48 protein-coding genes and 1 pseudogene (2 of these 49 cut by a window edge) are annotated in these 57,671 nt (G+C 69.6%); 30 read left to right on the top strand and 19 right to left on the bottom strand.

Features of this window, described 5'->3' with window-relative positions:
• From ACIBEI_RS24920 to ACIBEI_RS24910, 3 genes are all read left to right on the top strand, one after another.
• Positions 1-241, top strand: the 3' end of a protein-coding gene (locus tag ACIBEI_RS24920; protein WP_398892339.1) for a C39 family peptidase. It extends 380 nt beyond the left edge of the window; the window shows 241 of its 621 coding nt (coding positions 381-621); its start codon lies beyond the left edge, outside the window; it ends in the stop codon at positions 239-241.
• Positions 216-590, top strand: coding sequence for a glutamate ligase domain-containing protein (locus ACIBEI_RS24915; protein WP_398892337.1), 375 nt, complete (start codon positions 216-218; stop codon positions 588-590). Before ACIBEI_RS24920 ends, ACIBEI_RS24915 begins: the two co-directional genes overlap by 26 nt.
• 166 nt (positions 591-756) lie before the next feature.
• Positions 757-2,910, top strand: coding sequence for a serine/threonine-protein kinase (locus ACIBEI_RS24910; protein WP_398892335.1), 2,154 nt, complete (start codon positions 757-759; stop codon positions 2,908-2,910).
• Between the two features lie 17 nt (positions 2,911-2,927).
• Here ACIBEI_RS24910 and ACIBEI_RS24905 read toward each other — a convergent pair.
• A pseudogene (locus ACIBEI_RS24905) lies at positions 2,928-3,044 on the bottom strand (VOC family protein); the annotation flags it as partial.
• Between the two features lie 181 nt (positions 3,045-3,225).
• Between ACIBEI_RS24905 and ACIBEI_RS24900 the strand changes: the two are divergent.
• Together ACIBEI_RS24900 and ACIBEI_RS24895 are read left to right on the top strand one after the other, a co-directional pair.
• Complete coding sequence (locus ACIBEI_RS24900) at positions 3,226-4,758, top strand: substrate-binding domain-containing protein (RefSeq protein WP_398892333.1); 1,533 nt, start codon at positions 3,226-3,228, stop codon at positions 4,756-4,758.
• Between the two features lie 119 nt (positions 4,759-4,877).
• On the top strand, positions 4,878-6,392 hold the full coding sequence (locus ACIBEI_RS24895) for a M20/M25/M40 family metallo-hydrolase (protein WP_398892331.1): 1,515 nt from the start codon (positions 4,878-4,880) through the stop codon (positions 6,390-6,392).
• 521 nt (positions 6,393-6,913) lie between these two features.
• On the opposite strand, the gene ACIBEI_RS24890 is transcribed toward ACIBEI_RS24895, so the two are convergent.
• Positions 6,914-7,774, bottom strand: a complete 861-nt coding sequence (locus tag ACIBEI_RS24890; protein WP_398892329.1) for an SLATT domain-containing protein — start codon at positions 7,772-7,774, stop codon at positions 6,914-6,916.
• 325 nt (positions 7,775-8,099) lie between these two features.
• Here ACIBEI_RS24890 and ACIBEI_RS24885 point away from each other — a divergent pair, with 325 nt between their 5' ends.
• From ACIBEI_RS24885 to ACIBEI_RS24875, 3 genes are all read left to right on the top strand, one after another.
• On the top strand, positions 8,100-8,441 hold the full coding sequence (locus tag ACIBEI_RS24885; RefSeq protein WP_079053092.1) for a YbaB/EbfC family nucleoid-associated protein: 342 nt from the start codon (positions 8,100-8,102) through the stop codon (positions 8,439-8,441).
• A 169-nt stretch (positions 8,442-8,610) separates the two neighbouring features.
• Entirely contained in the window at positions 8,611-9,210 is a 600-nt protein-coding gene (recR, locus tag ACIBEI_RS24880; protein WP_055613476.1) for a recombination mediator RecR, read from the top strand.
• A gap of 55 nt (positions 9,211-9,265) precedes the next feature.
• Positions 9,266-9,925: a DUF5063 domain-containing protein gene (locus ACIBEI_RS24875; protein WP_398892326.1), complete on the top strand. Its 660-nt coding sequence runs from the start codon at positions 9,266-9,268 to the stop codon at positions 9,923-9,925.
• A gap of 31 nt (positions 9,926-9,956) precedes the next feature.
• Here the strand turns inward: ACIBEI_RS24875 and ACIBEI_RS24870 are convergent, their stop codons facing one another.
• Entirely contained in the window at positions 9,957-10,367 is a 411-nt protein-coding gene (locus tag ACIBEI_RS24870) for a hypothetical protein (protein ID WP_398892324.1), read from the bottom strand.
• Positions 10,368-10,375: 8 nt separating this feature from the next.
• Positions 10,376-10,885 carry a SigE family RNA polymerase sigma factor gene (locus ACIBEI_RS24865; protein WP_398892322.1) on the bottom strand — a complete coding sequence of 170 codons (510 nt, stop codon included), beginning with the start codon at positions 10,883-10,885 and terminating at the stop codon, positions 10,376-10,378.
• A 218-nt stretch (positions 10,886-11,103) separates the two neighbouring features.
• Between ACIBEI_RS24865 and ACIBEI_RS24860 the strand changes: the two genes are divergently transcribed.
• Positions 11,104-11,505 carry a hypothetical protein gene (locus ACIBEI_RS24860; protein ID WP_398892320.1) on the top strand — a complete coding sequence of 134 codons (402 nt, stop codon included), beginning with the start codon at positions 11,104-11,106 and terminating at the stop codon, positions 11,503-11,505.
• 85 nt (positions 11,506-11,590) lie between these two features.
• Here the strand turns inward: ACIBEI_RS24860 and ACIBEI_RS24855 are convergent, their stop codons facing one another.
• Positions 11,591-12,019, bottom strand: a complete 429-nt coding sequence (locus tag ACIBEI_RS24855) for a hypothetical protein (protein WP_398892318.1) — start codon at positions 12,017-12,019, stop codon at positions 11,591-11,593.
• Between the two features lie 78 nt (positions 12,020-12,097).
• Here ACIBEI_RS24855 and ACIBEI_RS24850 point away from each other — a divergent pair, with 78 nt between their 5' ends.
• Together ACIBEI_RS24850 and ACIBEI_RS24845 are read left to right on the top strand one after the other, a co-directional pair.
• Positions 12,098-12,910, top strand: coding sequence for a helix-turn-helix domain-containing protein (locus tag ACIBEI_RS24850; RefSeq protein ID WP_398892316.1), 813 nt, complete (start codon positions 12,098-12,100; stop codon positions 12,908-12,910).
• Positions 12,907-13,107 carry a DUF397 domain-containing protein gene (locus tag ACIBEI_RS24845; RefSeq protein ID WP_398892314.1) on the top strand — a complete coding sequence of 67 codons (201 nt, stop codon included), beginning with the start codon at positions 12,907-12,909 and terminating at the stop codon, positions 13,105-13,107. The genes ACIBEI_RS24850 and ACIBEI_RS24845 overlap by 4 nt, the downstream gene beginning before the upstream one ends.
• On the opposite strand, the gene ACIBEI_RS24840 is transcribed toward ACIBEI_RS24845, so the two are convergent.
• Positions 13,067-13,804 carry a sulfite exporter TauE/SafE family protein gene (locus ACIBEI_RS24840; RefSeq protein WP_398892312.1) on the bottom strand — a complete coding sequence of 246 codons (738 nt, stop codon included), beginning with the start codon at positions 13,802-13,804 and terminating at the stop codon, positions 13,067-13,069. The two genes, ACIBEI_RS24845 and ACIBEI_RS24840, sit on opposite strands and share 41 nt — an antisense overlap.
• Positions 13,805-13,956: 152 nt before the next feature.
• Between ACIBEI_RS24840 and ACIBEI_RS24835 the strand changes: the two genes are divergently transcribed.
• Positions 13,957-14,481, top strand: coding sequence for an SgcJ/EcaC family oxidoreductase (locus ACIBEI_RS24835; protein WP_398892310.1), 525 nt, complete (start codon positions 13,957-13,959; stop codon positions 14,479-14,481).
• On the opposite strand, the gene ACIBEI_RS24830 is transcribed toward ACIBEI_RS24835, so the two are convergent.
• Both ACIBEI_RS24830 and ACIBEI_RS24825 read right to left on the bottom strand, forming a co-directional pair.
• Entirely contained in the window at positions 14,444-15,829 is a 1,386-nt protein-coding gene (locus tag ACIBEI_RS24830) for a sensor histidine kinase (RefSeq protein WP_398892308.1), read from the bottom strand. The two genes, ACIBEI_RS24835 and ACIBEI_RS24830, sit on opposite strands and share 38 nt — an antisense overlap.
• Positions 15,826-16,617: a response regulator transcription factor gene (locus tag ACIBEI_RS24825; RefSeq protein ID WP_398892306.1), complete on the bottom strand. Its 792-nt coding sequence runs from the start codon at positions 16,615-16,617 to the stop codon at positions 15,826-15,828. The genes ACIBEI_RS24830 and ACIBEI_RS24825 overlap by 4 nt, the downstream gene beginning before the upstream one ends.
• 307 nt (positions 16,618-16,924) lie before the next feature.
• Between ACIBEI_RS24825 and ACIBEI_RS24820 the strand changes: the two genes are divergently transcribed.
• The 4 genes from ACIBEI_RS24820 to ACIBEI_RS24805 all read left to right on the top strand — a co-directional run bounded on the left by ACIBEI_RS24820 (position 16,925) and on the right by ACIBEI_RS24805 (position 21,661).
• Positions 16,925-18,199 (top strand): aspartate kinase, encoded by a 1,275-nt coding sequence (locus ACIBEI_RS24820; protein WP_398892304.1) that lies wholly within the window; start codon positions 16,925-16,927, stop codon positions 18,197-18,199.
• The gene (locus tag ACIBEI_RS24815; RefSeq protein WP_398892302.1) at positions 18,199-19,284 is read left to right on the top strand and encodes an aspartate-semialdehyde dehydrogenase; all 1,086 of its coding nucleotides are present in this window, start codon (positions 18,199-18,201) and stop codon (positions 19,282-19,284) included. The genes ACIBEI_RS24820 and ACIBEI_RS24815 overlap by 1 nt, the downstream gene beginning before the upstream one ends.
• Before the next feature lie 359 nt (positions 19,285-19,643).
• The gene (locus ACIBEI_RS24810; RefSeq protein WP_398892300.1) at positions 19,644-20,312 is read left to right on the top strand and encodes a SigE family RNA polymerase sigma factor; all 669 of its coding nucleotides are present in this window, start codon (positions 19,644-19,646) and stop codon (positions 20,310-20,312) included.
• A complete protein-coding gene (locus tag ACIBEI_RS24805; RefSeq protein ID WP_398892298.1) occupies positions 20,309-21,661 on the top strand; it encodes a hypothetical protein in 1,353 nt (450 codons plus the stop codon). The genes ACIBEI_RS24810 and ACIBEI_RS24805 overlap by 4 nt, the downstream gene beginning before the upstream one ends.
• 134 nt (positions 21,662-21,795) lie before the next feature.
• Here the strand turns inward: ACIBEI_RS24805 and ACIBEI_RS24800 are convergent, their stop codons facing one another.
• Together ACIBEI_RS24800 and ACIBEI_RS24795 are read right to left on the bottom strand one after the other, a co-directional pair.
• The gene (locus ACIBEI_RS24800; protein WP_398892296.1) at positions 21,796-22,608 is read right to left on the bottom strand and encodes an SURF1 family protein; all 813 of its coding nucleotides are present in this window, start codon (positions 22,606-22,608) and stop codon (positions 21,796-21,798) included.
• Between the two features lie 130 nt (positions 22,609-22,738).
• The gene (locus tag ACIBEI_RS24795) at positions 22,739-24,616 is read right to left on the bottom strand and encodes a S9 family peptidase (RefSeq protein WP_398892294.1); all 1,878 of its coding nucleotides are present in this window, start codon (positions 24,614-24,616) and stop codon (positions 22,739-22,741) included.
• Between the two features lie 172 nt (positions 24,617-24,788).
• Here ACIBEI_RS24795 and ACIBEI_RS24790 point away from each other — a divergent pair, with 172 nt between their 5' ends.
• Entirely contained in the window at positions 24,789-25,187 is a 399-nt protein-coding gene (locus ACIBEI_RS24790; RefSeq protein ID WP_398892292.1) for a nuclear transport factor 2 family protein, read from the top strand.
• Between the two features lie 83 nt (positions 25,188-25,270).
• Here the strand turns inward: ACIBEI_RS24790 and ACIBEI_RS24785 are convergent, their stop codons facing one another.
• On the bottom strand, positions 25,271-27,400 hold the full coding sequence (locus ACIBEI_RS24785) for an NAD-binding protein (RefSeq protein ID WP_398892290.1): 2,130 nt from the start codon (positions 27,398-27,400) through the stop codon (positions 25,271-25,273).
• Positions 27,401-27,600: 200 nt separating this feature from the next.
• Here ACIBEI_RS24785 and ACIBEI_RS24780 point away from each other — a divergent pair, with 200 nt between their 5' ends.
• The 4 genes from ACIBEI_RS24780 (at position 27,601) to ACIBEI_RS24765 (ending at position 31,356) form a co-directional block, all read left to right on the top strand.
• Entirely contained in the window at positions 27,601-28,092 is a 492-nt protein-coding gene (locus ACIBEI_RS24780) for a spore germination protein GerW family protein (RefSeq protein ID WP_398892288.1), read from the top strand.
• A 159-nt stretch (positions 28,093-28,251) separates the two neighbouring features.
• Positions 28,252-29,262: a permease gene (locus ACIBEI_RS24775; protein ID WP_398892286.1), complete on the top strand. Its 1,011-nt coding sequence runs from the start codon at positions 28,252-28,254 to the stop codon at positions 29,260-29,262.
• Positions 29,259-30,206, top strand: coding sequence for a TIGR03943 family putative permease subunit (locus tag ACIBEI_RS24770; RefSeq protein ID WP_398892284.1), 948 nt, complete (start codon positions 29,259-29,261; stop codon positions 30,204-30,206). The genes ACIBEI_RS24775 and ACIBEI_RS24770 overlap by 4 nt, the downstream gene beginning before the upstream one ends.
• A gap of 154 nt (positions 30,207-30,360) precedes the next feature.
• A complete protein-coding gene (locus tag ACIBEI_RS24765) occupies positions 30,361-31,356 on the top strand; it encodes an SMP-30/gluconolactonase/LRE family protein (RefSeq protein ID WP_398892282.1) in 996 nt (331 codons plus the stop codon).
• Between the two features lie 224 nt (positions 31,357-31,580).
• On the opposite strand, the gene ACIBEI_RS24760 is transcribed toward ACIBEI_RS24765, so the two are convergent.
• Positions 31,581-32,567 carry a GNAT family N-acetyltransferase gene (locus ACIBEI_RS24760; protein WP_398892280.1) on the bottom strand — a complete coding sequence of 329 codons (987 nt, stop codon included), beginning with the start codon at positions 32,565-32,567 and terminating at the stop codon, positions 31,581-31,583.
• 885 nt (positions 32,568-33,452) lie between these two features.
• On the opposite strand from ACIBEI_RS24760, the gene ACIBEI_RS24755 reads away from it, so the two are divergent.
• The 3 genes from ACIBEI_RS24755 (at position 33,453) to ACIBEI_RS24745 (ending at position 38,676) form a co-directional block, all read left to right on the top strand.
• Positions 33,453-33,848, top strand: a complete 396-nt coding sequence (locus tag ACIBEI_RS24755; protein WP_398892278.1) for a hypothetical protein — start codon at positions 33,453-33,455, stop codon at positions 33,846-33,848.
• Positions 33,848-34,783, top strand: coding sequence for a hypothetical protein (locus ACIBEI_RS24750; protein WP_398892276.1), 936 nt, complete (start codon positions 33,848-33,850; stop codon positions 34,781-34,783). The genes ACIBEI_RS24755 and ACIBEI_RS24750 overlap by 1 nt, the downstream gene beginning before the upstream one ends.
• Positions 34,784-34,872: 89 nt before the next feature.
• On the top strand, positions 34,873-38,676 hold the full coding sequence (locus ACIBEI_RS24745) for a CHAT domain-containing protein (RefSeq protein WP_398892274.1): 3,804 nt from the start codon (positions 34,873-34,875) through the stop codon (positions 38,674-38,676).
• Between the two features lie 156 nt (positions 38,677-38,832).
• On the opposite strand, the gene ACIBEI_RS24740 is transcribed toward ACIBEI_RS24745, so the two are convergent.
• Together ACIBEI_RS24740 and ACIBEI_RS24735 are read right to left on the bottom strand one after the other, a co-directional pair.
• A complete protein-coding gene (locus ACIBEI_RS24740; protein ID WP_398892272.1) occupies positions 38,833-41,505 on the bottom strand; it encodes a hypothetical protein in 2,673 nt (890 codons plus the stop codon).
• Positions 41,498-43,021 carry a hypothetical protein gene (locus tag ACIBEI_RS24735; RefSeq protein ID WP_398892270.1) on the bottom strand — a complete coding sequence of 508 codons (1,524 nt, stop codon included), beginning with the start codon at positions 43,019-43,021 and terminating at the stop codon, positions 41,498-41,500. Before ACIBEI_RS24735 ends, ACIBEI_RS24740 begins: the two co-directional genes overlap by 8 nt.
• Before the next feature lie 374 nt (positions 43,022-43,395).
• On the opposite strand from ACIBEI_RS24735, the gene ACIBEI_RS24730 reads away from it, so the two are divergent.
• The 4 genes from ACIBEI_RS24730 to ACIBEI_RS24715 are packed head-to-tail and all read left to right on the top strand — an operon-like array spanning position 43,396 to position 51,565.
• Entirely contained in the window at positions 43,396-45,507 is a 2,112-nt protein-coding gene (locus ACIBEI_RS24730; RefSeq protein WP_398892268.1) for a hypothetical protein, read from the top strand.
• Positions 45,508-45,540: 33 nt separating this feature from the next.
• Positions 45,541-47,181, top strand: coding sequence for a type I restriction-modification system subunit M (locus tag ACIBEI_RS24725; RefSeq protein WP_398892266.1), 1,641 nt, complete (start codon positions 45,541-45,543; stop codon positions 47,179-47,181).
• A complete protein-coding gene (locus ACIBEI_RS24720) occupies positions 47,178-48,302 on the top strand; it encodes a restriction endonuclease subunit S (protein WP_398892264.1) in 1,125 nt (374 codons plus the stop codon). The genes ACIBEI_RS24725 and ACIBEI_RS24720 overlap by 4 nt, the downstream gene beginning before the upstream one ends.
• Positions 48,299-51,565 (top strand): type I restriction endonuclease subunit R, encoded by a 3,267-nt coding sequence (locus ACIBEI_RS24715; RefSeq protein WP_398892262.1) that lies wholly within the window; start codon positions 48,299-48,301, stop codon positions 51,563-51,565. The genes ACIBEI_RS24720 and ACIBEI_RS24715 overlap by 4 nt, the downstream gene beginning before the upstream one ends.
• Before the next feature lie 39 nt (positions 51,566-51,604).
• Here the strand turns inward: ACIBEI_RS24715 and ACIBEI_RS24710 are convergent, their stop codons facing one another.
• From ACIBEI_RS24710 to ACIBEI_RS24690, 5 genes are all read right to left on the bottom strand, one after another.
• Entirely contained in the window at positions 51,605-51,991 is a 387-nt protein-coding gene (locus tag ACIBEI_RS24710; RefSeq protein WP_398892260.1) for a toxin-antitoxin system, toxin component, PIN family protein, read from the bottom strand.
• Positions 51,981-52,637, bottom strand: coding sequence for a DUF433 domain-containing protein (locus ACIBEI_RS24705; RefSeq protein ID WP_398892258.1), 657 nt, complete (start codon positions 52,635-52,637; stop codon positions 51,981-51,983). Before ACIBEI_RS24705 ends, ACIBEI_RS24710 begins: the two co-directional genes overlap by 11 nt.
• Positions 52,638-52,722: 85 nt before the next feature.
• A complete protein-coding gene (locus tag ACIBEI_RS24700) occupies positions 52,723-53,661 on the bottom strand; it encodes a hypothetical protein (protein ID WP_398892256.1) in 939 nt (312 codons plus the stop codon).
• Between the two features lie 295 nt (positions 53,662-53,956).
• Complete coding sequence (locus tag ACIBEI_RS24695) at positions 53,957-54,073, bottom strand: DUF397 domain-containing protein (protein ID WP_398892254.1); 117 nt, start codon at positions 54,071-54,073, stop codon at positions 53,957-53,959.
• Complete coding sequence (locus tag ACIBEI_RS24690) at positions 54,036-54,950, bottom strand: helix-turn-helix domain-containing protein (RefSeq protein WP_398892430.1); 915 nt, start codon at positions 54,948-54,950, stop codon at positions 54,036-54,038. Before ACIBEI_RS24690 ends, ACIBEI_RS24695 begins: the two co-directional genes overlap by 38 nt.
• A gap of 189 nt (positions 54,951-55,139) precedes the next feature.
• On the opposite strand from ACIBEI_RS24690, the gene ACIBEI_RS24685 reads away from it, so the two are divergent.
• Together ACIBEI_RS24685 and ACIBEI_RS24680 are read left to right on the top strand one after the other, a co-directional pair.
• Positions 55,140-55,613: an ATP-binding protein gene (locus ACIBEI_RS24685; RefSeq protein WP_398892252.1), complete on the top strand. Its 474-nt coding sequence runs from the start codon at positions 55,140-55,142 to the stop codon at positions 55,611-55,613.
• Positions 55,614-55,720: 107 nt separating this feature from the next.
• Positions 55,721-57,671, top strand: the 5' portion of a protein-coding gene (locus tag ACIBEI_RS24680) for an AAA family ATPase (RefSeq protein ID WP_398892250.1). 512 nt of this gene lie beyond the right edge of the window; only the first 1,951 of its 2,463 coding nucleotides appear in the window; it begins with the start codon at positions 55,721-55,723; the stop codon falls past the right edge of the window.

Here is a 57,671-nt window from a genome sequence, read left to right as displayed (position 1 = left end):
CGATGTCCTGACCGGCGGCGGACTGGCGATGCTGTCGGTCCACAAGACCATCCGCACCCTCGACCCCGCTCCGTCGAGCAAGGGCGGCCACCTGGTCCTCGCGGTCGGCTGTGACGACGAGGCCCTGCTGATCCACAACCCCTCTGGCCTGCCCAGCACATCGCAGCAGTTCGCCCCGGTCCCCTGGGCGGCCCTGGGCCGCTTCTACGCGGGCCGTGGCGTCACCCTGGAGGCGTCGTGACGGAGGAGGCGGCCGGAGGATCGCTGTGCTCGGGGAAATGCTGGAGCTGGGGGACGAAGCGGTGGAGGCTCACCGGTCCGTGGGCCGGATTGCGGGCGAGTACGGCGTGGACCTGGTGGTGGCGGTCGGGGGCGACCTCGCGAAGCAACTGGCCCTCGCCGCCGGCGCATCCGGCGTGCCCGACGTAGCCATCGTCGCCGACAACGCCACCGCCACCGCGTACCTGCAATCGGTCCTGCGCCCCGAGGACACCGTCCTCGTGAAGGGTTCACGAGGCGGGATGCGATGGCAGATCGCTGAGGCCCTGACCGGCCAGGACGTCACGGCCTGGGGTGGCTGGAACGAGTGACAGCGGGACAGCGCGCCACTCTCCGGAACCTTCACACTCCGTGTGCGGCGACGGACCAGGGGCTCTGACCTGGACTCTCTTGACTCCGTAGATCCTCACTGGACGCCCCGGACGGGTAGTGAAATCCTCGGGCTGTCGCACAAGTACGGGGGAGGGCGGCATTCCGATGGAGAAGCTCGGGCCTGCCGATCCGCTGCGGATCGGCGCGTACAGACTGCTGGCGCGGCTCGGTGCCGGCGGCATGGGGCAGGTGTTTCTGGCGCGTTCCGACCGGGGGCGGACGGTCGCGGTCAAGCTCGTACGTCAGGAACTCGCCGAGCAGGAGGAGTTCCGGGCGCGCTTCCGCCAGGAGGTGCAGGCCGCCCGGCGGGTGGGCGGGTACTGGACGGCACCGGTCCTCGACGCGGACACGGAGGCGGCGATCCCCTGGGTCGCCACGGGGTATGTGGCGGGGCCCTCGCTCGAAACGGTCGTCGGGCACGATCACGGGGCGCTCCCCGAGCGTTCCGTACGGATCCTCGCGGCCGGTCTCGCGCACGCGCTCAAGGACATCCACGCGGCGGAACTGATCCACCGCGACCTCAAGCCGTCGAACGTCCTCGTCACGATCGACGGCCCGCGCGTCATCGACTTCGGTATCGCACGCGCCCTGGAGACGGTGACCGACGGCGGCCTCACACGCACCGGCGCGCTCGTCGGCTCGCCCGGTTTCATGGCCCCCGAGCAGGTCCGCGGCGACCGCATCACGCCCGCGTGCGACGTCTTCTGCCTGGGCTCGGTCCTGTCGTACGCGGCCACGGGCGACCTGCCGTTCGGTACGGCCAACAGCGGCGTGCACGCCCTGATGTTCCGCATCGCCCAGGAGGAGCCGGACCTGGCGGGCGTCCCGGAGGGCATCGCCGACCTCGTCCGCCAGTGCCTGCGCAAGGACCCCGCCGCCCGCCCGAGCCTCGACGACATCCTGGAACGCACGGGCGCGGAGGACACCGTCACGGACGGCCGCAGCCGGGACCCGTGGCTGCCGGGGATGCTGGTGGCCCAGCTGGGCCGGCACGCGGTGCAGCTGCTCGATACGGAGGATCCGGAGAGTCCGGAGGGTTCTGAGGGGGGTGCTGGTGCGGCTGAGGGGGCGGAAGTCTCTCGCCCCCGCCGCCCCTACCCGTCCCTTCCCTCTGGGGCTCCGCCCCAGGCCCCGTCGGGGGCCGGCCCCCGAACCCCCGCTCCTCAAACGCCGGAGGGGCTGAAGAAGCCTCAGGCACAACCAGCCCGTCCGGCGTTTGAGGACGAGGCCGTTCAGGCCGACAGCGGGGGTCTGGGGGCGGCAGCCCCCAGGGACGGGAAGGGTAAGGGCGGCGGGGGCGAAGAAACTCCCGGTCCCCCAGAAGCCTCCCCCGAACACGAACACGCCCCCACCCCCGACGGCCCCACCCCACCCCCGCCCGGCCCCCCGGGAGCCGCCCCCTTCGACCATCTCCCCACCATGACCACGGGCCTGCCCGGAACACCCCCACCGACCGCCCCACCAGGAGGAGGCCCGCCGGGAGGCCCACCCGTCCACCCGGCCTACGGCTACCCCCAGCAACACCCCCAGCCCGCCGCCTACGGCTACCCGCACTACCAACACCAGCCCGCCGGCTACCCACCCCCGCCGGGCTCGACCCCGCCCTACGGCCCAACGCCCCCCTACGGCCCAACACCCCCGTACGGCCCGGGAGTTCTTCCACAATCCGGCCCGCCCTCGGGAAGAGGCGGCCGCTCCACCGCAGTCCTGATCATCGTCGCCCTGATCGTCGCGCTCGGCGCCGGCGCATCCGTCTACGCCCTGATGAAGGGCGACGGAGACAACCGCGCGGGCGGCGGCGACCCCACCACGTCCCCGACGGCAACCGCGCCCGCCCCGGGCCCGGCCACCGAGGGGCCCACGCAATCGCCGACCACCACGCCGGAGGAGACGCCGGCGGACGGCGCGATCCCCGTCAAGTACCTCGGCACCTGGACCGCGTCCATCGACAACGCCACGGGCCACAACACCCGCGAACTCACCATCCAGCAGGGCGAGGTGGGCGACACGGTCCTCTCGCTCACGGCGGACGGCCCGGCCGGCAGCGGCACGTACCACTGTGTGTTCGAGGCGGGGCTCTCCGAGGCCCCGAGCGCCGACGGTCCGCTCCGGATCGGCGCGTCCGAGGTCACCGTCGGCGAACCGGCCACGTCCTGCAGCCCGGGCGAGGCAACGGAGTTGACCGTTCTCCCCGACGGCCGCCTCCGCCGGGTGAACACGAGCAACGGCGACGAACTGACGTACACGAAGCAGGGCTGAGCAGGGCTGATCCGGTCTCAGCCCAGTTGCTGGGCCAGTCCGACGATGATGCCCTCCGGGCCGCGGACGTAGCAGAGCAGATAGCTGTCCTCGAACCGGGCCATCTCGCCGAGGAGTTCGGCGCCGTGCGGCCGGCGGGGGCCGCTGATGTCCCTGGGACGGAGCCGGTGCCACGTTCTCGACGTCCGCGGACCGCCGAACTCCGAAAATCTCCAGGGAACAACGCCTGAACTTCGGCCTTCGTCACCGGAACGGCCCGCTCACCGCCCGTACAGTGTCCGGACCGTCGGACTCCGGGAGTGGTGGGGGCACCCAGTGGAGTGGCTGAGCGCAGAGAACGTGGTGGCCGTGGGCACGGCGGTCGTCGGCATCGTGGCCTCGGGAGTCATGGTCTGGTACGAGCGCCGGGTGCCGCGTCGCAAACGGATCGGCTACCGCGTACAGATGGACAACCCGATAGGGGACGACGTCCGTCTCGGCAGGGCCAACGTACGGCTCGGGCTGTTCGACGAGGCGCCGGGGATGGCGGACGCGACCCTCGTCCTCCTCCGGATCGAGAACGACGGCTCGCAGAGCATCGCCGACATGGACTACACGGGACGCGAACTCCACGGTCTGACCGCGGTGTTCACGGACCGCACGATCCGCGGGGTGTCGGTCACGCAGCCGCCCGACACCGACCACCTGATGGACCACTTCACCACCTCGAACGGCCTCGGTTACGAGGACAACACCCTGCGCATCCCGCGCGTCCCGCTCAACCGCGGCGAGCACTTCAAGCTCCTCGTGCTGCTGTCGGGCGGTGACGTGGGCAGTGGGATACGGCTCATCGGCGGTATCCGCGACGGCGAGGTGCACCCCAACCGCAGTGCGACACCGGACGAGAAGCCGCCGCTGTTCAGCAGACCCTCGCGGCTGATCACCGGGATGCTCACGCTGTGCGTCCTCGCGCTCGCCGTCATCGTGGTCGCCCGCGACGACACCCCGCCGCCGATCGGCTGCGAGCAGGGCGAGTTGACCGTCACGGGATCGACGGCGTTCGAGCCGGTGATGCGCGAGCTGGCGGACAAGTACGAGAAGGACTGCGAGGGTTCGACGATCGAGGTGGACGCGCACGGCTCCACAGCCGGTGTCCAGGCGCTCGACGCGCTCGGCGGCAAGTCCAAGGGTGGGTCTCCGCCGGTGATCGCCCTCTCCGACGGCCCCAAGCCGAGCGCGCTGAAGCAGCTGCGCGAGACCCGAGTCGCAGTCTCGGTCTTCGTGCTCGTCGCCCACGAGGGCCTCCCGGTGAGGAACCTCTCCACCGCGGACGTACGCCGTCTCTACAGCGACCGGATCAGCAACTGGAAGCAGCTCGGCGGCCCCGACCTGCCCGTGCGCCTGATCAGCCGTGACGCCAACTCCGGTACGCGCAAGGTCTTCCAGCGCCATGCCCTGGAACGCAACGAGGGCGCCAACACCTCCTCCGACTGCGAGAACAAGGACTATCCCTCCGCCCCGGTCATCCGCTGCGAACTCTTCTCCACCGACCAGGTGCTGAGCACGGTCGCCCGCACGCCCGGCGCCATCGGCTACAGCGAGCTCAACCTCGCCACCGGCTACCAGGGCGTGCACCGGGTCACCCTCGACGGCCACGACCCGTCGGTCGAGGAGATCGAACACGGCAACAGCGAGTACCCGTACCGCGAGATCGAGTACGCGTACACGTACGGCGAGCCGCCCGCCGACTCGCTGGTCTCCAGCTTCCTCACGTACATCAGCCGGGGGAGCGGCCAGGACGTGGTCCGTACGCACGGCCATCTGCCGTGCTCGACGGTGGTGGGGCAGAAGATCTGCGCGGAGGGGTAGACCGGCCGGGGTCGGCCGAGGCCGAGTGGGGTCGGCGGGGGCCGGCTGGGGTCGGCGGGGGCGCCCGGGTGACGGCAGGGACCCTTGTGTGCGCCGGACACGCGCACAACCATGGATCCATGTCACCCACCCCCACCTCATCCCCCACCTCATCCCCCACCCCACCCCCCGTCCCGCACATACGCCCCAGCAGAAGAACCGTCCTGGCCGCGACGGCGGCCGCCGGAGCCGTCACGGTGGGGCCGTCCGCGGCGCCCGCCGCGTCCGCTCCGGCCATGCCGACGGCCGAGCTGGTGGACACGCCCGCGCGGTCCGCCGAGGCAGCGCCGCCGGGCCCGCGTCCGCCGGTCACCGCGCAGGCCCCCTCCCGTGAACTGCGCGCCCTGCTGCGGGAGATCGACGCGGACCGCATCGAGGCGACGGTCCGCAAACTCGTCTCCTTCGGCACCCGGCACACCCTCTCCACCCAGGACGACCCGGACCGCGGCATCGGCGCGGCTCGCGACTGGATCCTCGCGGAGATGCGCTCGTACGCCGCCGGGTCCGGCGGCCGGATGATGGCCGAACTCCAGTCGTACGTCCAGGAACCCGCGTCCCGTATCCCGACCGCGACCCGCATCACCAACGTGGTGGCGACCCTGCGGGGCTCGGTCACACCGGAGCGGGTGTACGTCGTCTCCGGGCACTACGACTCCCGCGTCACCGACGTCATGGACGCCACCTCGGACGCCCCGGGCGCCGACGACGACGCGTCGGGGGTCGCCGTGGCGATGGAACTGGCGCGGGTGATGGCGAAGCGCCGCCCGGCGTCGACGATCGTGTTCGCGGCGGTCGCGGGGGAGGAGCAGGGGCTGTACGGGGCCGCGCACATGGCGTCCCGGTTCAAGGCGGCCGGCACGGACGTGCAGGCCATGTTCACGAACGACATCGTGGGCAGTTCGAAGGCGGACGACGGGACGAAGGACCCGTACACGATCCGTCTCTTCGCCGAGGGCGTGCCCACGTCGGAGACCGCCGAGCAGGCGGCCACGCGTCGCTCGGTGGGCGGCGAGAACGACTCCCCGTCACGGCAGTTGGCGCGCTTCGTCCGTGACACCGGGGACAACTCGGCGACGGGGATGCACGTGCGGGTCGTCTACCGCCGGGACCGGTACCGGCGGGGCGGTGACCACATCCCCTTCCTCGAACAGGGCTATGCGGCCGCCCGGTTCACGGAGCCGGCCGAGGACTTCGCTCACCAGCACCAGGACGTGCGGGCCGAGGGCGGCAAGCAGTACGGGGACCTGCCGGAGTTCTGCGACTTCCCCTTCACGGCCCGGGTCGCGCGGGTCAACGCCGCCGCGCTCTGGACCCTGGCGCAGGCTCCGGCGGCGCCGCGCGACGCGCGGATCCTTACGGCCGCGCTGACGAACTCCACGGAGCTGACGTGGAAGCGTGGTTCCGAGCCCGACCTGGTGGGCTACGAGGTCGTCTGGCGCGAGACCACGGCTCCCGAGTGGACCCACGTCATTCCGGTCGGCGACGTGACCTCCCACGAGGTGGACTTGTCCAAGGACAACGTCTTCTTCGGGGTGAGGGGGGTGAACCGGGCGGGTCTACGGGGGCCGGTGGCGTTCCCGCTGCCGCAGGTATAGCCCCCCCTTTTTTTCCTCGCCCCCGCCGCCCCTACCCATTCCCGTCCCTGACTCAGGGGCTCCGCCCCCGAACCCCCGCTCCTCAAACGCCGGAGGGGCTAAAAGATTGCGCAGTTCCCCGCGCCCCTAGGTCTTTAGGGGCGCGGGGAACTGCGCGACCAGCCACATCCGGACCCGCACGCATTCCACCCCGCTAGCCCTCAGCGACCCAGCCCGTCCGGCGCTTGAGGACAAGGCCGTCCAGGCCGTTTCTCGCCCACCCACCCGCACTTTCCCACTGCCCCGTTCTCGCCACCCCCCGCTTCCCCACTGCCCCGTTCTCGCCCACCCGCCCGTTCTCGCCCACCCGCCCGTTCTCGCCCACCCGCCCGTACTCACCCACCCACCTGCACTCCCACCCACCCCCGCTTCCCCACCCACCCCGCACCCCCAGCCTCTCCGGCGTTTGAGGAGCGGGGGTTCGGGGGCTGGCCCCCGAGTAGTGACGGGAATGGGTAGGGGCGGCGGGGGCGAAAAATGCCCTACCGGGGCTCCGGCGGGCGTTGCCGGGGCATGTTCGGGCGGGTGCCCGGGGGAAGCGGGGGGCGTCCCGGTGGGGCCGTGTCCACTCGCGTACCCCCACCCACGCCCGCCTGGATGGCCAGCGGCCCCGCCCCGGTCCGAAACTCCACCATCCAGTCCGCCGTCTCCACCCGCACCAGCTCAGCCACATCCTCCGAGAACCGCCGGAGCACACCGAGACACCGCTCGGCAGCCTCCCCAGCGGTCCCCTCGGTGGGCCCGAGAACCTCCCGCACACACTCGGACGCCCAGTCGAACTGAAGTACCTGCAACCGCCGCTGCACGGCCTGAGCCGTGGCCACATCCCTTATCCACCCGGCCGTCACCCCGAAGAAACGGTCCCCCGCCACACACGCGACCCCGACCAGCATCCCGAGATAGCCCCACACGGCACCCCCGCCCACCACCCCCGTGACATCGAGCAGCGGCAACGCGACCGCGGCAAGAGCCCCCACCGCGGCCCCCGCCCGCAACGCCCGCGCCCCCCGCCGCTTCCACACCCGCTCGGCGAGATACCAGGACGCCGTGGCCAGCGCCCCCGCCTCCACCCACCGGTACAGCTCGTGGAGCCGCTCGGCCGGCTCCCCCCAGTCCCCGAGAGGGAACGTACGTCCCATGAGATCGCCGGGCCTCGGCCCGCCGGGCCCCAGCGCGCCCCGGCCCGGAGCACCGCGTCTCGGACCACTCCGCCCGGGTCCGCCAGGACCGCCGGACCCGCCGGGCCCGAACCCGCCCGGCCTCGGAACACCGGCCCGCGCACCATCACCCCGACCGTCCCCGTCCTGGGCCGACCCCTCGGGCTGCATGTCCGGCTGGCTCACCCGACGCTCCCTACTCGTGACGTTGCGTGACGGTAACGTGGCGCAAGGTTCACGAGATGCTGCTGCGCCGCACCCTTACTACCTCCCAATGGGTGGCGATGGACCCGGTTTCGGGGGTTTTCCGCTCGGACGTGGGCGTTGATCAGGTATAGGCCAATCCGCCGTCTCACTCGAAAGAGTGCTGGAGCGACGGCCCGGCGGACCACGTAGGCTCGTGCCAAGGCGGGAAAACCCCGCCGGACAGCCGTACACAAGCGGTACGGACGGTCGTACTCGCGGCCGTCCGGGAAGCCGTACCCAAGCCGTACGAAACCAGGAGCTGATCGTGATTCCCGGTGGTGGCCAGCCCAATATGCAGCAGCTGCTCCAGCAGGCCCAGAAGATGCAGCAGGACCTCGCGAACGCGCAGGAGGAGCTGGCGCGGACGGAGGTCGAAGGACAGGCGGGCGGCGGCCTGGTGAAGGCGACGGTGACGGGTTCCGGCGAGCTGCGCGGCCTGGTCATCGACCCCAAGGCCGTGGACCCCGAGGACACCGAGACCCTCGCCGACCTGATCGTCGCGGCGGTCCAGGCGGCGAACGAGAACGCCCAGACCCTCCAGCAGCAGAAGCTCGGCCCGCTGGCCCAGGGCCTGGGTGGCGGCGGCATCCCCGGCCTGCCGTTCTAAGTCAACCCGGCGGTCCCTTCTAAGACGGCCGACCGCCAACTACCGTACGTACCAAGAGAGCGAGCACGACTACGGTACGTACCGAGCGAGCAGCGAACGAGCGGTAGAGCAAGCAGGGCAACGAGCAGGGTAACGAGCAGGGCAACCAGCAGGAACAGGAAGGCAATCCGTGTACGAAGGCGTGGTCCAGGACCTCATCGACGAACTGGGGCGGCTCCCCGGCGTCGGTCCCAAGAGCGCGCAGCGGATCGCCTTCCACATCCTCCAGGCCGAGCCGACGGACGTACGCCGTCTCGCGCAGTGCCTGATGGAGGTCAAGGCGAAGGTCCGCTTCTGCGCCACCTGCGGGAACGTGGCGCAGGAGGAGCTGTGCAACATCTGCCGCGACCCGCGCCGCGACCTCACGGTCATCTGTGTGGTCGAGGAGCCCAAGGACGTCGTCGCGATCGAGCGGACACGCGAGTTCCGGGGCAAGTACCACGTCCTGGGCGGCGCGATCAGCCCGATCGAGGGCGTGGGCCCCGACGACCTGCGCATAAGAGAACTGCTCGCGCGCCTGGCGGACGGCACGGTCACGGAGCTGATCCTGGCCACGGACCCGAACCTGGAGGGCGAGGCCACGGCCACGTACCTCGCCCGCATGATCAAGCCCATGGGCCTCAGGGTCACCCGCCTCGCCAGCGGGCTGCCGGTGGGCGGTGACCTCGAGTACGCCGACGAGGTCACTCTGGGGCGCGCCTTCGAGGGAAGGCGGCTGCTGGATGTCTGAACGAGTAATGGGGACGAAGGTCCTGTCGAAGTCCTTGAGGAAGGCCGGCTTCTAGATGTCTGACGCCACGCTGCACGCGACGGGGCAGGACCCCGACAACTTCGCGGTCCAGATCGCGGACCAGGTGGAGAGCTTCCTCGTCGCGGTCACAGAGGTCGCCAAGGGCGACGAGCCGGACTCGGCGGTGCCCTTCCTCCTCCTGGAGGTCTCCCAGCTCCTGCTGGCCGGCGGCCGCCTGGGCGCGCACGAGGACATCGTCCCGGACGAGCGCTACGAGCCGGACCTCGGCCCCGAGCCGGACGTCGACGAACTCCGCGAGCGCCTCGCGGAGATGCTCGACCCGGTCGACGTCTACTCCGAGGTCTTCGACCCGTACGAGCCCCGCAAGCCCCCGGTCCCGGCCCGTATCTCGGACGACCTGGCCGACGTGATGACGGACCTCCGTCACGGCATGGCCCACTACCGGGCGGGCCGCACCACCGAGGCCATGTGGTGGTGGCAGTTCTCGTACTTCTCCAACTGGGGCTCCACCGCCTCGGCCACCCTGCGCGCCCTCCAGTCCCTGGTCGCCCATGTCCGCCTGAACCAGCCCCTGGAGGAACTGGACGGCCTGGACACCGACCAGGACCTCAGCGAGGACGCCCTCGCGGAGGCCGCCGGCAAGGTGATGGCAGAGGAGATCGCGGGCCCGCTGGGCCTGCGCGAGGTCAAGTAACCCCGGCCGGGCGGGAGTTGGAGGGGGAGTCTCAGTCGCCGGAGCGCTGTGCCCCCGTGTGGGCGGGTTCCGCCCGGCCGTCCGAGTCCTGCGCGGACTCCCCTCCACCTGTGGCCGTGCCGTCCGCGGGCTGTGCGCCGCCCGGAGGTCTTGAGCCCTCCGGTGGTGCGGTTGTGGTCTCGCTGGGTTTCGCATGAGGGGTGGCAGCCGGGGCGATGGGCCGCGGGTCGTGTCCGGCGTCCCCGGACAGGGTGGTGGCCACGGTGACCGTGCAGGCCACGACCACGAGCGTGCCCACCGCGACGAACACCACGCGGCGGCGCCGGATGCGGCGGCCACCGGCCACGGCCGCGTCGACGACGCTGGGCAGGGGCGGCTCCGGCCGCGCGCCGAGGAACTCCTGGAAGGCGGCGTGCAGGGCGTCGTCGTCGCGCTCGTCCATTTCCGGCCTCACCTGGCCGTCCCCTCACTGTTCATGTTCTCGACGATGGCACGCAGGCGGGCGATCCCCCGGGCGCTCTGGCTCTTCACCGTCCCCGGAGTCACCCGTAACGCGTGTGCCGTCTGCTCGACGGTCCAGTCCTCCCAGAATCGCAGGACCAGCACGGCCCGATAGCGGGGCGACAACTCCATGAGCGCCTCCTGCATCATCATGCGCAACTCCGGTGCGACCGGCGCGCCGGCGGACAGGTCGGGCGGCTCGCTCACAGGCTCCTCGCGCCAACCTCCCTTGCGCTGCTGGTCGATGAAGGTGCGGGTGAGGATGGTGCGTGCGTAGGCGTCCACGTTGCCGTCCCGGCTGACCCGTCCCCAGGCCGCGTAGAGCTTCATCAAGGCGGTCTGGGTCAGGTCCTGCGCCTGGTACCAGTCCCCGCAGAGCAGGTAGGCGCTGCGTCGGAGCTGCGCCTGCCGCGCCTCGGCGAATTCCCGGAACTCCCGTTCCCGGACTGCTTCCCTCACTCTTGCCGACCTCCGCTTGCGCATAGTCCTGCCGCTCCTACATACGGGGATCGGGCCTGCGGGGTTGCACGCGGCGGCAGAAAGATTCTCTCCGCCGCCGCGTGCAACCTGCTTCCGCGCGCTCCCGTACTTCTGTCACACGAGGGCTGCCGTGCTGCCGCGCTGCCGTGCGGCGGTCCTCGATCCGAGACAGCGAACACCCGAGCAGAGGACGACCGTTGAAGCACCGCAAGATCTCGCAGAGCCGCCGCCGGCTGTACAGCATCGCCGCCGGAACCGTCCTGGCCGCCGCGGGCACGGCCGGCATCGCCTCGGCGGCCACGGCCCACGACACCGCAGCCGTGACCGCGGACTCCGACTCCGCCACGTCCGCGAAGCGCGCCGACACCGCCGCCGCCCCGGCCGGTAAGGGCGCACAGGAAGCCCGCGGGGCACAGGAAGCCCGCGGGGCGCAGAAGGCCCACGGCGCGCAGGAGGCCCGCGGGGCGCAGGAGGCCCACGGCGCGCAGGAAGCCACCCGCTCCGACAGCGGCGCGGCGGAACCGGCGACCCCCAACGCCAGGGACAGCCGCCCCCTCTCGGAGCTGACCCAGGAGGAGCTGGCGAACGCGGCGGGCTGACCCGCCGAGGATCACCCACGTCTCCCGGGGCCGGGCACGTGCCCGGCCCCGGGACGCGTACTCGCTCAGCGTGCGGTGACGGGCATCAGCTCTCTTGCACGGCGATACTCCGGCCGAGCGTCGCGTGCAGCCGGTCCGGGTCCACGTACGGCGTGGTCGGCGTCGGCTCGCTGTACCACTGCAGCGGCCACGTGTTCCCGTCCAGCGCCGGAATCCCGATGTACGTGACCGTGCGGGTTCCGGCCCCGCCGAACCGCTGCACCCCCAACGGCCACGTGTGTGCCCGCGCGGCCCCGGGTGCGAGCAGGAAGTACATCCACCGGAACCCGACCGCCTCGCAGACGACGGGCCCCGCGTCGCCGTCCGTCGCCTCGACGAGGTCCGAGGCGATCTGCTCCCCGCGTACGCCCTGGACACGGATCGTGTCGAAGTGGATGCCGGACAGGCGGAGTTGGTGGCCGGCCAGGGGGACCCACTCGGGACGGTAGTGGGGGAGTGCGTTCGTCATGGTCACACGATGGCGTCCGTCCCGCTACGCTCGGTAGTGACCGAGGGGATACACGCCGGGGTGTATCAGTCGGAGGTGGCCGCAGTGTCAGTCCAGTACAACTCCTCCACGCCGTCGCCGCTCAACTGGCGGTACAGCGGCAACCAGTTGAAACGCTGGCGCACCAAGGCGAACGTGACCCGCGAGGAACTGGCCGCCGCCGCCAACTACTCTCCGGACACCATCAAGTCCATGGAACAGGGCGTCCGCATGCCGACGCCGCGCGTCCTCGACGCGGCGGATGAGCTGTGTCATGCGGAGGGGTTGCTGAGCGCGGCCAAGGACTACCTGAAGCGGGAGAAGTTCCCGGCGAGGGCGCAGGACTACATGGAGTACGAGCGCGAGGCGATCAACGTCTGGTGGTACGAAGTCGCTCTGATCCCGGGTCTGTTGCAGACCGAGGCCTATGCGAGGGCTCTGATCGGCAACCACACTCCGCCCCTCGACGATGACACCGTCGAAGAACGGGTTCTGGCGAGGCTGGAGCGCCAGGGCCTCCATACACGCAAGCCGTTGGCGGCTTGCAGCTATGCGCTGTACGAGGCGGCATTGCGAGGCCCGTACGTCGACAAGGAGCAGCTGCTGCACCTCTTGGAGGTGGCAAAGGCGCGCAACGTCTCGATTCAGGTGCTGCCTTATGGCAGGGCGATGACGGCCGCGCTGCACGGGCCGATGGTGCTCTTGGAGACGCGGGATCACGATCGCCTCGCCTACACGGAGGCTCCGTCCACGAGCCAGTTGACCTCTGACCCGGCAGTGGTCAGTGCGCAGACCGAGCGGCTTAGCATGATCCGCATGATGGCCCTTGACCCTGACGAGTCGGCCCGCTTCATCGAGCGGATGGTGGATGAGCTGTGAACGACGAGCTGAAGTGGTTCAAGGCCAGCTACAGCGATGGCGAAGGCGGCGCCTGTGTCGAAGTCGCCCTCACCGGGACCTCTGCCCACATACGCGACACCAAACTGGCTGCCGCCGGCCCAGAATTGAAGGTCACCGCCCCCGCCTGGTCCGCCTTCATCTCAGCAACTCCCCCAACCCCTTCCCCAAAGTCGTGAGCCCGCCCACCAACGCCAGCAACAGCACCAGCAGCCGGGCCTGTTTCTCCGGTACCCGTCCCGCGAGCCACCTGCCGATCGAGCCGCCCAGCACCATCCCCGCAACCACCAACCCCCACACGGGCGCGCCGAGTTGAGGCAACCCGTTCGCGGCGATGGAGAACGCGTTCACCACCACCCCGTAGAACAGCGCGTTCGGCACGAACTCCCGTACTGTCCAGCCCGCGTTGACGGCGTACAGGGATATCGGGGGGCCGCCGACACCCGCCGACGAGTTCATGAAGCCGCCGACCGCGCCCGCGGCCACCGCGCCGCCGCCTCCGCGCAGAGCCGGTACCCGGGCGCCCCGCATGACGAGGAGGACGGCGACCGTCACCAGAGCGCCCATGGAGGCGAGCAGGACGGGCTCGGGGAGCCGGCGGGCCAGCCAGGTGCCCAGGGGGACCGTGCAGGCCGCCGCTGCGCACAGCGGCACCATCGCGCGCAGCCGGACCTCGCGCAAGCCGCCCGCGAGGCCGACCACGCAGATGGCGCCCGCGGCACAGTTGGCGAGGGCGACGCCGTGTGCCGGGCCGAGCAGCAGCACCAGCGCGGGCACGGCGACGAGCGCGAAGCCCATGCCGGTGAGCCACTGCACACAGGAACCGAGCAGCACGATGCCGCTCAGCAGCAAACCGGCCTCCCAGCCACCTGACATTGCCAAACCCTCCCCGGTGCCTGCGGCTTCGCTGTTTTGTACGAACGTTGGCCGTGCGCTGCATCTGCGCTGCACGGGGCCTAACCGGTGTGAAGCGAAGGTTGGATCACTCCCCCAGGGGAGCAAGTCCACCCCACCACACAGGAGTTGTGATGCAGCGTCACATACGTACCCGCGCGGCGATCGTCACCGTCGCCCTCGTGGCGGCCGGAGCCGTCACCGTGGGTGTCAGCCAGGCCGCGCCGGAGGACAGGTCGAAGCCCGCGGCGGGCCAGGCGGCCGCGAAGCCGACCAAGAAGCAGATCGCCGCGCTGTTCGACGGCTGGAACGCGGCCCTGCAGACCGGGGACTCGAAGAAGGTCGCCGACAGATACGCCAAGGACGCCGTACTCCTCCCCACCGCCTCACCCGTCATCCGCACGGACCGCGCCGGGATCGTCGACTACTTCGACCACTTCCTGCTGAACAAGCCCAAGGGCACGAAGATCAAGTCCGTGATCAACGTCCTGGACAGCGACTCGGCGATCGACGCGGGGCTGTACGTCTTCACCCTGACTGACCCCAAGTCCGGTGAGAAGAAGAACGTCGAGGCCCGTTACACGTACGAGTACGAGAAGCGCGGCGGCAAGTGGCTGATCGTCAACCACCACTCCTCGGTGCTGCCCGCCGCAGGCTGAACCGGACGCACAGCCCCCCGCCGGGGGCGTCCCGCAGCGCCACCGCACCGCCGTCGTCCGTGACCAGCTGCTTGACGATGGACAGGCCGAGCCCCGAGCCGGCCCGGCCCGTCAGACCCTGGCCGCGCCAGAAGCGGTCGAAGGCGCGGGACTTCTCCGCGTCGGACATGCCGGGCCCCTGGTCCAGCACCGACATCACGACCTCGTCGGGGTGGGACGACACCGACACCTCCACGGTGATCGTCCCGCCGTCCGGCGAGACCTCCAGAGCGTTCGACAGGACGTTGTCCAGCACCTGGTCCAAGTGACCCGGGCTGGCCAGCACAAGCGGCCGGCCGCCGGCGACTTCTCCCAGAGCGACGGTGACTCCGCGCTCGTCGGCGGCCGGTCTCCACACCGCGAAGCGCTCCTCGATCACGTCGAGCAGCGACAGCGGTTCGGCCGCGGACACCTTCGCCTCCGCGCGCGCGAGCACCAGCAGCCCGTTCACCAGACGGCTCATCCGGACCACCTCGGAGGTGGCCTGCTCCACGTCCTCCCGTACGAACTCGTCGTCGGTGCCGTCCGCGATGTTGTCCAGGGAGAGCCGGAGCGCGGTCAGTGGCGTACGCAGCTGGTGGGAGGCGTCGGCGACGAAGATCCGCTGGGCGGCGACCAGGCTGTCGAGGCGTTCGCCGGCCGAGTTGAGCGTGCGGGCGAGCTGCTGGGTCTCGTGCGGGCCCTCCACCGGCGAGCGTGCCGTGAGATCGCCGTCGCTGAAACGGGTCGCCATGTCGTTGAGCTGGCGGAGCGGCCGGGTGAGACGGCGGGCCACGAAGGCGCCGATGAAGGCGGCCACGGCCAGCACGCCGACCGCGAGTACGGCCCGGAAGCCCCAGATGTTCCACAGCCGGCTGCTGAGGTCGGAGGTCGCGTACTTGATGCGTACGGCGCCGACGATCCGGTCCTCGTCGTCCGCGGACCGGGCCGGCACGGTCACCACGAGGTGCCTCCCCCAGACGAAGGAGGAGCCCCAGTCGACCGTCGGCTCATGGTTCTCGAGGGCCCGCGTGATCGCCCTGTCGTCCGTGGGGAGGGGGAGCGAGGCCACCGCCGCGCCGCCGGCGTCGGTCACCTGGACGGTGCCGGGGGTGTCCTTGGAGTAGGCCCCGGCCATCCGCACGAGCGCCTGCCGCGAGGACGCGTCCCCCTCGCCCAGCAGCAGCGCCATGGTGGTGGCCTCGCGCTCCACCGACTCCTCGGTGTCCCCGCGCAACTGCGAGGTCAGCGTGAAGGCCACCGGCACGGTGAAGGCGGCCAGCGCGACCGCCACCAGAAGTACGTAACTGACGATCAGCTGCCGGATCATGAGGCGGCGTCACCCTTGCTGCCGCTGCCGCTGCCGCTGCCGCTGCTCCTGCTGCCGCTGTTCCTGCCGTCGTTGCTCGTGCCGCCGTCGCCGCCGTTGCCGCGGTCGCCGTCCTTGTCGATCTCCAGGCGGAAGCCGACCCCGCGGACCGCCTCGATCGTGATCGCGCCCGCGAGCTTCCGGCGCAGCGCCGCCACATGTACGTCCAGCGTCTTGGTCGGCCCGAACCAGTTCGCGTCCCAGACCGCTTCCATGATCTGTTCGCGCGACATCAGCGCGCCCGGTTCCTCGGTGAGGAAGGCCAGCAGGTCGTACTCCTTGGGCGCGAGGGCGACCTCCTCGCCGTCCAGCCGGACGCGGGCCGCCTTGCGGTCGACGGTCAGCCGCGACCCGTACCGGTCGGGTCCCGCCGCCGCGGCCTCGGCCGCCGTACGCGGCTGGGCGCGCCGCATCACCGCCCTTATCCGCGCGATGACCTCCCGCACGCCGAACGGCTTGGTGACGTAGTCGTCGGCGCCCAGCTCCAGGCCGACCACCCGGTCCGTCTCGTCGCTGCGCGCGCTGATCACGATGATCGGCACGTCACCGCGCTCGCGAAGCGCCTTGCAGACGTCCAGACCGTCGGTGTCGGGCAGCCCGAGATCGAGCAGTACGACGTCGTACGGGTCCTCGTGGGCCAGGGCGTCGCCGCCCGTGCCGACCCAGGCCACCTCGAAGCCGTAACGCAGCAGCCCGCGCCGGAGCGACTGGGCTACCGGCTCGTCGTCTTCCACCAGGAGTACGCGCACAGGCGGAACCTTAGTGCTTGAAATTTAATGCGACGGCTCGTGGGTGTGACTCGGCGCACTTTCCGAGTGAGGTGCGTCCGGGCAGGGCAGATGCGGTCCTGGAGCGGCCGGAGGGCCGGCCGACGGGAGCCGACCGATCGGACGACCGGAGGCCGGACGGGCCCAGGTGAACAGCCCGAGGATTCGGGTGATCAACTCGTGAGCGGGACATCTCACGATGCGATATCGCCGGGGTGGAATTCGGCCGCTCGTTAGACTGAGCCGACCGCAGTCGTGCGGTACGAGACGGATTGAGCGAGGAGCGCACGTGGGCCTTGTCGTGCAGAAGTACGGAGGCTCCTCCGTAGCCGATGCCGAGGGCATCAAGCGTGTCGCCAAGCGGATCGTCGACGCCAAGAAGAACGGCCATCAGGTCGTTGTCGTGGTGTCGGCGATGGGTGACACGACGGATGAGCTGATCGATCTCGCCGAGCAGGTATCCCCGATCCCTGCCGGGCGTGAGTTCGACATGCTGCTGACCGCAGGAGAGCGGATCTCCATGGCCCTGCTGGCCATGGCGATCAAAAACCTGGGCCACGAGGCCCAGAGCTTCACCGGCAGCCAGGCAGGCGTGATCACCGACTCCGTCCACAACAAAGCGCGCATCATCGATGTCACGCCCGGCCGCATCAGGACCGCGCTGGACGAGGGCAACATCGCCATCGTCGCCGGGTTCCAGGGCGTGAGCCAGGACAAGAAGGACATCACCACGCTGGGCCGCGGCGGGTCCGACACGACCGCCGTCGCGCTCGCCGCCGCCCTCGACGCCGAGGTCTGCGAGATCTACACGGACGTCGACGGTGTGTTCACCGCCGACCCGCGCGTGGTGAAGAAGGCCCGGAAGATCGACTGGATCTCCTCCGAGGACATGCTGGAGCTCGCCGCCTCCGGCTCCAAGGTGCTGCTGCACCGCTGCGTCGAGTACGCACGCCGTTACAACATCCCGATCCACGTCCGCTCGTCCTTCTCGGGACTGCCGGGCACCTGGGTCAGCAACGAGAATCCGCAAGGGGACGCGCAGGTGGAGCACGCCATCATCTCCGGAGTCGCGCACGACATCTCCGAAGCCAAGATCACGGTCGTCGGCGTCCCGGACAAGCCGGGCGAGGCCGCGGTGATCTTCCGCGCCATCGCGGACGCCGAGATCAACATCGACATGATCGTGCAGAACGTGTCGGCGGCCTCCACGGGTCTCACCGACATCTCCTTCACCCTCCCCAAGACCGAGGGCCACAAGGCCATCGAGGCCCTGGAGAAGGCGAAGACGGCGATCGGCTTCGACTCGCTGCGCTACGACGACCAGATCGGCAAGATCTCCCTCGTCGGCGCCGGGATGAAGACCAACCCGGGCGTCACCGCCTCGTTCTTCCAGGCGCTGTCCGACGCGGGCGTCAACATCGAGCTGATCTCGACCTCCGAGATCCGCATCTCGGTGGTGACCCGCCAGGACGACGTCAACGAGGCCGTGCGCGCCGTGCACAGCGCCTTCGGGCTCGACTCCGACAGCGACGAGGCCGTCGTCTACGGAGGCACCGGCCGCTGATGGCCAGGACTGTGGGACCCGGGACCGTGCGACCCGGGTCCGTAGGGCCGACGCTCGCGGTCGTGGGAGCGACCGGAGCCGTCGGCACCGTCATGCTCCAGATCCTGTCCCAGCACGCGGACATCTGGGGCGAGATCCGCCTCATCGCCTCCCCGCGCTCGGCCGGCCGCAAGCTGACCGTGCGCGGCGAGGAGGTCGAGGTGGTGCCCCTGACGGAGGACGCCTTCGACGGGGTCGACGTCGCCATGTTCGACGTACCCGACGAGGTCGCCGAGCGCTGGGCGCCGCTGGCCGCGTCCAAGGGCGCGATCGTCGTCGACAACTCCGGCGCCTTCCGGATGGACCCCGAGGTGCCGCTGGTGGTGCCCGAGGTCAATCCGCACGCCGCCCGGGTCCGGCCGCGCGGCATCATCGCGAACCCCAACTGCACGACCCTGTCCATGATCGTCGCCCTGGGCGCGCTGCACGCCGAGTTCGGTCTGCGCGAGCTGGTGGTCTCCTCGTACCAGGCGGTGAGCGGGGCCGGGCGCCGCGGTGTCGACACCCTGCGCCAGCAGCTGTCGCTCGTCGCGGGTACGGAGCTGGGGACGACCCCCGGTGATGTACGCAGGGCGGTGGGGGACAACACGGGCCCCTTCCCGGAGCCGGTGGCGCTCAACGTGGTGCCGTGGGCCGGGACGGTGCGCGAGGACGGCTGGTCCTCGGAGGAGATGAAGGTGCGGGACGAGTCCCGCAAGATCCTCGGACTGCCGAACCTGCCCGTCGCCGTCACGTGCGTACGTGTGCCGGTCGTCACCACGCACTCGCTGACCGTCCACGCCCGCTTCCAGGGCGAGGTGACGGTGGACCGGGCGCGGGAGATCATCGCCACGGCACCCGGCGTCGTGCTCTTCGACAATCCGGCGGCGGGGGAGTTCCCGACGCCGGCCGACGTGGTGGGTACGGATCCCACGTGGGTGGGACGGGTGCGGCGTGCGCTCGACGATCCGACGGCGCTGGAGCTCTTCGTCTGCGGGGACAATCTGCGCAAGGGGGCCGCGCTGAACACGGCCCAGATCGCGGAGCTGGTGGCGGCCGAGCTGTGACCGCCCACCGGCTTCGAGCGGTTTCGACCGGAAATTTTCTGGTCGAAAGTTGAATCGTTTGTAAGATCTGTGTGACTTTCATGGTCGGAAAATGGTCCGGACCACTTGAATCGAGGCTTCCGACGACCGAGGCTTCTGGCGTTCGAAGATTTTCCTCCCCGTTCTCCGCAACCGCGCGGAGGGCGGGGAGCGTCTTTGCGGTCGCCCTTCAGGGGGCGTCCGGACGCCACGTTCATATGGGGCATAGGGGATGAGCTTTTACGTATGAGGGCATTTGACGCACTGTCTGGCGTGCAGCCTGACGCAAAAGTGATGCCTGTCGCGTACAACCCCAACGGGGGGATGCGTGTCCAACTGGCGTGGCTGAGGTACTCGAATTCACTGTGGCAGCGCGGGGCACGACCCTGCGCCCGCCCCGCCGACCCCGCACGTCCGGCGCGTCCGGCGGCGGCATGCCGGTGATCGCCCCCATGCCCGCAGCGAGGCCGACCCGCATACCGAACCAGCGCGAGGGCGCTGACGAAGCCCTGGCGGCCGGCACCACCGTCGACCATCTCACCGAGACCTATCGCGCCCACTACAGATCGCTCCTCGGTCTCGCGGCGCTCCTCCTCGACGACACCGCCTCCTGCGAGGACGTCGTCCAGGAGGCCTTCATCCGGGTGCACTCGGCGCGCAAGCGCGTGCGTGACCAGGAGAAGACACTCGCCTATCTGCGGCAGACCGTCGTCAACCTCTCACGCTCGGCCCTGCGCCGGCGCATCCTCGGCCTGAAGCTCCTCTCCAAGCCGATGCCCGACATGGCGAGCGCGGAGGAGGGCGCGTACGACCTGCTGGAGCGCGACGCCCTGATCAAGGCGATGAAGGGGCTCCAGAGGCGCCAGCGCGAGGTCCTCGTCCTTCGGTACTTCGCGGACATGACCGAGGCGCAGGTCGCCGAGACGCTCGGCATCTCGCTGGGTTCGGTGAAGGCGTACGGCTCGCGCGGCATCGCGGCGCTCCGGGTCGCCATGGAGGCGCCGGCATGAGCGCGAAGGACGAGCGGGCACGCCATGATGAATACGGTCGCGGTCACAGCGACGACAACGAGCACGACCAGCACGCTGGGAACGGAATTGTGAATCACGGCCCCTCGGGGAATTCGGGCCCGGAAGAATCGGGCGTCTCGGACACGGACGGCCGCTCGGCGGACCGCCCGTCCGGTGCTTCGCCACGCTCGTCGAGCCCGATGGGCGCGGCGGGCCGGTCGGACCCTTCGGTCCACGCGACCCATTCGGCCCAGTCGACCCCTTCGGCCCAGTCGACCCCTTCGGTTGACTCGGACCCGGATGCCGCGGGCCCGGAGTCGGGGGACCCGGGCGGATTCGGCGCCGACGGCCTCGCTCTGGGGTCGCTCGGGTCCGACGAACTGGCTCTGCGGCGGCTCCTGCACCAGGCCGTCGAGGAGATCGAGCCGACCGACGGCACGCTGGACCATCTGCGGCGCGCGGTACCGGCCAGGCGGGCACGCAAGCGCCAGGCCGTCGTCGGCATGGCGGCCGCCGCTCTCTTCATCGGCACGGCCGTCCCGGCCCTCATCCATGTCTCGAACGCCACCGGCTCCAACGCCGACCCGTCCATGGCGGGCAACGCCTCACAGACCCAGGGCGGCGCGAACGAGGGCAAGCAGGCCGGTACGGGGGGCGGCTCCGGCGGCTCCTCGGGCAAGGACGACGACAAGGACAAGGGCGACAAGACAGAAAAGCCCGACAAGGGCAAGGGGAACAGCGGCGGCACCGTCGGCACCCAGCCGTCGGCCTCCGCCGCGAACGTGCCCGCCTGTACGTCCCTGCAGCTCGGCGGCGCCTCCGGGACCGCCGGCTCCCCCGACGCCAACGGCGCGGTCTACGGCACCTTCCGGGTCACCAACGTCTCCGCCGCCAGCTGTACGGTCTCCGGCGACGGCTCGGTCGCCCTGGCCGCCCAGGGTGCGGCGAGCCAGTCCGCGATCGGCACGGCCCTGCACGCGACGGGTGACGCGGCGGCCGGACTGCCCGACCAGTCCACGTACGCCGCCGCGCTGGTGCTCCAGCCCGGCTCGGCGTACTCGGTCGAGTTCGCCTGGGTGCCGTCGAGCACCTGTCCGACCACCGGTGACAGCGGTGGCGGGGAGCCCTCGCCCGACCCGACGCCGACCGGCAGCACCGGCGACAGCGGCGGCACGGCCTCCGAGGGCACCAGCGGCGTGGGCACGCAGCTCGTGAAGGAGGACGGGACCGCCGACGGCAGCGTCGTCGTCTCCTACTCGGCCGAGGGTGGCGGTCCGACGGTGTCCACGACGGTGTCCAACGCGTGCGCGGGGACGGTCTATCGGACCGGGGTGCTGGCAGGGTCCTGAGGTCCGGCCAGCACCTCGGGTGCCTTGCGGCCTTGCGGTCTTGGGGTCGTTCGCTGGGTGCGGGTGCGTTGTGGCTGGTCGCGCAGTTCCTCGCGCCCCTAAAGATTGCGCCGTTCCCCGCGCCCCTTTTCGGGTCAGGCCGACACCTTGGTGTTGTCGGCGGTGTCGGGGGCGGTGTCCTCGCCGTCGTCCTCGACGAGGCCCAGTTCCGCGTCCTGGGCGAACTCCACCTCGCGTCGGATCAGCCGGAACCACATGAAGACCACGAAGCCCGCGAAGACGAACCACTCGCCGGTGTAGCCCAGGTTCTGGAACGCCTTCAGGTCCAGGCCCGTGTCCGCCGGAGCCGCCGCGGGCACCGCCTTCATGGCCGGGTCGGCCTTGGCGAGAGTGACCCAGGCGTCGTACACGTCGTACGGCACGAGGTTCACCAGCGCCGCCGAGCTGATCGCGCCGGTCTGGCCGGCGGGGAGACCACCGGCCGCGGGCACGCCGTTCGAACCGGGTGTCTCAGACGCCTGCAGCGCGCCGGTCACGGTGACCTCACCGGTCGGAGCGGCCGGGGCCTTCGAGGGATCCGCGTCCCCGGGGAGCCAGCCCCGGACCACCGGCAGGGCCTTGCCGTCGCCGGTGCGCAGCAACGTCAGAACGTAGAAGCCGCGCTTGTCGTCCAGCTCCCGGCCCGGCACGAGCAACTGCTTCCCGTACCGGCCTGTCGCCGTGGTCTGCTTGCCGGACGTCTCCTTGTCCACGGGCAGCAGCTCGGCGAGCGGCCTGGCCGGATCCGTCTTGGCCGCCGCGGCCTGTTCGCCCGCGTCACGGTGGTCCTGGACGCGGTCCTCGAACCGGCTCAACTGCCATGACCCCATGAAGACGCAGAAGGGGATGGCCAACAGCACGAAGACGTTGATCCCCCACCAGCGGGGCGTCAGCAGGAACCGGTACACAACCTCAAAGGTACGGGGCCCTGGCGGGGGGGGGGGGGGGGGGGGGGGGGGGGGGGGGGGGGGGGGCGGGGGGGGCCCCCCCCCCCCCCCCCCCCCCCCCCCCCCCCCCCCGCCAGGGGACCCGGTGCGCTCACCTGCCCAGGTGTCGCTCCGCGAAGTCCAGCTCCAGACGGACCTGCTTGATCCGCTCGTCCACGACCAGCGAACCGTGCCCCGCGTCATAGCGGTACACCTCGTGGACGGCGTCGCGCGCGGCGAGTCTGGTCACGTAGTTCTCGACCTGACGGATCGGGCAGCGCGGGTCGTTGACCCCGGCGGAGATGTAGACCGGGGCCTTCACCGCGTCGACGTACGTCAGCGGGGACGACGCCTCGAAGCGCTCCGGGACCTCCTCCGGTGTGCCGCCGAGCAGCGTGCGGTCCATCGCCTTCAGGGCCTCCATCTCGTCGTGGTACGCCGTGACGTAGTCCGCGACCGGCACCGCGGCGATGCCGAGCGCCCACGCCTCGGGCTGCATACCGACGCCGAGCAGCGTGAGATAGCCGCCCCAGGAGCCGCCGGTGAGGATCAGCCGGTCCGGGTCGGCGAGACCGGACGAGACCGCCCACTCCCGTACCGCCGCGATGTCCTCCAGCTCGATCAGGCCGACGCGGTGCTTGAGCGCGTCCGTCCACTCGCGCCCGTAGCCCGTGGAGCCGCGGTAGTTGACCCGGACCACCATGTACCCGTGGTCCACCCAGGCCGCCGGGCCCGCCGCGAACGAGTCGCTGTCGTGCCAGGTCGGGCCGCCGTGGATGTCGAAGACGGTCGGCAGCGGACCCGTCACCCCGGCCGGCCGCTGGACGAGGGCGTGGATACGGCCGCCGGGACCGGTCACCCACTCGTCCTGGACGGACACCGACGCCGGGGCCTTCATACCGGGCGGGTCGAGGACGATCTCGCCGGACGTCGAGCGCACCACCGGCGGCTCGGCCGCCGACGACCACAGGTACTCCACGCTGCCGTCCGGGCGCGCCGTCGCCCCCGACACCGTGCCCCTCGGCGTCTGCACCTGCTCCAGGCCACGGGTCGCCAGGTCGTACCGCCACAGCTGGCTGCGCGCCTCGAAGCTGTTCACCACGAGCAGCGCGGAGCCGTCCGGATACCACTCGGCGCTCAGGTCGCCGTCCAGGCGGGCGGCCAGGGCCAGGTCCGTCTCCTCGCCGGACGCCGCGTCCCACACCATCGGCTCCCAGCGGCCTCGCCGCTGATGGCCGACGAGCAGCCGGGTGTCCCCGTCGACCGGGGCGAAGCCGAGCACCTCAAGGCCGAGCTCGGCCGTGCCGCCCTTGGTGTCGTCGAGCTCCGCGACCGCCGAGCCGTCCATCCGCAGCACGCGCACCGCCGAGTGCATCGCGTCACCGTGCTCGGTGTGCTCGATCGCGATCAGCGATCCGTCGTGCGAGAGATCGCCGACGCCCGCCGACTCGCGGTGCCGGTAGACCTCGACGGGGTCCTCGCCGGTCCGGCTGACATAGATCGTCGAGCCGTCCTCGTCGGTCGACCGGCCGACGATCGCCGTCCGCCCGTCCCGGCCGAGCGCGAGCCCCGCGGGATAGGAGGGGTCGAGCCCGGGAGCCGCGGGCTCGTCGGAAACGGGCGCGCCGCCCTCGCCGCCACTGCCGGCCTTGTCACCCTTGCCGCCCTTGCCGCCGGGCCCGGCGAACGGCTGTCGTCGCCAGATCCCGAACTCGTCACCGTCCTTGTCGTCGAACCACCAGATCCACTCGCCGTCCGGCGACATCACGCCGTCCGTGGTCCCGTTGGGCCGGTCCGTGACCTGGCGCTGGTCGCCCGTCTCGCGGTCCCACGCGTACAACTCGTACGTCCCTGTCGCGTTGGACACGAACAAGGACCGGTGCGGCGCGTCCTCCGCCCAGTCCGGCAAGGACACCCGCGGCGCCCGGAAGCGCTTTTCCCAGTCCGGCATGCTTCCCTCGTGCGGGACGGACCCGTTGCTCTCAGTCATGGCCCCATACTGCCCGCACTGGACGACAATGCGCTCCCGGGGTCCTCAGCCTGTGGAAAACTCCGCGAACCGAGCCCGCGCCGAGCCCGCGCCGAGTCCGTCGCGGCAGGGGCAATGTCCGGGTCCGTGCAGGTCAGGGCCGATTGTCAGTGGCCCGGTGCACTATGGCGCCATGACCTCATCGACCGATCTGCGCAAAACCGATCTGCGCAAAACAGTGGAGAGCTTCTGGGCCGCGGCCGAGGACAGGAACTGGACGGCTTTCGCGGACACCCTCGCGGAGGACGTCGTCTACACCCTTCCCCAGACGCGCGAGCGCGTCAGCGGGCGGGAGAGGTATGTCGAGTTCAACCGCGAGTATCCCGGCGACTGGCATCTGCGGGTCGAGCGCATAGTCGCCGAGCCCGGCCAGGTCGTCACCTGGCTCCACTTCACGGTGGGCCTGGACGAGATGTACGCGATCTCGTTCTTCACGGGTGACGCCGAGGGCCGCGTGCTGACGATCACGGACTTCTGGCCCGAGCCGTACGAACCGCCGGTGGGGCGGGAGCACTTGGTGGAGCGTTACTGATCGGGGAGCGTTGCTGATTGATGGAGCGTTGCAGAGGGGGACAGCCCCCGGACCCGGGACTGCGCGCCCGTACGGTCCTGGGATTACGCGCCCGTACGGTCCCGGGGGCGTCGGCCCAGCAGTTCGGCGAGGCCTCGTCGGGTTGCCGCGATGACGACGCGGTCCTCGGAGCCGAGCACATAGGTGGGAGGCAGGTCCCAGACCAGGCCCGACGGGCGCTCGGGCGAGCCCGGGGCGGGAGTGGGGGCGGTGGCCAGGTCGGGCCGGCGCTCCTCGGGCGAGGCGCTGTCCAGGGCCAGCACCCGCCACGCGCCCGCGCGGAACGCCTCGGCGACCGTACGGCCCTCCAGATGCGGATGTCCGGCGACGTCCAGGGCGGCGAAGAGCAGGACCCGGCGTTCGACCGGGATCGCGCCCAGGATCTGGCGGCCCATCATCGCTCCGGCGAAGGCGGGCGCGGCCAGATGGGAGACGCTGCGGCTGCGGGTGAGCGCGTGCGGGTGGGTGGCGCGCAGGGTGCGGTAGACGGCGGTCGCGAAGTCGTCGTCGTACAGCCGCAGCACGACGCGCAGATCGGGCCGTACCGATCTGGCGTACAGGGAGGCTTCCAGGTTGGTGGTGTCCGCGCTGGTCAGGGCGAGCAGGGCGTGCGCGCGGTGGATCTTGGCGGCTTCCAGGACGCCTTCCTGGGTGACGTCACCGAGGACGACGGGCACGCGCAGCCGGCGCGCCAGCGCGAGCCCGCGCGCCTCGGGGTCGGCCTCGACGCACACGACGGGGATGTGGAGTTCGCGCAGGCGGGCCAGGACACGAGTGCCGATCTTGCCGAGCCCGAGGAGCACGACGTGGTCGGAGAGCCCTCGGGGCGGCTTCCGCAGCGCGGTCCCGCTGCGGAACGTACCGAGGCCCTCCAGCACGGCGGCGAGGAGCACGGGGAGCAGCAGCAACCCGACGAGACCGGAGAGGAGTTGGAGAATCTGGCGGCCGAGGGGTTCGTCGAGCGCGGGTTCGTTGATGGCGAAGAGATCGAGGAGGGTCAGATAGGTGGCGTGCAGCGGATGGTCGCCCGTCGTCACCATGGACGCGACCGCGAGCGCCACCACACAGGCCACCAGGCCCGCGAACGACCAGCGCAGCCGCCGGGAGAACAGCCTGCCGAAGGGCAGGACGCTGCGTCCGGCGGGGAGCGGCGGCCCGGAGTAAGACACCGTCTCCAGTACGACGGTGCCGCGGCCGGTCGCGGCGGCCACGGAGCGTTCGTCGGGCAGGAGCCGAGGCCCGTGCTCACCGCTGCTCTCCGAACCGTCCGCGCCGGCCGGGTCGTTGGTGGTGGCCGAGAGCAGGGCCAGGGTGCACAGGCCCGGGTCGGCGACTTCCCCGGGGCCCGGGGGCTGCCGTTCCACGGCGCGGAGCATCAGCCCGTCGGTCTGTACGACCTTGCTGGTCCCGGCGACCGCGGTCGCCGCCAGCGCGGGCGCGGCGGTGTCGGCGTCGGAGAGCACGGTGGTGGAGGCGTCGAGGAGTACGGGCCCGGATGGACCTCCGTTCCCTCCCCCTCCCCCTCTTCCTCCGCTGTCGCCTCCTCCGGCGTTCGCTCCGGCGCCCTCTCCGCCGTCCGTCATACCTGCCATGGCCAGGGCGGAGGCCTGGTCGAGGAGGGCCTCGATGTGCTGGCCGAGACGGCGGTTGTAGAGCCGGACGACCAGGCGCAGACGGGGGTTGAGGCGGCGGGCCATCAGCGCGGCACGGATGTTCGTCTCGTCGTCGTCATGGACGAGGGCCAGCGCGGCGGCATGCTCGACACCGGCCTCGGCGAGCACGGCCTCGGTCAGGACGGCGGCCTCCAACACCCGGGCGGGGCGCGGCTCCTCGGAGGTGGCGGACCGATTCGCCGAGGTGGTTCCCCGGGGAGACGTGGCTCCACGGGTCAAGGAGACGGTGGCCCGGCCTGCCGCACCCTCACCGGTGCCTCCGCTTCCGCTTCCGCCGGTGCCACTGCTGTTGCCGCTGCCGCCGATGCCGCCGTTGGCCGTCGCCCGGGTCACCGCCGCCGACACACGGTCGAGCAGCGCCGAGGCACGGGCCCGCCCGACGACCGGCGGCCGTACGGTGCCCTCGGCGGACGGCACGACCAGCGTCACCCGTTCCCCGTAGACACCACGCAACTCGGCCGCCAGCCGGTGCGCGAGGGCATCGTCCCCGCACACCACCATGTGCGCACCGCGATCGTCCGACCCGCTCTGATTAGGAAGGCTCGCCACAACAGCACAGAGTGCCTCACCGGCAGGGACGGTTGCACAGGGGCCTGCCGCAAGGGAGTTGAGGCACGGGTTCCGCGGGACACTGGCGGCCCGAGCCGACCGTACTGACAACCGCACTGACAAACGTACCGACAGAGGGATGGTGACGAGTGATGCCCCAGGACGAGCCCGTACAGCCGGAGAAGCCCGTGAAGCCTGCGGAGCCGGTGGAGCCGGTGGAGGCCACGTCGGCGCAGTTGTCGGAGGGCGTCCCCGCGGATGTTCTTGCGGAGGTCCCCAAGGGCAACCCGGCCGTCGCGCTGCTGGAGCGGCTGGCCGAGAAGCTGGGCGGGCGTGCCTCGGTGAGCGCTGTCTACGGCGAACCCGTGACGAGGAACGGCGTCACGGTCATCCCCGTCGCCAAGGTCGGGCTCGGCTTCGGGGTCGGCGTGGGCCGTGAGGCAGGCGCCGCCAAGACCGGCGAGGGCGGTGGCGGTGGTGGCGGCGCGGGCGCGAAGCCCATCGGATTCATCGAGACCCAGGAGGGCTTCGCCACGTACCGCCCGATCCGTGACCCCTGGGTCGATGTCTTCGTCCCGCTGGCGGTGGTCGCACTCGGCAGTGCGCTTCCGGGGATCATCGGGGCGCTGCGCCGCAGGAAGTGATGGCTCGGGCGCGCCTCGGCCGGAAGGCGGGCGGGTCCTGGCCGGAACACGGGCACGCCCGGCCGGAACATCGGGATGAGAAGCTGTGCCGGAACGGGCGTACTGAAGGTGGAGGGCAACCCATCCAGGAAGCCCTTCCCAACCGGAGGTACCTCTCCCGTGACCACAACCGACACGGCGCCGCCCAGGGTTGAGGACGCCGAGCCGAGCGAACCGCGGGGCTGGCAGTTCAACTCGCCCCTCGTCCTGATCATGCTGCTCCTCGTGGGGATCGTGCTCCAGGGCCCGATCCGCGGGGCGCTGTCCGCGCCGGTGATGCAGAGCTGGATGACCGTGTTCGTCGCGGTGATGGTGCAGGCGCTGCCCTTCCTCGTGCTCGGCGTGCTGTTGTCGGCGGTCATCGCGGTGTTCGTCCCGCCGTCGTTCTTCGCCCGCGCGCTGCCGGGGCGGCCCGCGCTCGCGGTGCCGGTCGCGGGGATGGCCGGGGCGGTGCTGCCGGGCTGCGAGTGCGCGTCCGTGCCGGTGGCGGGGGCGTTGGTGCGCCGGGGTGTCACGCCCGCGGCGGCGCTGGCGTTCCTGCTGTCCGCGCCGGCGATCAACCCGATCGTGCTGACCGCGACCGCCGTCGCGTTCCCCGGAAAACCGCAGATGGTCGTGGCCCGTTTCGTGGCGAGCCTGCTGGTGGCCTGCACGATGGGCTGGCTGTGGCAACGGCTGGGCCGCGCCGACTGGTTGCGCCCGCCGGCCCGCCCGGCGTCCGACGGCCTCGGCAAGGGCGCGGCGTTCTGGGGATCCGTACGGCACGACGTGATGCACGCGGGCGGTTTCCTGGTCGTGGGCGCGATGGCCGCGGCCACGCTCAAGGCCGTGGTCCCGGAGGAGTGGCTGAGCCTCGCGGCGGACAACCCGGTGGTGTCGGTCCTCGCCCTGGCGGTCCTGGCCGTCCTGCTCTCCATATGCTCCGAGGCGGACGCGTTCGTTGCGGCGTCCCTGACCCAGTTCTCGCTCACGGCCCGGCTGACGTTCCTGGTGGTCGGCCCGATGATCGACCTCAAGCTCTTCGCGATGCAGACGGCCACGTTCGGCCGCGAGTTCGCCCTGCGCTTCGCGCCCGCCACCTTCGCCCTGGCCGTCCTGGTCTCGGCCCTGGTCGGGGCGGTGCTCCTGTGAACCGCCAGGCCCAGGCGGCCGTCCTCTTCCTCACCGGCGGCGCGATCCTGCACGCCGCCCTCACCGACCTGTATCTGCGGTACGTCAAGGCCGGGTTGCAGCCGTTGCTGGTGGCGGCGGGGGTCGTACTGATCGCGACGGCGGCTGCGACGGTCTGGTACGAGCGGCAGGCGGCGCGAACGTCTGCCGGGAACGAGCGCCAGGCCGCGCGAACGCCCGCCGGGGCTGGGCCGGAGCCGGATCCAGCGCCCGAGCAACACCACGAGGCGGCCGCAGGCACGGATGCAGGAACAGGAACAGGAACAGGAACAGGAACAGGTGCAGGCAGGGCCGTAGGCATGGCGGCTGAGGTCCCGGCCGCCCGCATCGACGCCCCGGCTCAAGTCGGCACCCCCGCCGACTCCCATGGCCATGGCCATGCCCACGCCCACCGCGAACCCCGTATCTCCTGGCTCCTGGTCCTCCCCCTCCTCGCCCTCATCCTCGTGGCCCCGCCGGCCCTCGGGTCCTACAGCGCGATGCGCACCGGCACGGCCCTGCAGAAGCAGCCCTGGGGCTTCGAGGACCTCCCCGCCGGAGGCGGCACGGTCCGGCTGAACCTCGTCGACTACGCGGGCCGGGCGGCGTACGACCACGGCCGTTCCCTCGACCACCGCCACATCAAGATCGCCGGACTGCTGGCCCTGGACCGCGACGGCACCCCGTATCTGGTCCGTATGGCGCTCAGTTGCTGTGCCGCCGACGCCCAGCCGGTGAAGATCGGCCTGACCGGCCGGATCCCTCCCGTCCTGCGGCCGGACACCTGGCTGGAGGCGACCGGCACGTACACCACCAAGCAGACCAAGGACCCGGTGAACGACGGCATCATCCCGTTCCTCGACGTCACCGAGCTGAAGCCGGTCAAGGCGCCGCGGGACCCGTACGACGAGAGCTGGAACGGCTGACCCGGGCGGGGACCGTTTCACGCCGCTGCCGCTGCCGCCGTGGAACCTGTCGATCCTCTGTCGATAGCCGACGTACGGGGGAGCGGCGGCCAACTGTGGGCCAGGATGAGCGAGTTGAAGGCTCTCACCCCACTCTTCCCGGAGGCCCGCAACCATGACCCGCAGTCACTCGCACCCGCATCCCCACCCTTCCCGACGCGCCCTCCTGGGCGGCGCCGCCCTCACCGCGTTCGCGGTGGCGACGGGCGCAGGGACGGCGAACGCAGCCGCCGGCACCAAGACCGCGGCCGCCGCCACCACGACCGGCGACGGCGGTGGCACGTGGCCGACCGAGTTCCCGCTCCCCAACGGCTTCCTCCCCGAGGGCATAGCCATCGGCAGAAAGCCGTACGCGTACATGGGTTCGCGCGCCAACGGCGCCCTCTACCGCACCGACCTGCGCACCGGCGAGGGCGGGATCCTCTTCGCGGGCGGCACCGGCCTGATAGCCGTCGGCCTGAAGCTCGACCACGACGGCCTGCTGTACGTGGCAGGCAACACAGGTGTGGCCCGTACCCATGACTCCCGTACGGGCGAAGTGGTCGCAACACACCAACTGACGGAACCGACCGGCCACTTCATCAACGACGTCACGCTCCTCGGCGACCGCGCCTGGTTCACCGACTCACGCGCCGCCGCGCTCTACGGAGTACCGCGAGGCCGAGCCGGAACGGTACGGACCCTGCCCCTCACCGGCGACTGGGTCCAGCTCCCCGACGTCAACAACGCGAACGGCATAGTCGGCACGCCCGACGGACGCGCCCTGATCGTCGTCAAGAGCACCCCGGGCGAGCTCTACAACGTGAACCTCAAGACGGGCCACGCCACCAAGATCACCCTCGTAGGGGCGGCCAACGTGGTCAACGGCGACGGCCTCTACCGAACGGGCCGCACGCTGTACGTGGTCCAGAACCGCCTGAACCTCATCAGCGTGTTCCACCTCGACTCCAAGGCCACGACGGCCACCCTGACCGGCACGATCACGGACCCCCGCTTCGACGTCCCCACCACCGCGGCCCGCTTCGGCAACCGCCTTTACCTCGTCAACGCCCGCTTCACCAGCCCCCAGACACCGGAGACGACGTTCACGGGGGTGGCGGTCCCGATCTGACGGGGAGGACAGGACGAGTACCCGTACGGGGGCGAGTACGAGTAAGGATGGGGCAGGGGGCCGACAGGGCCCTTGCCCCGCTCCCAGGAGGCCTCAACCTCATGGCGAGCTGGTCGGCGACGACGAACGACGACATCACCGAGCGGGAGCCGACCCCCGAACCCAAGCCGACCGATACCTTCAAACCTCCAATTCGGCGGAGCCGCGCGACTGATGCCGTGGACTCAGCGCCAGTCGTCGATCACGTAGGCGTCCGGGTGGCTGTAGCCGGGTTCGTTGGGCTTGTGCATGGTCACGCCTTGCAGCCAGGTACGGAAACCGCGGTCGACCATGCGCCGGTAGGCATCCTGGCGGGCCAGACTCATTCCGGCGTCCAGCTGTCCCAGTCCCTTCTCACTGGCCAGCTGCTCGCACGCGTTCAGCAGTCGTTCGAACCGGTCCGCGGCGTCCGGGCCAGGGCGTACGGCGCCGAATTTGACGAAGCACACGTCCTCACCGGCCTCCGACCCCGCTCCGCAGTGGCAGACGGCCAGACCGTCGAGGCCGGAGTCGGCGCCGTCGAGGAGGATGGTGTCACCGAGCCCCTGCGCCTGTGTGGCCACGATCTCGCGCTCCAGGCTCAGGCCCTCGTACACGGACCCCGTCAGTTCGCGACTGAGGCTCAGTGCCTCGGGCCGCTCAGCGGCGGTCAGCTCGCCGTACAGCACTCGGCCGGGGCCGGGGCCGGGGACTGCGGCACTGGCGGCGACCTCTTTCTTCATGATGGCTGTAAGGAATCGGGGCCAGAAACCGTACCGGCGGTAGAGCTCGAGGTGCTTGGGACTGTGCGAGAAGGTGAACAGCCCGAGATGGCGGTTCTCCCAGGTGTCGAAGCAGGCCATGACCGGTTCCATGAGGCGCCTGCCGATGCCCTGGTCCCACAGTTCCGGACGTACGGTCAGGGGGCCGAAGAACCCGACGCTGCCCCAGTCGGCGGCGAAGTTCGATCCGACGACCTCGCCCTCGACGGTCGCCGCGAAGGCCGCGTGCGGATCTGCCGCCCAGCGGGTGCGGACATAGTCGGCGGTCCCGAAGAACGTCTCCGGCTCAGGGGCCCCGAGGAAGGTCCCGAAGGCGACTCTGAAGATCTCGTCGGCCCGATCCAGGTCCGGCTCGACCAGCGGGCGGACCGACACCGAGGCGGCGACACTCATTCGCTTCGCTGCGGGCATGATCGCTCTCCTTTCCGCCCCCGGTTCCATCGCACCACGGACGCGCGCCGCGGGCGATGCGACAGGTCCGGCGGCACCCCGGTACCCCAAGGACCGAGCGGCCGCGTTCCCCGACGACGGGGCGGCATCTTCATGTCCGATTGACGACCCGCTGGGCCCCGGTCCGCCGGGTCCTCCGAGGATCCGGAAGATCGTCCAGGACCGTCTAGGACAGCCGTCAAGCATCACCCGACACCACCCGACAACCATCAACCGAGACGCGACAGGGCGACGCGCTTCCCGTCGCTTCCCGTCGCGGCTCCGTACGGCCCCTGACGGCTTGCGGCGGAAGACCAGGCCCACGAGCCCCCGCGACTCGGAGCGGTAGTCACGCAGTTGGACACGCAACAACGCCAGAGGGCCCTCACCGATTCGGTGAGGGCCTCCTGAACTGCTACATAGCTGTCGGGAGGCGGGATTTGAACCCACGACCTCTTCGTCCCGAATTAGGCCTGATCATGGTGTCCACCTGCCGCGAAGGGTATATGCCCAGGTCGGAGGGTTGGTGGCGGTCGGTCTCAAGTGGTGTCGCAGGGGCTATGGGAGAAGATCTTCTCCCATATTTCTCCCAAGCGGCGGGGTGACGACATGACGGTTGCTTCAGCACGTCGCGTTACGAAGGCGAATTTGCGCGATGCGATACGCCGTCAGCGGCAGCGTGGCGCGTGATGCACCGCCTCCTACGCATCGCTCACGCAGAGGAGATCGACTGAACCGTCCTTTCAGGGACCTCGACGCCTCGCTGCTCTGCCCGAGGGAGTTGGCCGAACCTGCGCGTGCACCTGCGCATTTGGAGCAAGAATGGTGGCCTGGTGGATCAACAAGGCGCAGGGGGCGGAGTTCTGCATGACGAGCCAGGTGGAAGTAGGCGGCCTGAGGATAGCTAAGGCACTGTCGTACGTGTGTGGGCATCGGGACGAGCTCGCCGCGCTGCTCGATGAGGACGACGCCGCCTTGCGTGCTGTCGAAGCCGCAGTCGGCAGGCCGCCCGCAGACGACGTGTCGCTCACTGCTCTTCTAGACGCTTTGCACACAGCGGTTCGACGTGCAGGCGACCCATCGGGGGTGTACGGGGGAACGGGCCGCAGCGTGATGCCGGCCGGTGTTGCCGATTTGGACGTCGTGTACCGGTGCCCCTTGCAGCTGTGCATCGGTCGATCCGGTCATGAAGTGGACGACGACGCGCCACGCTGCCAGTTCGCCCCCGGCGAGACGGCGCTGATCCGGGAGAGGCTCCCGTAGTGGGAGGGCTGCTCAGTGAACTCAGCAAGAAGCTGGCCGAGCGGTGGCTGACTCTCCTCGTACTGCCAGGCGCGCTTTACTTGGCGGTCGCTGCAGCCGGACACACCCTCGGGCAGAGCGCCGCGCTGAACGTGGGGCGGCTTACTCACGCGATCTCGGACGCTGCCCGGGCTCCCGAGGTGACCACGGTAGGCGGCCAGATCGTGTTGCTAGCCGCCATCCTGGCCGGTGCTGCCGGCACCGGTCTGGCTGCCCAGTCCCTCGGCTCCGTTGTCGAGCGTGTGGCCCTGGCTGCCGGCCGGGACGCATGGCCGTGGTTGTTCGGCGAACTGGCCGAGCGTCACGTGGCACGTCGACAGCGTCGCTGGGACGCGGCACGGGCGGAGTACGAAGCCCTACGGCTTCTGGAACGCGCTCCGCGTCCGGCCGACCGCCGCAGGCCCCGGGAGCGTCACCGCGCGGCCCACAGGTGTGGACGTATCTCCGTGGAGCGGCCTGAACGGCCGACCTGGAGTGGTGACCGGATCCACGCCATCGCGGTCCGGCTGGACCGAGACGCACATGTCAATCTCCTCGTCCTCTGGCCACACCTCTGGCTCGTGCTGCCGGAAGAGATACGCGGCGAGATCGGCAGGGCCCGCGCTGCGCTGACACGAGCCGCTGTTCTTGGTGGATGGGCCCTGCTCTATCTACCCCTGGCCTGGTGGTGGTGGCCCGCAGCGCCTCTTGCTGTCGCGCTGATGATCACCTCGGCACGTCGCCTCCGCGCTGCCTCGGACACCTACGCCACGCTGTTGGAGGCATCCGTGCGCCTTCACCTGGCGGACCTAGCCGACAAGTTGCGCATCGAGGAACAGCCGATGGGGCCTCTGCTCGGTAGCGCGGTTATGCGACGTCTGAGGAGTCCGTTGCCTGTGTCGGAACCGACCTCTTGAGCATCGTCGACTTCACAGGCCCGCTTCCGCGGGTGGGAACCGGTGCAGCAACCAGATCTACGGGAGATCGGGAAGTGACAGGACGGTTCATGCAAGGTCACGAGCAGGACTTCGACAGAGAAGGCGAATGGGAGGAGCGAATCGCTGTAGTTGAGTTGCGGTTGGACCGGCTGAAGCGCGAACAGGACCTCAGTGTGGTTCTGGAGCCGCAAGCACTGGTCGAGGCCCACCGACTTGGGGCGATCCTCCGGAGCGACGTGTCCGACCTCGACGGTCATTACCTCCTTGGCTGGTTGCACACCTTCAGGTACCAGGCACTTCCTGAAGGAGCTGGGCAGCACGACAGGGAGGAAGCCGTCGCGAAGTTCACGCCGTGCTTCGTGTTCGGTGCTGGTGCGGAAGATCTGCCGGACGAGCTCCTTCCTGATGTGGCTCGGCATGCGATCGGTTTCTTCTGGACGATCCAGCAGACAATGAGCGCTTCGCCGGACCCGGCGCTTCTCACAAGGGCGATCGATCTCCTGAGACGCATCGCGGACGCCATCCCTCCCGGTGGCAGCGAACACGCGGAAACGCTGTCCAACCTCGCCGTCGTCCTGAAATCCCGCTTCGACATGGGCGGCGAACCAGCGGATCTGGACTTGGCGATCGACGCTATCCGGGGGGCGGTGGCGAGTACGGCACCAGGACATCGGAGCCGCTCGGCCATGCTGATCAACTTGTCAGCTGTCCTGCGCGAGCGTTTCGCCCATACGGGTGTGGCGCGGGACCTGGACGATGCGATCGAGGTCGGCCGACTTGCACTGCAAGCGGCAGTGGACTCCCCCGGTGAGCGAGCCAGCGGGCTCAACAACCTCGGCACTGCTCTGAAGACCAGGTTCACCGAGAAGGGAATCATGGCGGACCTGGACACGGCGATCGAAGCGTTCCTGGAAGCATCCGACCTCTGCCTCGAGGACCACGACAGGGCAGGAATTCTCCACAACTTGGGGATCGCTTGGAGCGACAGATACGACAGCACCGGCGTCATAGCGGATCTGGAGAACGCGATCGAGAACTGCCGAGGGGCAGTCGACGCCGCCACCGAGCAACATGTGGGGCGCTCCATGTTTCTGTCCGGGCTTGGCAGCACCATGCTGACCCGATTCGAGCGCACTGGGGAATCCGCCTGTCTGGACCGCTCCGTCAGTGCCTTCAGAGAAGCCCTGGAGATGCTCCCGCCTAGTCACCGGTCTCGGGGACTTCGCCTCACTGGCCTGGGCAGAGCGCTCCTGGCACGGTATCGCCTTGGTGGGGAGGCGGCCGACCTCGATGCCGCCATCGAGGTGAACCGCGCCGCCGCCCGGGAAACCACTCCACAGCAGACCGAGTTCAATGCCATTCTCAACAATCTGGGTATTTCTCTGTGGCAGCGTTTTGAGCGTACGGGTCATCCAACAGACCTGGATGAGGCAATCAGCGTCAGCCGTGCTTCCGCACAAGCTACAGCGGGCGGTCACGTCGAACGTCCGACCCGGTTGTCGAACGTCGGACTGATGCTGTGGACCCGGTTCAAGCACACAGGGGCGCTGCCAGACCTTGACGCCGCCACCGAGTTTGCGCACGACGCTGTGAAGTCGGCACCCCGCGATCACTCCGTCCTGGCGGCGTTGCTGTCCAACCTCGGTGCCGCGCTGGTGGAACGTTACGAAAGGAAGGGGAACCCCCAGGACCTCGACGAAGCGATCCGAAGGAACCGCGAGGCACTCGAGATCACAGGTGCTAGCAGCCCCAACCGCCCGCGCTACCTTGCAAATCTGTGCTCCTCCCTGCACGCCCGGTTTCAGCGCACAGGTGGCGCTGAGGACTTGGACGGAGCGGTCGAGGCGGGACGGAACGCCGTGGCCAGCGTCTCCTCCCGCCACCCGGAGCGCCCACGGTACTTGTCCGTGCTGGGAGGTGTACTGACCGTCAGATTCAGGGAGACCGGATCCCCAGTGGACCTCGATGACGCGGTGGAGGCTTGCCAGGCTGCGCTGGACATCACGTCCGCAGAACATCCGGAGCGCACAGACTACCTGTTCCAGCTTGGAACGGCCCTGCAGAGCAGGTATGAGCGGACTCATGCGCGGCCCGACTTCGATCGTGCCGTGGCCGCGCACCTGGAAGGCTCGCGAGTCGATGGGGCCAGCCCCTCGATACGAATTCGGGCAGCTCAGGCGGCGGCCTCAATGACCGGACAGGTGGACCCTGATCTCGCCGCTGGTCTCCTGGACAGGGCTGTACGCCTGCTGCCTGAAGTGGCAGACCGCCGACTGAGCCGTGATGACCGGCAGTACGCCATGGGCAAGTGGTCCGGGCTGGCAGGCGATGCTGCGGCCTTGGTGCTCGCTTCTCACAAAGGCACGCCCGTCGATCAGGCAGTGCGAGCGTTGCAGTTGCTCGAGACGGGCCGCGGTGTCCTCTACAGTCAGGCGCTGGACATGCGGAGCGACCTGGCCGGGCTTCGCGAGTGCCATCCCGAGCTGGCCCATCGATTCGAGGTGTTGCGGGACGAACTCGACCAGCCGACGGAAACGATTGCTGCGCTCATGGAGCCCATGGGGCAAGTCAGCGCGACCGTACGGGCGGTCGAAGCCGAGGAACGTCGACGCAGCCTCGTCGGCCGACTCCAGGACACGCTGGACCGCATCCGAGCACAGGACGGTTTTGCCGGTTTCGCTCGTCCCCCTGCCGTTGGTGAGCTCCTGCCACAAGCCGCTTTTGGCCCGGTGGTGAACTTCAACGTGAGTCACTACCGCAGCGACGCACTGTTGTTGACGTCCGATGGAATCGAGTCGCTGAACTTGCCCGACCTGGCGTACGACCTCGTTGTCGACCGGGTCCAGATCTTCCACCAGGCCCTGGAAGCCGTTGCTGATCCGCACACGACGCCCCTCGCGCGTAAGGAAGCCCAAGCGGCGCTTCGCGCCGTCCTGGGGTGGCTGTGGGACGCGGCAGTCGAACCGGTCTTGTGCCGCCTTGGTTTCACCAGAGAACCTTCGCCCGGACAACTGTGGCCCCGCGTTTGGTGGGCGCCGGGCGGGCTCCTCTCGCTGTTACCCCTGCACGCTGCCGGCCATCACACCGAGCCATCCCAGGCGAGCCTGGGGAACGGGGAGCGGCGGACAGCCATGGACCGCATCGTCTCCTCCTACACCACCACTATCCGCGCCCTGCACCATGCACGTCGCCATAGCGATTCCGCGCCATCCGCCAGTCGGTCGCTGATCGTGGCCATGCCAACGACACCCGGGGTTCAGGGCCGGCTGGACCATGTCTCAGAAGAAGTCGCATTGCTGTCCGGCCTGCTGCCGAACCCGACATTGCTCATCGAGCCGGACATAGGAGCTGACGGCGCGGCCGTTGCCAGGCCGGAGAAACGACCGACCAAGGCTCGGGTCCTGGAGGCCCTCTCCGATTGCGGGATCGTTCACTTTGCTTGCCACGGTGCCCACAACCCCGCCGATCCATCCCGGAGTCTGCTGCTTCTTCATGACCACGAACGTAACCCCCTCACGGTGGCGAGCCTTGCAGAAATAAGGAAGGGTTCGGCCGAATTGGCCTACCTGTCTGCGTGCCGAACATCGTTCATGGGCTCTGTGGAGCTGATCGACGAAGCCATCCATCTCACCTCGGCCTTTCAGCTCGTGGGCTTTCCTCATGTCATCGGCACCCTCTGGGAGATAAACGACGAGGTGGCCTCACGTGTCGCTGCCGATTTCTATGCTGAGCTCAGCATCGCCGGAAACGGGCATGGTGGCCTCGTCATGGACGCGGCGGCCCGTGCACTACACCACACCATGCGCAACGTCCGTGACCGATATCCAAAGGTTCCCTACCTCTGGGCGGCGCACGTGCACGCTGGGATCTGAAACCGGGCGGTGCCGCGGCTGGTGAGCCGCGGCATTCGACGCGCACACCGCAGTCGATGCCGCCCCGCACCTTGGCCTGGACTGATCGCGAGCGCCCGACGACCGATTGTCCATGACACGGATCTTCCGGGATGGGAACGTTGAGACTGGCCCAGGCTATTGCTTGCAATGTGGTGGTTGGGGCCCGGCTAGGCGGAGGTCCGACAGGACTTGGTGAGCCAGTTCGAAGGGCTGGTTGCGGGGGCCGTGAGGGACGGAGGCGGCGGATTCGAAGCCGCGCTGTGCGGCGAGGGCTCTGGGGCCTACCAGTCCGGTGAGCCGGTAATGCCGCCAGAGGGGAATCGGCCGGCGGGCATCGACCACGATGAGGTCGGGCCGACGCCAGACGACCAGCGCCCAGGCTCCCCCGCCGGAGTCCGAGCCCGAGTCGGCCCAGGCCCCGACCAGGGGGGCGCCCTCGGCGGCGCCGACCGCTTCGAGTGCCACCAGCGCGGGGTTACTGAAGCGGCCGGTGACATGGAGCAGGAGTCGTCCGTGGCGGTGTACTTCGCGCCCCTTCTCGGCGAGGGACCATACGGCGTCAGCTAGGGGATCGTCCTGGACGACGTCCGACGCGACATCGAGCACGGCGGCCTGGTCGACGGCCGGGCCGAAGGCTGTGTCGAGCAGCGTCGTGTATTCCGTGACGTACGCGGAGTCCACTGCGGGAAGCAGATGGCCGACGGCCTGGGAGGCTTCGTTGAAGGCGAGTGTCTCAGGGGTGATCTCGTAGCGTGGGGCGTGGCTTCGGAGCACGGCGAGGGCGACTGCGGCGAGGCTGCCGGCCTGCGGCTCGATCCGCTCGGGGAGATCGTTTCGGTTCAGTGCGCGGACGGCCCGGGAGAGCAGCGGCAGCCAGTCGGTGTGCGCCGGAGGCCAGGCGCCCGCCGCGACGGTCCACAGGGTCAGCCGGACGACGAGCATGCGCTCCGGCGGGCCCAGGTGGGGAGCGAGGGCGACGAGGCGCTCCACCCAGCGGCGGTATCTGCGACGGACTTCCTGGTCGGCCTGCCGGAGGTCGGGCAGGGTGGTGGTACTGCTCGCTTCGGCACCGGCTGCCTCGGGGTCGTGCTCTGCTGCCACGGCCTCTGTGTCGTCATCGTCGAGGGCGGCTTCGATGTCGTCGGTGAACCGCTCGTCCCAGGAGACGGGCAGCAGGTCCTGAAAGGGCGTGCTGGTGTTGGTGGGCAGGGGGAGCCCCAGCGCGAAACGCGCGAGCGGGTGTCCGACCCGCCCGGCGCATTCGTCCAGATAACGCTCCCAGCCGTCCTCGTCGCCGTCCAGCGGAGCCGTCGCGACTGCACCGCCAGTGCTGTTGCTCGCGGATGCGCCCGCTGGGGTGGGGGTCAGTCCCGTACGGAGGGTTTCCAGGTCGCCCAGGAATCGTTCGGCGAGCCGGGGATCGGCGAACAGGTCGGGTGGCCGTGTCGTGGGGGCCTGGGACTGGGCCGGGGTCATGCGGCGCAGGGCGCGGTCGGGGTCGACGACGAACACGATGTTGCCGAAGCTTGGTACGCCGTCGCTGTCGACGACGACCAGGCGCACACGGCTGCCCGCATCCGCCGGAGCCGTCACCGTCAGCGTGGCCTGGCCGGGCGGGATGTCGGCGATGCGCTCCCATGCCTCCGGCGGCGCTGCCGCCTGGGATAACTCCAGGTGAGCGGTGTCGGAGAGAGGCCGGGCCAAGCTGATCTCCAGGCCGTCCGATACGCGTAGGGCACCGAGCAGCAGCGGCCCACTGCTGGCGATGGGGCGGGGAAGGGGCGGGGCCGTGTGCAGCCGGACGGCGGGCTCGTCGGTGCCATTCGGAAGGAGGGTGGCGGGAATGGGGGTGATGACGCCGAGTTCGCAGTTGCCGCCCTCGCCCTGGGAAAGCAGCAGAGCCGCGGCGGAGAGATTCGGGCTGCCGGTCAGGGCCCACCGCTGCCCCTCGGAGACCCACTCGACGAGTTTCCCGTGGCGGTACCGCTGGTCGTTGTCCCTGATGACACGTCCGTCGTACTCCTTCACCAGGGCGGCGACCGACGGACCGTCGAGATCGCTGAGCCCGGGCTGGTAGGCGAGGGTGAACCGGCTCGGACGGAAGCGTTCGAGCAGCCGCCGCAGTGCCATCGAGCGCCGGTCGTAGAAGGGCGCGAAGACGGCCAGTTCGTCTACGGGCCCCTGCGGCAGCTGATCGATGATCGGCGAACGAAGGCTGCTGACGACGCGGACCTGCGGCGCCGTGGGTGTCCTGTCGCGGTGGAGCCGGTCCAGCAGTGCTGCGACCCGCCCCAGCGCCTGCGGCACTCCGGCGGAGAACCTCACCTTTTCCGGGAGGTCGCGCAGCCATGCCGACAGCTCCGGAACAGCGGCGGTACTCTGCTCGCCGTCCACCCGCAGAACCGTCCACAGTTCGGCGTTGGCCTGCCAGCCGGCCAGCGTGGTGTTGCCGGAGCCGACGGCGATGGTGGCGTGCTCCGGTCCGGCGAGGACCATCAGCTTGGGATGGAACGCGGCGCCGTGCGCGTATGCCAGACCGGCGAGGTAGCTGCGGCCGGCCCGCCGGACGGAGCGGGGATCGTTCCGGGTCATGGAGACATCTCCCGCCACGGTGACGCGTGCGCCGGTGGCCTGGGTGACGCCGAGGGCGATCTCCTCGAAGAAGCCGAGATCGGCGGTGAAGCTGAGGAAGAGCGCTTCTTCCAGGTTCCGGCCGCCCGTGCGTTCCTCGTCGAGGATGAGGGTCAGCGGAGAGGCGAACGCGGTCGGCGGCTCCGCCACTCCCGATGCCGGTGCGGTCTCAGTCAACGAGAACCCTCCCGCGACTGGTCACCGACCAGCGCTGGTCGTCGAAGTGCAGTACACCGCAGGTGGCCAGTACGGTCCCGAGCTGGTCCAGCCGTAGCCCGACGTCACCGCGCCCCTCCTGGCTCGTCCGGTACAGCAGACCGCCCCGCTCATGCAGCCGGGTCGGCAACCACAATGTGCCGTCAGCGCGGCGGCGGGCCTTGGCCAGCGCGATCCGCTGCGACCGCGCCACCAGGTCGTAGGTGAGTCGGCGGGCGACATCGCGCAGTTTCATGGGCCGTGCTTCGTCAAGGCGCCGCTGGACCCATTCCGGGCCGAGCTCGACACCGCGCTGGCCGAGGAACGCGTCCCGGGCCCGACCGGTGAGTTCGTCCACCCGACGGGCATTGGTGGCGAGCACTCGCAGTTCGGCGACGGGCAGCGGATCACCCGCCCACCTCAGGTCGTGCTCGGCGGGCAACGGCGCTCCGGTCGTGCTCTGCGTCGCGGGAAGGGAGGACAGGAACGCGTCCACCGTCACGTCGGGCAGCTCCGCGGCGAAGCGGTCGGCCACTTCCTCGATCGGCACCAACCCGTTGACCTGCTCCACGAGCCAGGACCACAGGCGGCGCCACGCTCCGACGGAGTAGTTGCGCAGCACCACTCCGCGCCAGACGCCGGCCGCGTCGATGCCACTGGTGACGGCATCAGTAGTCAGGAAGTCGCCGAAAGCGAGCACATGGCCGATGTCGCGGGTGAAGTATCGAACGGGATGTGTGGCGACCACACGAGCCAGAAGCTGAATCGCCTGTCGTCGCGTTGCCGAGCGGGAACCTGCTTCGGCCGTCGCATCGGGCTCGCACATGAGGTTCGCCAGCCACGCTCCGTCAGGATGCTCGCCGCCCACGCACACGCACAGCCGGTCCCCGAAAGAGGCGAGATCATCCACGTTCAGCGTGTCCTCGGCGGCCAGTTCGAGCAGCCCGCCCAGGCCGGCTCGTAGTGCCGCGATCTCAAGCCGCGGTCCAGGAACTGGCATGGGGCCCGCACCGAGGATGCCGAGCGCGACCTCGGATCCGGCGTACGGTCCCCAGAACCCCCACGAGTTGCCTACGTACCCGTCCTTGCCCGGGACCTCGGCCTCGGACATGGCGACCGTCCCGGCGTGCAGCCGCCGGGCCAGGGCATCGACCCCATGAGCACGCGGCAGCCAGTCCAGACTCTGCGGATGGTGCGCGAACGACACCGCAGCCAGGGCCACTTCCGCGCGGCGCAGCAGAGTCTGGGTGGCCGGGGCCGTCAGGTCCTCCGCCTCGGCTTGCGCCGCGATCAGCCCGTGCAGTGCGTAGTAACGCGCGTGCGGAGTCACCGCGGTCACTCCGGGGACCAGGTGATCGACCATGCGCATCACATGCCGCTCCACCGAGAGCGGATAACGGCCCGCGGCGACGTCCAGGCCGGGGCGGCTCCAGCCCGGTCCGTCCACGACCTCGGGCGCCTGCCCCTTCCCACCGACGGCGACCATGCGCTCAACCATTTCCCGCTGTCACCCCCCTCAGCGCTGTTCAGTCGGGAAACTGATCCGTCATTCTGGCGCATCTCTTGGGGCAGTGGCACTTCGGTGTGAATCACCCAGCCGGATGAGGCAGCCCGATGGGGCTGCTACGCATCCAAATCTGATAACCATCATTATCAAGCGAAGGTGCGCTCGCATTGCCGGGATCGGCGTAGGGTCTTGTGACGTCAGGCGGGAACGGTCAAGCGGAGCCGTGACGCACGACAAGGGGGCCGGCCTTACGGCCGAAGCGGCTGATGTGACGATAGATGAGCGGGGGAGGGATGCGTACCGTGGCCACTGGTCTGCCGGACCCGGCACTCCGCTCCTCAGGACCGCTACCTCTCCTGGTGTCGATGTCCGACATCGCTACGTTCGCCCGGGTGAAACGCCCTGTCGTGTCCACCTGGCGCCGACGCCACCCGGACTTCCCCGCCGCCACGTCCGAGAACTCGGGACGGCCGCTGTTCGACGGCGCACAGGTGACCGACTGGCTCATCGCCTCCGGCCTCGGCAACGCCGCCCCGCAGGAACTCCGATCCGAGCTGGCCCTTTTCGGCATCATCGCGCTGCGGGACCGCTTCACGCCGTGGCAGCTGGTTGAGACGCTCGGCAGCCTGCTGTGCCTGCGCCGGCTCGACGGCCGGCCACTGACCGACGCCGCGAACGTCTCCCCGGCCTCCCCGCCCGACGCCGAAGCCGACGAGGCCCTCTGGTCCGCGCTGCTGCGCCGAGCAGAACGGATCGACGCCGAGGACGATTTCGTACTCCGCGAGCTTCGCGCGATCGACGCCACGGCGGCCCCGCTCGCCCGCCTCGCCGAGGACCTGATCGAGTCCGCCTACGACGAGCGGGGCGCGTACGAGTGGCTGCTCGCCGCCCGTTCCCGGCTCGGGCTGGACTCCCTCGCCGCAGACGCGGTCACCCCGGAGCTGCGGAGCCTGTTCACCCAGCTCACCGACCTCCGCGTCCGCCTTGAGCGAGGCGAGTCCCTCACCCTCGCCGACCCGCACGCCCGCGCCGGCGACCTGCTCGCCGCGCTCCTCGACGACACGGAGGACCGCGACCGCGTCACCGTCCTCGCCGCCGACCCCGACGACCGGCTCACCCGCATCACCCGCCGCCGCTTCCTGCTGGCGGGCGTCAGTGAACTCGACCTGGACGTCCAGACCGGCACCGACCTGGAGGAACGCTTCGCTGACCCGGACCTCGTCGTCACCCAGCTCCCGTACCGCCCCGGCGAGGACCGCTCGGTACTCGCCGCCCTGACGGAGCTCGAACGCGTCGCCTACCTCCTCCGCCCCGGCTGCACGGCCCTCGTCCTCGGACCGGCCGACGCTCTCGTCGACGAACTGAAGAGCACCGAGGCCGCCCAGCTCCGCGCCGCCCTCCTGCGCGAGAACATCGTCGAGTCGGTCATCGCGCTTCCCGGCGGGGTCCTGCCGTTCCGACCCGGCTACCGTCCAGCCCTGTGGACGCTCACGCGCGGTCCCGTCCGGGCGGCGGAGGGCCAGGTCTTACTGGCCGACATCAGCTCGGAACAACTCACGCCGGGCGTGCGCGCGCGGCTCGCCGAGGACGTCCTCCTCTGGCGTGCGGAAGGCTTGCGAAGGCTCGACGGCCATGACCCCTACTACGGCCGTGTGGTCCCAGTCGCTGACCTGGACCGGGCCTTCGGCGGACCGCTGACCCCACCCGCGCCGCCCGCCTCCGCGATCTGGTCCGACAAGGTCACCGAACGCCCTGCCCTGATCGCCGAGGCCGAGGCGCGCCTGGAGCGTGCGACGGCGGACACCCGGGCGTACGAGGACGAGCGGGGCCCTTACCAAGGGGCCGTACTGCGCAGGGTCGGTCGCCTGCCTGAGCGCACCACCCTCGGCAAGCTGATCGCCGCACGCAGGGTGACCCGGCTCCCCGGGCACCGTATCGACGAGAAGCACCTCACCCGGGATGGCCACCACGCTGTCCTGGGCCCCGAGGAGATCACCGGCGAACGCCCCGTGGGCGACCGCCGCATCGACCGCCTGCTGCTGGCGACGACGTACGAACGGGCGGCGCTCACCGAGCCCGGTGACGTCGTCTACACCCTGGCGCCCCGCCTCGGCGTGTACGTCGACCACGACGGCTTCTCGGTCGTCGCGTTCCCGGCCCGCATTCTCCGCGTCAACGCCAATGCCACCCGCCCGCTTACCCCCCGGGTCCTCGCGGCCCTGCTCGGCGCGGCCCGTGGCACCGCGCGCAGCCCCAGCGCGGTGCGCGCAGCCCGCCGTATCGAGGAGTACCAGCTTCCTGACTTGGACCCGGACGAGGTGCAGCGCTTCGACGCCCTGCTGGTCGAGACGGAACGCCGCGAACGCCTGCTGCGCGCCCAGTCCGACGCACTTGCCGAGGCCCGCAACCTGACGATCGCTGGCCTGGCCGACGGCACCCTCACCCTCGGCGAACCCCGAACCACCAACCACACGTAAACCATCCACCGACACCGTCTGGAAGAAGGAACGATGCCTCCCCGCAAGCGAGCCGCGGCAGCCGCCGGACAAGGCGAACTGCTGAGTGTCTCCAGCACCAAGGAGATCCAGGACATCCTGTGGAAGGCCGCGGACAAGCTCCGCGGCTCCATGGACGCCGCCCAGTACAAGGAGTTCGTGCTCGGCCTGGTCTTCCTGAAGTACGTCTCCGACGCCTTCACCGAACGCCGCGAGGAACTGGCCGCCGACCCCGAGCTGGCCCAGATCCCAGAGCACCGCCGGGCGGCCTTCCTTGAGGAGAAGGACGAGTACACGGAGAAGAACGTCTTCTGGGTGCCGCCGACGGCCCGTTGGGACCACATCTCCGAGAACGCGGCCAGTGCGGAGGGCGGTGTCGGCAAGCTCCTCGATGAGGCCATGGACGAGGTGATGAAGGCCAACAAGACCCTCACGGGCGTACTCCCGAAGATCTTCAACCGCGACAACGTCGACCAGAAGCGCCTGAAGGAACTCGTCGACCTCATCAGCGACGCGCGCTTCACGGGGCATGGCGACCGTCCCGCCCAGGACGTCCTGGGCGAGACGTACGAGTACTTCCTGGAGAAGTTCGCGCGTGCCGAGGGCAAGCGGGCCGGCGAGTTCTACACCCCGGCGAGCGTGGTCCGTCTGCTCGTCGAGGTGCTGGAGCCGTACGAGGGGCGGGTGTACGACCCGGCGTGCGGCTCGGGCGGCATGTTCGTCCAGAGCGGCAAGTTCGTCGAGCGGCGCAAGGGCAAGGACCACACGCACGACATCGCGGTCTACGGCCAGGAGGCCAACGAGCGCACGTGGCGCCTGGCCAAAATGAACCTCGCCATCCACGGCATGGACCCGAAGGGCGTCGGCGACCGCTGGGCGGACACGTTCGCGGACGACAAGTTGCCTGATTTGAAGGCCGACTTCGTGATGGCCAACCCGCCGTTCAACATGTCGGACTGGGCGAGGAAGTCGGATGACAGGCGGTGGCGGTACGGCACCCCGCCCCAGTCGAACGCCAACTACGCCTGGCTCCAGCACATCGTGTCCAAGCTGGGGGACAGGGGCAGCGCGGGTGTCATCTTGGCCAACGGGTCCATGGCGTCGAAACAGTCGGGAGAGGGCGACATCCGGGCGGCGTTGGTTGAGGCGGACCTGGTGTCCTGCATGATCGCGTTGCCGGGCAACCTGTTCCGTACAACACCGATTCCAGCATGTCTTTGGTTCCTGACGAAGGATAAGTCGCCGCAGGGGACGAAGGTTCTCAACGACCGGCGGAGTCGAGTGCTGTTCATTGACGCGCGGCAGATGGGCACGATGCGTGACCGCACGGAGCGCGTCCTCACCGAGAAAGACCTGGAGAAGATCTCCGACACGTACCACGCGTGGCGGGGGACGAAGTCGGCGAAGGATAAGGGGGTTTCGTACGAGAACGTGCCAGGGTACTGCTACAGCGCGACGCTGGAGGAGATTGAGAAACATGACTATGTGCTGACGCCGGGGAGGTACGTGGGCGCGGCGGAAGTTGAGCACGATCCGGACGCGGAGCCGATGGAGGAGCGGATCGCTCGGCTGACGAAGGAGCTGTTCGAGCAGATGGACGAGTCGGCGCGGCTTGACGCGATGGTGCGGGAGCAGTTGGGGAGGACCGGCGAATGAGTTGGCCGACAGAGAAACTCGAATCCCTGTGTAGCCGCGTGACCAGTGGTGGAACCCCCAGCCGAACTAACCCTGACTTTTATGTCCGTGAGGGGATTCCCTGGGTGAAGACGCAAGAACTCACGGACAACTGGGTGTGGCACACTTCTGAGCATATCTCTGAAGACGCTATGCTGACTTCCTCGGCCAAGCTGCTCCCGGAGTCGACGGTTCTGATCGCCATGTATGGGGCAACGGCAGGGAAACTTGGGTTGCTCGCTGCTGAAATGGCATGCAATCAGGCATGTTGTGCACTGGTCGCGGACCCTCGGAAATCGGACCCCCGCTACCTCTTTTACGCGATCCTCAACTCTCGTGACGAGCTCAAGAACCTGGCGAACGGGGCTGCCCAGCAGAACCTTAGCGGACGGCTGATCAAACAATTCCGAGTTCCAGCACCGCCGGTGAGTATCCAGCGGGCCATCGCAGGAGTGCTGGGGGTGCTGGACGACAAGATCGCGGCCAACGAGCGCGTCGCCAACGCAGCTCTTAATGTGGCTCGTGCCCTCTATGAGGAGGCTTCGCTCCGGGATGGAGAGAGTGCGGAGCTCGGGGAGATGGTCGCACTCAAGTACGGCAAGGCTCTGCGTGAGCCTGACCGCAGACCAGGGCCGGTTCCTGTGTATGGATGCACGGGACAGGTCGGGTGGCATGACTCAAGCCTTACATCGAGCGCAGGGCCGGTAGTCGGGCGTAAGGGGGCGAATGCCGGGTGGATTTCCTGGTCGCCTCGATCGAGCTGGATCATTGATACCGCCTTCTTCGCCGAGACTCTCAGAGAATACCTCTCCCCTGAACTGGCCTTCCTAATGCTCGAGACTGCTCATCTCCCCGGTCTCGTCGGGGACTCGGCTGTGCCAGGGTTGAATCGAGATACCGCGCACCGGCATCTCGTAAAGGTTCCGTCCCCGTTGATTGCGCAGGAACTGTCCGAACGGGTTCGTCCGCTGATCAGGCGGTCAACTCAGACCCAAGAGGAGACCCACACTCTGGCTGCCCTCCGTGACACTCTCCTTCCTCAACTCATGTCCGGCAAGCTCCGAGTCCGCGACGCCGAGAAGATCGTGGAGGGCGCCGTATGACCACCGAAAGCGGCAGCGAGCCCACGCACACCCCAGCCCACCTCGACGCCAAAATGACCGAGTCCACCTGGGAGCACCTCGCCCTCGACGAACTCGCCCAACTCGCCTGGGAAACCAAGCCCGGCAAAGACCTAGTCCCCGGCACCGGCCACCGCCGCGACTGGGACGACCTGATCCTCCACGGCGAGCTCCAGGCAGCCATCGAGAAGTTGAACCCGGAGCTGACCTCCACCGCCGTGCACGAGGCGACGCGCATCGCCACCGACCCCTCCTCCCGTGAGGCGTACCCGGAGAACAAGCAGGCCCACGAGTATCTGACCACCGGCATTCGCCTCACCTACACCGATGAGTTCGGCGCTGAACAGACCCCCACCGTCCGCCTCATCGACTTCACGGACCCCGACGCGAACAGCTACCTCGCCGTCAACCAGGTCACGGTCAGGGACACCGACGGCAGCCACCGCCGCTTTGACATCGTGCTGTACGTCAACGGCCTCCCCCTCGCCGTCGTCGAACTCAAAAACGCCTCCGACGAGAACGCCACCCTCAAGTCGGCCCACGCCCAACTCCGGACGTACGTCTCGGAGTTCCCGATCGCGTTCCGCTACAACGTGCTGTGCCTGGTCTCCGACGGGATAACCGCCAAGTACGGCACCGTATTCACGCCGTACGAGCACTTCGCGCCCTGGAATGTCGACCACGAGGGCAAGCCCGTCGACACCAACGAGCCCGGCTACGATGGCCTCGACGCGCTGAACCTGGCCCTCCACGGCCTGTTCACGCAGGAGCGGTTCCTCTCCCTCACCCGGAACTTCGTCAACTTCCCCCCGCCCAAGCCGGGCGAGCCCCTCTCCGGCAAGCGCATCGCGAAGCCGCACCAGTACTTCGCGGTGAACAAGGCCGTGGACGCCGTTGTCGAGGCGTCGCGGACGAACGGCCAGGCCGGCGTCGTCTGGCACACGCAGGGCGCGGGAAAGTCGGAGGAGATGGTGGAGACGGCCGCGCTCGTCCTCCGCCACCCGGCGCTCAACAACCCCACCATCGTCGTCATCACCGACCGCAACGACCTCGACGACCAGCTCTACGACACCTTCCTCGACAGCGAGTCCCTGCTGGAGGCGAAAGCTCACCAGATCGACACGCGCGAGGAGCTGCGCACCGAGCTGACGCGGCGCAACGTCGGCGGGATCGTCTTCACCACCCTCCAGAAGTTCGGCCTGAGCCAGGAGGAGAAGGCGGCCGGCAAGTCCCACCCCCTCCTCTCCGAGCGCCGCAACATCCTGGTGATCGTCGACGAGGCCCACCGCTCGCACTACGACAGCCTCAACGGCTACGCCCGCCACCTGCGCGACGCCCTGCCGTACGCCACCCTGCTCGCCTTCACCGGTACGCCGATCTCGAAGGCTGAGGCCGACACCCGTGCCGTCTTCGGCGAGTACATCGACATCTACGACCTGAAGCGCGCCGTCGACGACGGGGCGACGGTCCGCGTGTTCCACGAGCCGCGTGTCATCAAGGTGGACCTGCCCAAGGGCGTCGACCCGAATAAGCTCGACGAGCAGGCCAACACCCTCACCGAGGGCATGGACGACGCGGAGCGCCGCCGGGCCATCCAGTACGCCACGACGATGAACACGGTCTACGGCGCCGAGGACCGCATAGCGAAGCTCGCCGATGACCTGATCGCGCACTGGGAGCAGCGCCGCGAGCTGGTCAAATCCGATATCGGTGCCCCCGGCAAGGCGATGGTCGTGTGCGCGACCCGCGAGATCTGCGTACGGGTCTTCGACGCGCTGGCCGAGCGGCGGCCCGGCTGGGTCAGCGAGGAGGTCAGCAAGGGTGTCATGAAGATCGTCTTCCACGGCGACCGCTCCGACCCCGAGCACATGCGCAAGCACTCGCTGCGCAAGTCCCAGCAGAAGGTCGTGCAGAAGCGAGCCAGGAATGCCGACGACGAGCTGGAACTGCTCATCGTCCACTCGATGCTGCTCACCGGCTACGACGCCCCGCCCATCCACACCCTGTACATGGACCGCCCCATGCAGGGCGCCAACCTGATGCAGGCGCTCGCCCGCGTCAACCGCCGTTTCCGCGGCAAGCAGGACGGCCTCCTCGTCGGCTACGCGCCCCTCACCGACAACCTCACCAAGGCCCTGCGCGAGTACTCGGACCAGGACCGCAAGGACCAGACCCTCGGCGCGGACATCGAACGGGCCGTCACCGAGGTCAAGAACGAACTGGCCACGATCAAGGGGCTGCTGGCCGGGAGCCGTTGGAAGGAGTGGTTGGCCGACACCGGCCGCCCCGACACACGCAAGCGCGCCCTCCGCCTGACCGCCGACTTCCTGCGCGACCCGAAGAACCCGGGCAACAAGGTCGAGCCACCCGCCAAGCCGCTCTCCGTCCGCTTCAAGGACAGCGCGGCCAGGCTGGACCGTTTCTACCGTGTCTGCGCGATGAGCAAGGAGATCGCCGAGCGCTGCGAGGACCTGGACGACTGGCGTCGTGACATCTCGTTCTTCAGCGAGGTCCGGGCCTGGATGATCAAGCTCGACGCCGCCCAGCGCGAGGCGAGCGGGGAGCCGCTCAGCGCCGAGGTCCAGCGCTACCTGCAAGCCCTGGCCGCCTCGGTCGTCGACGCCGACGAGATCACCGACCTGTACGCGGAGGCCGGGATTGGCCGGCTGGACATCACCCGTCTCAACGAGGCGCAGCTGCGCAATCTGGAGAACTCGGAGACCCCGCACCTGGTCACCGAGGCCCTGCGCCGCATGATCCAGCAGAAGATGCGGGAGGTGACCAAGCACAACGTCGTCCGCAACGAGAGCTTCACCGAGCGGCTTAACGATCTGATGAGGCGTTACATGCTCCAGCAGCTCAGCAGCGCCCAGGTGATCGCGGAACTCGCCGCCCTGGCACGGGAGGTGTCGGCGGAGGCCCGCCGTGGCGAGCGGTTCGACCCGCCACTGACGCACGCGGAGCTGGCCTTCTACGACGCCGTCGCCCACCGCGACATGGCCGAGGCGATGGAGGGCGGCGACGACACCCTCGCCAAGATCGCCCGTGCCCTCGTCAAGGACATCCAGAAGAACCTCTCCGTCGACTGGCTCTCCCGCGAACCCGTCCGGGCAAAGCTCCGTACCCGCATCCGTCGCGTGCTGGCGATGTTCGACTACCCGCCGGAGGAGGAGCGCGAGGCGGTCGACCTGGTCCTCAAGCAGATGGAGATCGTGGCCGCGCTGTGGGCGCCCGCCGCGAAGTAGCAACGCATACGGGAGGTCGCCACCAGAGGCGCCCTCCCGTCACGGCCAGGTGCGCTCAACACGGTCGTGCCGTACGGCGTATGCCGCCGGGCCGCCCTTCTCGACGGCCCGGTGGATCGCGTCACGGCGTGCGACGAGCCGTTCGACCATCTCTGCGCTGCGGAGCTGCTGGTTGTCCAGGTAGAACAGCACTGCCTCGCGCTCAAGGACGGGTCGGATCTCCAGGTCCCGCGTCTTGATCCGCCCGTCCTTCGACAGCGGGACCCAGGACCGGTCGAGACCGTAAGTGATCCACTCCTCGTCAGGAACGTCCTGCCCGTCGTCAAGAAAGACGTCCCCGATGCGGTGAACCGTCCATCCGCAAGCTCTCAGTCCTTCCGCGACACGGCGACCGAGATTGCGGTCGAGGAAGAACTCAGGCGGCAAGACGCACCACTGCCCGGCACAACGCGTCGACCTGCTCGGGTGTCATGTCGAAGTCGTACGCGATGTCCTCGACGCTCTCCCCGGCCTCCCAGAGGTCGGTGATGGCGTTGACCGCGACCCGGTTGGCTGCCACCACGGGGAGACCGTGGCCGAACCTCGGATCGATCACGACGGGGACGGAGTCCGGATACTGCCTCAGGCGCAGGCTGGAGGGGAAGTCTTCGCCCGCCTCCCAGGTGAGGTAGCGGAGATAGTCGGAGACCACTTCCTGGATGGGGACCTGACCGTCGCGGGCTCTGCGGAGATCCCCCCAACCGTGCTCGATGAAGATGTCCACGCCGTCTGTGGCGATCCGCTTGGACACGAGGCCATAAGGGGTGTCGAAGGCATCCCGTACGGCGGCAGCCGCCTCCCTGATCTCGCTCATACGGAGCCCCAGGGAACGCAGAGAACGAAGAACGTGCGCCTCCGCCACCGCGATGAACGGCACCGAAGGCTGCCCCTTCCGGAGCGGCTCGACCTGGTGGACCAGCGGTGCTCCGGCGGCCTGGCCCTTCAGCCACGACGTGAGAGTCGACTGCGGGATCTCAAGGTAGGAGGCCGTTTCCGTGGGCGTCAGAAGCCCGTCCTGGAACCTGTCGACCATGCCCCACCTCCTCTTGGCGCCGAGTTTCGCATCGTGCCACATCAAGCCTCCCACCTGCGGGTGGACCGCACACTCAGTCATTGGCTCAGCCGGCCGCACGGATTTGGTGCCGGGACCGGCAGTCCCGGCACCGGCCGGGTTCCGCCGCGCGGAAGCCCCGGTCGCAGCCGTCGCAGTTCCGCATGGGCACGGCCGCCGGACGTACGGGGAGTTCTGCGCTTCCGCCCAGTGCGGGCAGGGAAAGGGGTGTCTCCTTGAGCCGGTAGGCGAGGATGCCGGCCGGGCGGGTCAGGAAGTGGTCCGGGAGCCGCGCGGTGAGGTGGTCCGTGATGTGGGTGGGCAGGAGGCCTGCAGCGAGCCACCGGGAGACGGCGGGGGCGAGGCGGGCGGCTTCTGACGCGGACAGGACGAGACGGGGGTCGACCCGGCGCAGGGCAGCGAGTACGGCGATGGCCCGGGGGTCGGCGTCGGCCTCGGCGAGCGGGGTCGGTGCCTCAGCCTCGGTCTCGGCCCGTAGGGGAGCGGCCACCGTTTCCTCCGCGGGCACGGGCGCGGGCGCGGGTGTGTCCGCAGCGGCGGTGGGGGCCTGCTTTCGGGGCCCACGCGGCTTCGGCGGCTCGGGGGGCCCGTCCGTGCCCGGATCGGGATCGGGATCGGGACTCAGGTTGGGATCGCCGCCGGGGACGTCGTAGAAGTACGTCCGGGTGCGGATCTGCCCGGTGGACAGGCGCTCTCGGCGGCGCTCCAGGTACCCGGCCTCTTCAAGTTCCCTGAGTGCTCGTGAGATGAGGATCTCGCCCTCACTGAAGTGCTCGCACAGGGCGGTGATGGTCACCGAGGAGCGGTCGGGGAGGGAGGAGATGTAGGCCGCGACACCGACCGTGACCGCGCTGCCGCGCCGTTGGGCGAGGGCGTTGGAGATCACCGTGAAGTCGGCCGTGAGGCGGGTGCGTACGTGGATCACGCCGGAGGTCGGAGCTCCGGCGTCGGCGCGCATGGGCGCGTTAGACTGCGGGTCAGCCATTGGGAAGGTTGCTCTTCCTGGTTGGTCAGGCCCTCGTTCGGGACGGGAATCCCGGCGGGGGCCGCTTCTGTTTTCGGTTGTCGCGGCGAACGTAACCGCCCGCATCCCGCCCCTGCAAGCCGGTCACTCGGACGGGTGACGCGGGCCTCTCAGGCGGGGAGGGAGGGTGGGCGGGTAGTTCTTTCCCCCGGTTCTTTCAGGAGGTCAGTGGCTCGCCGGACCCTCGCGGACAAGGGCCCGGCGAGCCCGTACGACGGACGGCGGCCGGGGCCCGGCCGCCTCGGCGACGGTGGTGTTAGGCCTTCAACTCGCCTATGAAGGCGACCCAGGAGGCGGTGTCGAAGCACAGCGCCGGGCCGTGCGGGACCTTGCTGTCACGGACCGGGACGACGGCCCGGAACCCGTCGGCCACCTCCACGCAGTTGCCGCCTTCCTGATTGCTGTAGCTGCTCTTGCGCCAGGCGGCGCCGTTCAGTTCGGGACGGGACCTTCGCTCCACGGTGGTTGTCCTCCATCACGGATCGGATCATGTCCAGTGACATGAGCGGGGGCAGAGCTGCCGCCCTCAGCCGATCGTAGGACAGCGCGAAACGCCTGACCTCGTCCGGATCCTCGATGAGTTGGCCGTAGTGCGCGCCCTCCGTATAGGCGATCTCCGAGCCGTCCGGCATGGTGAGCACCGTGAGCGAGCCGCCCAGCACATCGTGCTCGCCCTGGGCGAACGGCATTACCTGCACGGTGATGTGAGGTTCCGTCGTGGTCCTGAGCAGCCGCGTCAACTGCTCCCGCATCACCTCCTGGCCACCGACCGGACGCCTGAGCACCGACTCGTCGAGGACCGCCCACAGTTCGGGCCGATCGGGCGTACCGAGCCGCTCCTGTCGTCCCATGCGGAGGGAGACTCGCTCTTCCAACTGCTCCTCACTGCCGAGTGTTCGGCCGACTCTCAGCAACGACCGCGCGTAGCCCTCGGTCTGCAACAGACCCGGCACCACATGAGCCGCGTACTCACGGATGACCACCGCGCGCGCCGAGTACTCCATGAACTTGCGGAACCAGTCCGGAAACGCCTCCCGGTACACATACGGCCACAGGTCGACCAACAGATCGTCCGCTTCGAGGGCCACGTCCAGCGCACGTGCCAGCTCCAGCGTCGGCCTCGCTCCGGACGCCCGCTCGATCTGCGTGATCCGGGAGCTCACGACATGTGCCCTGACACCGAGTTCGGCCTGGGTCAGTCCGGCCGCCATACGGAGTCTGCGCACCCGCGAGCCGAACAGCGCTGCCATCGACGCGCTGGGGTCAATTCCCTTGGCCAAAGCGTCACTTCCGTTCCTTACGGGATGAAAAGTAAGGCTGTGTCACCTGTCGAGCGTAGGGCGACCGGACGAGACTTGAGAACGGAAAGTGACGACTCGTGTACGTCACGCGATGCCCCGGCTCGACAGGCAAGCTCGACAGACAAGGACGGACCAGCCGTGTTGTCAGGAACGACCGTTACGGGAGACGAGCCGCTCGAATCGCGTGAACTCCCCTCATTCGCCGAGCAGTTCGTCTCCTCGCCGCGAGGTGCGCAGCTCGCCCGGCGGCTAGCCGTCCAGTGCATGGAGGGGTGGGGCCACCCGCCGGCGTCGGACGCGTCGTGCGCGGTCGCACTCGTCGTCGGCGAACTCGCGGCGAACGCCGTACAGCACGGCAGAGTCCCGGGTCGTGACTTCGGCCTACGGCTCGCCCTCGACGTGGCTGCGGGCCTGGTCCGTATCGAGGTCGCGGACGCCGCCTCCGTGAAACGGCCACCCACGACCGCGCCCTCGTCGCGCCCCGAGGGCGAGTCCGGTCGAGGGCTGTTCCTGGTGGACGCCCTGGCTGTGCGCTGGGGATCGGTGCCTCGTCGACTCGTAGGCAAGACGGTATGGGCGGAGGTGGCGATCGCAACCCCAGCCGTGAAATGAGCTTGATAACTCGATAACCAGGGTTATCAATGGATTCGTGGAACCGATGAGCCTTCTGTCTCTAACGTCTGTCCTGTCACAGGGACCACGGAAGAGCGGAGAGCACCATGACGGACCACCCCGAGCGGAACGAGCCCACGGAGAACCCGGAGAACAGGAACTCGACGCTCACCCGGCTGACCGGGCGCCTCGAAGCGTCCGCCCTCACCGAGGCGACCAAGGAGATGTTGGGTGAGGCGCTGGGCGGCGGGTCCGGCGCCGACGCGGACGGGTCCGTCGGCGGCCCGCACCCCGACCACCGGGTGTTCCTCGACTCCGTCAGCGTCACAGGCTTTCGTGGAATCGGCCGGAAGGCGCGTCTGCCGCTGACCGCGAAGCCCGGTGTCACGCTCGTCGTGGGGCGCAACGGTTCGGGGAAGTCGAGCTTCGCCGAGGGTGTCGAGACGGCGTTCACCGGCCGGACCGCACGCCTCGACAAGCAGCGCAACGAGGTGTGGCGCCGCCACTGGCGCAACCTGCACGACGGGACGGAACCGAAGGTCGAGGTCCGTCTCGCCATCGCGGGCGACGCCCGGCCGTCCACACTGACGTGCACCTGGCCGGGCGACGACGTCACCACTCCCGAGGTCGAGTTCAAGCGACCGGGGCACGGTCGGCGGCCCTTCGAGGACGCCGGCTGGGAGTCGGCGCTGAACAACTACCGGCCCTTCTTGTCGTACGCCGATCTCGACAAGGTGATCAGCGGCAAGCCCAGCGAGCTGTACGACTCGGTCGCCACCATCCTCGGGCTCGGCGAGCTGACGGCCGCGGACGAGCGGCTCCAGGCCACCGAGAAGGCGCTCAACTCGGCGGTGAAGACGGCCGAGACGGAACTGCCCGCACTCGTCGAGACGCTGTCCGCGCTGGACGACCCCCGGGCGGGCTTCGCGCTCACCGCCCTCCGCAAGGCGGGTGGCTCCGACCTCGACGCGCTGGACACTCTTGTGACCGGGCTGCCCGACGCGGACGACGACCGGCTGAGGGATCTGCGCGCGACGGTTGAGCTGACCGGCCCCGACCTCGACGCGGTGGGCGCGGCCGTGGACCGGCTGCGCGAGGCAGTCGCCGTACTCGACGACGTACGCGCCTCGGGTGCCGAGGACGCCCACCAGCGTGCCGAACTGCTGTCCAAGGCCCTGGAGCACAGCCGTCGGCACGCGGACGAGGACGCCTGCCCGGTGTGCGGATCCGACCGGCCGCTCGACGAGGCATGGGCCGAGCGGGCCGCCGAACAGGTGGCGGCCCTGCGGCGGGAGGCAGCCACCGCGCAGGATGCCCGTACCGGACTGCGGGACGCGATCGACGCCGTCCGCTTCCTCGTCACGCGGGTACCCGCGTGGCTGCCCGCCCCGCTGGTCGACCCGTGGGAGGAGTGGACGGCCTGCCGAGCGATCGACGACGCCGAGCGGCTCGCCGCCCGCGCCGAAACCGCCGCGCTCGTGCTTGCCGACGCCTGCGCGGCCATTAAAGAAGAGGCCGCGCGGGAGCTGGAGAAGCTCGACGCGCAGTGGCGGCGCTGCGTCACACGCCTCGCTGCCTGGCTCGAACGGGCGCGGAACGCGCATGCCGGCAAGCCCCGGCTGCGCCAGGTCAGGGCGGCCCGCAAGTGGCTCAAGGAGGCGTGCGCCGAGCTGCGCGAGGAACGGCTGCGGCCCTTCGAGGACCACTCGCAGCGGATCTGGGAGGAACTGCGCCAGCAGAGCAACGTCGACCTGCGCTCCGTACGCCTCACCGGCAGTGAGAAGGCCGCCGTGCGCAAGCTCGTGATGGACGTGTCCGTGGACGGCACGGAGGCTGCCGCGCTGGGCGTCATGAGCCAGGGCGAGTTGCACTCCCTCGCGCTCTCGCTCTTCCTGCCGCGAGCCGCCGCACCGGACAGCCCCTTCGGGTTCGTCGTCATCGACGATCCCGTGCAGTCCATGGACCCTGCGAAGGTCCACGGACTCGCCAAGGTTCTGCACGACCTCGGCGAGACACGCCAGGTCGTCGTCTTCACCCACGACACGCGGCTCCAGCGGG

It is taken from the genome of Streptomyces sp. NPDC050988, from assembly GCF_044456225.1.
Lineage (GTDB): Bacteria > Actinomycetota > Actinomycetes > Streptomycetales > Streptomycetaceae > Streptomyces.
Note: the sequence above shows the minus strand (reverse complement) of the source record. Positions and strands in the feature narration are given on the sequence as shown.

Coding starts and splice junctions, on each gene's coding strand:
- ACIBEI_RS24910 (WP_398892335.1), top strand. CDS start 757: ATGGAGAAGCTCGGGCCTGCCGATCCGCTGCGGATCGGCGCGTACAGA.
- ACIBEI_RS24895 (WP_398892331.1), top strand. CDS start 4,878: ATGTCACCCACCCCCACCTCATCCCCCACCTCATCCCCCACCCCACCC.
- ACIBEI_RS24875 (WP_398892326.1), top strand. CDS start 9,266: ATGTCTGACGCCACGCTGCACGCGACGGGGCAGGACCCCGACAACTTC.
- ACIBEI_RS24870 (WP_398892324.1), bottom strand. CDS start 10,367: ATGGACGAGCGCGACGACGACGCCCTGCACGCCGCCTTCCAGGAGTTC.
- ACIBEI_RS24840 (WP_398892312.1), bottom strand. CDS start 13,804: ATGTCAGGTGGCTGGGAGGCCGGTTTGCTGCTGAGCGGCATCGTGCTG.
- ACIBEI_RS24835 (WP_398892310.1), top strand. CDS start 13,957: ATGCAGCGTCACATACGTACCCGCGCGGCGATCGTCACCGTCGCCCTC.
- ACIBEI_RS24830 (WP_398892308.1), bottom strand. CDS start 15,829: ATGATCCGGCAGCTGATCGTCAGTTACGTACTTCTGGTGGCGGTCGCG.
- ACIBEI_RS24815 (WP_398892302.1), top strand. CDS start 18,199: ATGGCCAGGACTGTGGGACCCGGGACCGTGCGACCCGGGTCCGTAGGG.
- ACIBEI_RS24805 (WP_398892298.1), top strand. CDS start 20,309: ATGAGCGCGAAGGACGAGCGGGCACGCCATGATGAATACGGTCGCGGT.
- ACIBEI_RS24795 (WP_398892294.1), bottom strand. CDS start 24,616: ATGACTGAGAGCAACGGGTCCGTCCCGCACGAGGGAAGCATGCCGGAC.
- ACIBEI_RS24790 (WP_398892292.1), top strand. CDS start 24,789: ATGACCTCATCGACCGATCTGCGCAAAACCGATCTGCGCAAAACAGTG.
- ACIBEI_RS24785 (WP_398892290.1), bottom strand. CDS start 27,400: ATGGTGGTGTGCGGGGACGATGCCCTCGCGCACCGGCTGGCGGCCGAG.
- ACIBEI_RS24780 (WP_398892288.1), top strand. CDS start 27,601: ATGCCCCAGGACGAGCCCGTACAGCCGGAGAAGCCCGTGAAGCCTGCG.
- ACIBEI_RS24765 (WP_398892282.1), top strand. CDS start 30,361: ATGACCCGCAGTCACTCGCACCCGCATCCCCACCCTTCCCGACGCGCC.
- ACIBEI_RS24760 (WP_398892280.1), bottom strand. CDS start 32,567: ATGCCCGCAGCGAAGCGAATGAGTGTCGCCGCCTCGGTGTCGGTCCGC.
- ACIBEI_RS24755 (WP_398892278.1), top strand. CDS start 33,453: ATGACGAGCCAGGTGGAAGTAGGCGGCCTGAGGATAGCTAAGGCACTG.
- ACIBEI_RS24745 (WP_398892274.1), top strand. CDS start 34,873: ATGCAAGGTCACGAGCAGGACTTCGACAGAGAAGGCGAATGGGAGGAG.
- ACIBEI_RS24735 (WP_398892270.1), bottom strand. CDS start 43,021: ATGGTTGAGCGCATGGTCGCCGTCGGTGGGAAGGGGCAGGCGCCCGAG.
- ACIBEI_RS24730 (WP_398892268.1), top strand. CDS start 43,396: ATGTCCGACATCGCTACGTTCGCCCGGGTGAAACGCCCTGTCGTGTCC.
- ACIBEI_RS24725 (WP_398892266.1), top strand. CDS start 45,541: ATGCCTCCCCGCAAGCGAGCCGCGGCAGCCGCCGGACAAGGCGAACTG.
- ACIBEI_RS24720 (WP_398892264.1), top strand. CDS start 47,178: ATGAGTTGGCCGACAGAGAAACTCGAATCCCTGTGTAGCCGCGTGACC.
- ACIBEI_RS24715 (WP_398892262.1), top strand. CDS start 48,299: ATGACCACCGAAAGCGGCAGCGAGCCCACGCACACCCCAGCCCACCTC.
- ACIBEI_RS24705 (WP_398892258.1), bottom strand. CDS start 52,637: ATGGTCGACAGGTTCCAGGACGGGCTTCTGACGCCCACGGAAACGGCC.
- ACIBEI_RS24700 (WP_398892256.1), bottom strand. CDS start 53,661: ATGGCTGACCCGCAGTCTAACGCGCCCATGCGCGCCGACGCCGGAGCT.
- ACIBEI_RS24690 (WP_398892430.1), bottom strand. CDS start 54,950: ATGGCAGCGCTGTTCGGCTCGCGGGTGCGCAGACTCCGTATGGCGGCC.